This is a genomic window from Vibrio sp. 10N.247.311.13 (genome assembly GCF_041467595.1).
Lineage (GTDB): Bacteria > Pseudomonadota > Gammaproteobacteria > Enterobacterales > Vibrionaceae > Vibrio > Vibrio crassostreae_C.
The window spans coordinates 1-57,671 of record NZ_JBFSUX010000022.1 but is presented as its reverse complement, the minus strand read 5'-3'; the positions used below and the strand labels follow the sequence as shown (position 1 = coordinate 57,671).

Annotated in this window: 55 protein-coding genes, 1 pseudogene and 1 riboswitch (1 of these 57 running past the window's edge); of the genes and pseudogenes, 33 read left to right on the top strand and 23 right to left on the bottom strand. The window is 44.2% G+C overall.

Annotation, left to right across the window (positions count from 1 at the left end; translation table 11 throughout):
* Together AB6E52_RS11675 and AB6E52_RS11670 are read left to right on the top strand one after the other, a co-directional pair.
* On the top strand, positions 1–884 hold the 3' portion of the coding sequence (locus tag AB6E52_RS11675) for an arylsulfatase (protein WP_017064704.1). It extends 679 nt beyond the left edge of the window; the window shows 884 of its 1,563 coding nt (coding positions 680–1,563); its start codon lies beyond the left edge, outside the window; it ends in the stop codon at positions 882–884.
* A 293-nt stretch (positions 885–1,177) separates the two neighbouring features.
* Positions 1,178–1,843 carry a DUF2057 family protein gene (locus AB6E52_RS11670; RefSeq protein ID WP_102320967.1) on the top strand — a complete coding sequence of 222 codons (666 nt, stop codon included), beginning with the start codon at positions 1,178–1,180 and terminating at the stop codon, positions 1,841–1,843.
* 179 nt (positions 1,844–2,022) lie between these two features.
* Here the strand turns inward: AB6E52_RS11670 and AB6E52_RS11665 are convergent, their stop codons facing one another.
* From AB6E52_RS11665 to AB6E52_RS11655, 3 genes are all read right to left on the bottom strand, one after another.
* Entirely contained in the window at positions 2,023–3,045 is a 1,023-nt protein-coding gene (locus tag AB6E52_RS11665; RefSeq protein ID WP_102320968.1) for an adenosine deaminase, read from the bottom strand.
* A 90-nt stretch (positions 3,046–3,135) separates the two neighbouring features.
* Positions 3,136–3,235: riboswitch (purine riboswitch) on the bottom strand.
* A gap of 75 nt (positions 3,236–3,310) precedes the next feature.
* Positions 3,311–3,805, bottom strand: coding sequence for a GNAT family N-acetyltransferase (locus tag AB6E52_RS11660; RefSeq protein ID WP_017066469.1), 495 nt, complete (start codon positions 3,803–3,805; stop codon positions 3,311–3,313).
* Between the two features lie 166 nt (positions 3,806–3,971).
* Positions 3,972–4,955, bottom strand: coding sequence for a DUF2860 family protein (locus tag AB6E52_RS11655; protein WP_102320969.1), 984 nt, complete (start codon positions 4,953–4,955; stop codon positions 3,972–3,974).
* A 238-nt stretch (positions 4,956–5,193) separates the two neighbouring features.
* On the opposite strand from AB6E52_RS11655, the gene AB6E52_RS11650 reads away from it, so the two are divergent.
* Positions 5,194–5,691, top strand: coding sequence for a fasciclin domain-containing protein (locus AB6E52_RS11650; protein ID WP_017064709.1), 498 nt, complete (start codon positions 5,194–5,196; stop codon positions 5,689–5,691).
* A gap of 127 nt (positions 5,692–5,818) precedes the next feature.
* Here the strand turns inward: AB6E52_RS11650 and AB6E52_RS11645 are convergent, their stop codons facing one another.
* The 6 genes from AB6E52_RS11645 to AB6E52_RS11620 form a co-directional block, all read right to left on the bottom strand.
* Positions 5,819–6,115 carry a hypothetical protein gene (locus AB6E52_RS11645; RefSeq protein WP_017064710.1) on the bottom strand — a complete coding sequence of 99 codons (297 nt, stop codon included), beginning with the start codon at positions 6,113–6,115 and terminating at the stop codon, positions 5,819–5,821.
* A 131-nt stretch (positions 6,116–6,246) separates the two neighbouring features.
* On the bottom strand, positions 6,247–6,504 hold the full coding sequence (locus AB6E52_RS11640) for a hypothetical protein (RefSeq protein WP_017060020.1): 258 nt from the start codon (positions 6,502–6,504) through the stop codon (positions 6,247–6,249).
* 165 nt (positions 6,505–6,669) lie between these two features.
* Entirely contained in the window at positions 6,670–7,152 is a 483-nt protein-coding gene (locus AB6E52_RS11635) for a GNAT family N-acetyltransferase (protein ID WP_017064712.1), read from the bottom strand.
* A 98-nt stretch (positions 7,153–7,250) separates the two neighbouring features.
* Entirely contained in the window at positions 7,251–7,565 is a 315-nt protein-coding gene (locus tag AB6E52_RS11630) for a cupin domain-containing protein (protein ID WP_102320970.1), read from the bottom strand.
* Between the two features lie 60 nt (positions 7,566–7,625).
* Positions 7,626–8,129: a YgjV family protein gene (locus AB6E52_RS11625; protein WP_017060023.1), complete on the bottom strand. Its 504-nt coding sequence runs from the start codon at positions 8,127–8,129 to the stop codon at positions 7,626–7,628.
* A 123-nt stretch (positions 8,130–8,252) separates the two neighbouring features.
* Positions 8,253–9,053, bottom strand: a complete 801-nt coding sequence (locus AB6E52_RS11620; protein WP_102320971.1) for a PhzF family phenazine biosynthesis protein — start codon at positions 9,051–9,053, stop codon at positions 8,253–8,255.
* 575 nt (positions 9,054–9,628) lie between these two features.
* Here AB6E52_RS11620 and AB6E52_RS11615 point away from each other — a divergent pair.
* Complete coding sequence (locus AB6E52_RS11615; protein WP_017060025.1) at positions 9,629–10,660, top strand: PotD/PotF family extracellular solute-binding protein; 1,032 nt, start codon at positions 9,629–9,631, stop codon at positions 10,658–10,660.
* Positions 10,661–10,663: 3 nt separating this feature from the next.
* Positions 10,664–13,093: a bifunctional diguanylate cyclase/phosphodiesterase gene (locus AB6E52_RS11610; RefSeq protein WP_102320972.1), complete on the top strand. Its 2,430-nt coding sequence runs from the start codon at positions 10,664–10,666 to the stop codon at positions 13,091–13,093.
* 245 nt (positions 13,094–13,338) lie between these two features.
* Here the strand turns inward: AB6E52_RS11610 and AB6E52_RS11605 are convergent, their stop codons facing one another.
* Positions 13,339–14,364, bottom strand: a complete 1,026-nt coding sequence (locus tag AB6E52_RS11605; RefSeq protein WP_017069848.1) for a GGDEF domain-containing protein — start codon at positions 14,362–14,364, stop codon at positions 13,339–13,341.
* A gap of 9 nt (positions 14,365–14,373) precedes the next feature.
* Positions 14,374–14,829: a hypothetical protein gene (locus AB6E52_RS11600; RefSeq protein WP_017069847.1), complete on the bottom strand. Its 456-nt coding sequence runs from the start codon at positions 14,827–14,829 to the stop codon at positions 14,374–14,376.
* A 462-nt stretch (positions 14,830–15,291) separates the two neighbouring features.
* On the opposite strand from AB6E52_RS11600, the gene AB6E52_RS11595 reads away from it, so the two are divergent.
* From AB6E52_RS11595 to AB6E52_RS11570, 6 genes are all read left to right on the top strand, one after another.
* Positions 15,292–15,666 (top strand): cytochrome c, encoded by a 375-nt coding sequence (locus AB6E52_RS11595; RefSeq protein WP_102320973.1) that lies wholly within the window; start codon positions 15,292–15,294, stop codon positions 15,664–15,666.
* Positions 15,667–15,703: 37 nt separating this feature from the next.
* The gene (ccoN, locus tag AB6E52_RS11590; RefSeq protein WP_102320974.1) at positions 15,704–17,128 is read left to right on the top strand and encodes a cytochrome-c oxidase, cbb3-type subunit I; all 1,425 of its coding nucleotides are present in this window, start codon (positions 15,704–15,706) and stop codon (positions 17,126–17,128) included.
* Entirely contained in the window at positions 17,129–17,743 is a 615-nt protein-coding gene (locus tag AB6E52_RS11585; RefSeq protein WP_017064719.1) for a cbb3-type cytochrome c oxidase subunit II, read from the top strand.
* Positions 17,740–19,896, top strand: coding sequence for a cytochrome c (locus tag AB6E52_RS11580; RefSeq protein ID WP_102320975.1), 2,157 nt, complete (start codon positions 17,740–17,742; stop codon positions 19,894–19,896). Before AB6E52_RS11585 ends, AB6E52_RS11580 begins: the two co-directional genes overlap by 4 nt.
* A gap of 265 nt (positions 19,897–20,161) precedes the next feature.
* Positions 20,162–20,389: a PAS factor family protein gene (locus AB6E52_RS11575; protein WP_004730426.1), complete on the top strand. Its 228-nt coding sequence runs from the start codon at positions 20,162–20,164 to the stop codon at positions 20,387–20,389.
* A 282-nt stretch (positions 20,390–20,671) separates the two neighbouring features.
* Positions 20,672–20,854, top strand: a complete 183-nt coding sequence (locus AB6E52_RS11570; protein WP_004730424.1) for a hypothetical protein — start codon at positions 20,672–20,674, stop codon at positions 20,852–20,854.
* A 171-nt stretch (positions 20,855–21,025) separates the two neighbouring features.
* Here the strand turns inward: AB6E52_RS11570 and AB6E52_RS11565 are convergent, their stop codons facing one another.
* The 3 genes from AB6E52_RS11565 to AB6E52_RS11555 form a co-directional block, all read right to left on the bottom strand.
* Positions 21,026–22,318 (bottom strand): alpha/beta fold hydrolase, encoded by a 1,293-nt coding sequence (locus tag AB6E52_RS11565; RefSeq protein WP_017064721.1) that lies wholly within the window; start codon positions 22,316–22,318, stop codon positions 21,026–21,028.
* 396 nt (positions 22,319–22,714) lie between these two features.
* Positions 22,715–23,452, bottom strand: a complete 738-nt coding sequence (locus AB6E52_RS11560; RefSeq protein ID WP_017064722.1) for a DUF3726 domain-containing protein — start codon at positions 23,450–23,452, stop codon at positions 22,715–22,717.
* On the bottom strand, positions 23,449–25,260 hold the full coding sequence (locus AB6E52_RS11555; RefSeq protein WP_102320976.1) for a hypothetical protein: 1,812 nt from the start codon (positions 25,258–25,260) through the stop codon (positions 23,449–23,451). Before AB6E52_RS11555 ends, AB6E52_RS11560 begins: the two co-directional genes overlap by 4 nt.
* Positions 25,261–25,573: 313 nt before the next feature.
* Between AB6E52_RS11555 and AB6E52_RS11550 the strand changes: the two are divergent.
* The 10 genes and pseudogenes from AB6E52_RS11550 to AB6E52_RS11505 all read left to right on the top strand — a co-directional run.
* A pseudogene (locus tag AB6E52_RS11550) lies at positions 25,574–26,209 on the top strand (LysR substrate-binding domain-containing protein); the annotation flags it as partial.
* Between the two features lie 717 nt (positions 26,210–26,926).
* Positions 26,927–27,328, top strand: coding sequence for a hypothetical protein (locus AB6E52_RS11545; RefSeq protein ID WP_017060837.1), 402 nt, complete (start codon positions 26,927–26,929; stop codon positions 27,326–27,328).
* A gap of 1 nt (position 27,329) precedes the next feature.
* On the top strand, positions 27,330–28,100 hold the full coding sequence (gene atpB / locus AB6E52_RS11540; protein ID WP_017060838.1) for a F0F1 ATP synthase subunit A: 771 nt from the start codon (positions 27,330–27,332) through the stop codon (positions 28,098–28,100).
* Between the two features lie 60 nt (positions 28,101–28,160).
* On the top strand, positions 28,161–28,397 hold the full coding sequence (gene atpE, locus AB6E52_RS11535; RefSeq protein ID WP_004730405.1) for a F0F1 ATP synthase subunit C: 237 nt from the start codon (positions 28,161–28,163) through the stop codon (positions 28,395–28,397).
* 54 nt (positions 28,398–28,451) lie between these two features.
* The gene (locus AB6E52_RS11530) at positions 28,452–28,922 is read left to right on the top strand and encodes a F0F1 ATP synthase subunit B (protein WP_102320977.1); all 471 of its coding nucleotides are present in this window, start codon (positions 28,452–28,454) and stop codon (positions 28,920–28,922) included.
* An 11-nt stretch (positions 28,923–28,933) separates the two neighbouring features.
* Positions 28,934–29,485: a F0F1 ATP synthase subunit delta gene (locus AB6E52_RS11525; RefSeq protein ID WP_017060840.1), complete on the top strand. Its 552-nt coding sequence runs from the start codon at positions 28,934–28,936 to the stop codon at positions 29,483–29,485.
* A 9-nt stretch (positions 29,486–29,494) separates the two neighbouring features.
* The gene (atpA, locus tag AB6E52_RS11520; RefSeq protein ID WP_017060841.1) at positions 29,495–31,036 is read left to right on the top strand and encodes a F0F1 ATP synthase subunit alpha; all 1,542 of its coding nucleotides are present in this window, start codon (positions 29,495–29,497) and stop codon (positions 31,034–31,036) included.
* A 46-nt stretch (positions 31,037–31,082) separates the two neighbouring features.
* Entirely contained in the window at positions 31,083–31,952 is an 870-nt protein-coding gene (gene atpG / locus AB6E52_RS11515) for a F0F1 ATP synthase subunit gamma (protein WP_017064727.1), read from the top strand.
* Positions 31,953–31,996: 44 nt separating this feature from the next.
* On the top strand, positions 31,997–33,382 hold the full coding sequence (gene atpD, locus AB6E52_RS11510) for a F0F1 ATP synthase subunit beta (protein WP_017060843.1): 1,386 nt from the start codon (positions 31,997–31,999) through the stop codon (positions 33,380–33,382).
* A 14-nt stretch (positions 33,383–33,396) separates the two neighbouring features.
* Positions 33,397–33,840: a F0F1 ATP synthase subunit epsilon gene (locus AB6E52_RS11505; protein WP_017060844.1), complete on the top strand. Its 444-nt coding sequence runs from the start codon at positions 33,397–33,399 to the stop codon at positions 33,838–33,840.
* A gap of 184 nt (positions 33,841–34,024) precedes the next feature.
* On the opposite strand, the gene AB6E52_RS11500 is transcribed toward AB6E52_RS11505, so the two are convergent.
* The 5 genes from AB6E52_RS11500 to AB6E52_RS11480 all read right to left on the bottom strand — a co-directional run bounded on the left by AB6E52_RS11500 (position 34,025) and on the right by AB6E52_RS11480 (position 40,361).
* The gene (locus tag AB6E52_RS11500; protein ID WP_102320978.1) at positions 34,025–34,561 is read right to left on the bottom strand and encodes an RNA-binding S4 domain-containing protein; all 537 of its coding nucleotides are present in this window, start codon (positions 34,559–34,561) and stop codon (positions 34,025–34,027) included.
* A gap of 117 nt (positions 34,562–34,678) precedes the next feature.
* Positions 34,679–36,301: a microcin C ABC transporter ATP-binding protein YejF gene (gene yejF / locus AB6E52_RS11495; RefSeq protein WP_102320979.1), complete on the bottom strand. Its 1,623-nt coding sequence runs from the start codon at positions 36,299–36,301 to the stop codon at positions 34,679–34,681.
* Between the two features lie 9 nt (positions 36,302–36,310).
* A complete protein-coding gene (locus tag AB6E52_RS11490) occupies positions 36,311–37,333 on the bottom strand; it encodes an ABC transporter permease (RefSeq protein WP_017060847.1) in 1,023 nt (340 codons plus the stop codon).
* A gap of 31 nt (positions 37,334–37,364) precedes the next feature.
* The gene (locus tag AB6E52_RS11485; protein WP_004730359.1) at positions 37,365–38,453 is read right to left on the bottom strand and encodes a microcin C ABC transporter permease YejB; all 1,089 of its coding nucleotides are present in this window, start codon (positions 38,451–38,453) and stop codon (positions 37,365–37,367) included.
* A gap of 12 nt (positions 38,454–38,465) precedes the next feature.
* Positions 38,466–40,361, bottom strand: a complete 1,896-nt coding sequence (locus AB6E52_RS11480; RefSeq protein WP_017068488.1) for an extracellular solute-binding protein — start codon at positions 40,359–40,361, stop codon at positions 38,466–38,468.
* 337 nt (positions 40,362–40,698) lie between these two features.
* Between AB6E52_RS11480 and AB6E52_RS11475 the strand changes: the two genes are divergently transcribed.
* Positions 40,699–41,742, top strand: a complete 1,044-nt coding sequence (locus AB6E52_RS11475; RefSeq protein ID WP_102320980.1) for an endonuclease/exonuclease/phosphatase family protein — start codon at positions 40,699–40,701, stop codon at positions 41,740–41,742.
* 115 nt (positions 41,743–41,857) lie between these two features.
* On the opposite strand, the gene AB6E52_RS11470 is transcribed toward AB6E52_RS11475, so the two are convergent.
* On the bottom strand, positions 41,858–42,370 hold the full coding sequence (locus AB6E52_RS11470; RefSeq protein ID WP_240698121.1) for an outer membrane beta-barrel protein: 513 nt from the start codon (positions 42,368–42,370) through the stop codon (positions 41,858–41,860).
* Between the two features lie 85 nt (positions 42,371–42,455).
* Here AB6E52_RS11470 and AB6E52_RS11465 point away from each other — a divergent pair, with 85 nt between their 5' ends.
* From AB6E52_RS11465 to AB6E52_RS11430, 8 genes are all read left to right on the top strand, one after another.
* On the top strand, positions 42,456–42,770 hold the full coding sequence (locus AB6E52_RS11465) for a winged helix-turn-helix domain-containing protein (protein WP_017060852.1): 315 nt from the start codon (positions 42,456–42,458) through the stop codon (positions 42,768–42,770).
* A 200-nt stretch (positions 42,771–42,970) separates the two neighbouring features.
* Positions 42,971–43,390 carry a D-ribose pyranase gene (rbsD, locus tag AB6E52_RS11460; protein ID WP_102320981.1) on the top strand — a complete coding sequence of 140 codons (420 nt, stop codon included), beginning with the start codon at positions 42,971–42,973 and terminating at the stop codon, positions 43,388–43,390.
* A 99-nt stretch (positions 43,391–43,489) separates the two neighbouring features.
* Complete coding sequence (rbsA, locus tag AB6E52_RS11455; protein ID WP_102320982.1) at positions 43,490–44,995, top strand: ribose ABC transporter ATP-binding protein RbsA; 1,506 nt, start codon at positions 43,490–43,492, stop codon at positions 44,993–44,995.
* The gene (gene rbsC, locus AB6E52_RS11450; RefSeq protein WP_017060855.1) at positions 44,992–45,978 is read left to right on the top strand and encodes a ribose ABC transporter permease; all 987 of its coding nucleotides are present in this window, start codon (positions 44,992–44,994) and stop codon (positions 45,976–45,978) included. Before rbsA ends, rbsC begins: the two co-directional genes overlap by 4 nt.
* 149 nt (positions 45,979–46,127) lie before the next feature.
* Positions 46,128–47,006: a ribose ABC transporter substrate-binding protein RbsB gene (gene rbsB, locus AB6E52_RS11445; RefSeq protein WP_017060856.1), complete on the top strand. Its 879-nt coding sequence runs from the start codon at positions 46,128–46,130 to the stop codon at positions 47,004–47,006.
* 191 nt (positions 47,007–47,197) lie between these two features.
* Positions 47,198–48,142 carry a ribokinase gene (rbsK, locus tag AB6E52_RS11440; RefSeq protein WP_017060857.1) on the top strand — a complete coding sequence of 315 codons (945 nt, stop codon included), beginning with the start codon at positions 47,198–47,200 and terminating at the stop codon, positions 48,140–48,142.
* Between the two features lie 152 nt (positions 48,143–48,294).
* Positions 48,295–49,296, top strand: coding sequence for a substrate-binding domain-containing protein (locus AB6E52_RS11435; RefSeq protein WP_017071159.1), 1,002 nt, complete (start codon positions 48,295–48,297; stop codon positions 49,294–49,296).
* 219 nt (positions 49,297–49,515) lie between these two features.
* Positions 49,516–51,975: a CHASE3 domain-containing protein gene (locus AB6E52_RS11430; protein ID WP_102320983.1), complete on the top strand. Its 2,460-nt coding sequence runs from the start codon at positions 49,516–49,518 to the stop codon at positions 51,973–51,975.
* Positions 51,976–52,077: 102 nt separating this feature from the next.
* Here AB6E52_RS11430 and AB6E52_RS11425 read toward each other — a convergent pair whose 3' ends face one another.
* Both AB6E52_RS11425 and AB6E52_RS11420 read right to left on the bottom strand, forming a co-directional pair.
* Positions 52,078–52,869, bottom strand: coding sequence for a carbon-nitrogen hydrolase family protein (locus tag AB6E52_RS11425; RefSeq protein ID WP_102320984.1), 792 nt, complete (start codon positions 52,867–52,869; stop codon positions 52,078–52,080).
* 155 nt (positions 52,870–53,024) lie between these two features.
* Positions 53,025–53,447 (bottom strand): lysozyme inhibitor LprI family protein, encoded by a 423-nt coding sequence (locus AB6E52_RS11420; RefSeq protein WP_102320985.1) that lies wholly within the window; start codon positions 53,445–53,447, stop codon positions 53,025–53,027.
* 354 nt (positions 53,448–53,801) lie between these two features.
* Between AB6E52_RS11420 and AB6E52_RS11415 the strand changes: the two genes are divergently transcribed.
* Together AB6E52_RS11415 and AB6E52_RS11410 are read left to right on the top strand one after the other, a co-directional pair.
* Positions 53,802–55,379 (top strand): EAL domain-containing protein, encoded by a 1,578-nt coding sequence (locus AB6E52_RS11415; RefSeq protein ID WP_102320986.1) that lies wholly within the window; start codon positions 53,802–53,804, stop codon positions 55,377–55,379.
* Between the two features lie 383 nt (positions 55,380–55,762).
* On the top strand, positions 55,763–56,116 hold the full coding sequence (locus AB6E52_RS11410) for a membrane protein (RefSeq protein WP_017068500.1): 354 nt from the start codon (positions 55,763–55,765) through the stop codon (positions 56,114–56,116).
* Positions 56,117–56,273: 157 nt separating this feature from the next.
* Here the strand turns inward: AB6E52_RS11410 and AB6E52_RS11405 are convergent, their stop codons facing one another.
* On the bottom strand, positions 56,274–56,753 hold the full coding sequence (locus AB6E52_RS11405) for an Sbal_3080 family lipoprotein (RefSeq protein WP_017068825.1): 480 nt from the start codon (positions 56,751–56,753) through the stop codon (positions 56,274–56,276).
* A 194-nt stretch (positions 56,754–56,947) separates the two neighbouring features.
* Here AB6E52_RS11405 and AB6E52_RS11400 point away from each other — a divergent pair, with 194 nt between their 5' ends.
* Entirely contained in the window at positions 56,948–57,346 is a 399-nt protein-coding gene (locus AB6E52_RS11400) for a hypothetical protein (RefSeq protein WP_102320987.1), read from the top strand.
* Positions 57,347–57,671: the final 325 nt, after the last annotated feature.

Below are 57,671 nucleotides of genomic sequence, written 5' to 3'. Positions count from 1 at the left end.
TCATCTGGCACAACACCACTCGTATGCACGTGTGGACTCGCCTACAAGAGAAATACCAAGGTAAGTCAGGTATCAGTATTTATGCTGATGGTATGTTAGAGCATGATGACCATGTTGGTGTGCTTCTAGACAAGCTGGATGAACTAAAAATCGCTGACAACACTATCGTAATTTACTCTACCGATAACGGTGCTGAAACGGTTTCTTGGCCTGATGGCGGCGCAACTTACTTCCACGGTGAGAAAGGTACAACTTACGAAGGTGGTATGCGTGTGCCTCAGCTAGTTCGCTGGCCTGGGACTATCAAACCTGGAACTAAAATCAACGATATCATGGGCCACCAAGACTGGATTCCTACTCTACTAGCAGCCGCTGGTGATGATAAAGTGGTTGAGAAGCTAGCATCTGACAAAGGTGCAACTTACAACGGTAAAAACTGGCGCGTACACCTAGATGGTTACAACTTCCTGCCTTACTTCCAAGGTAAAGAAGAGAAAGGCCCTCGTGACAGCATGCTTTACTTCTCTGCTAACGCTGAGCTAAACGCAGTACGTTGGAATGACTTCAAGATTTCGTTTGCTGTGATGGATGGTAACATTGTGGATGCAGTTCGTTTCCAACCAAACTGGCCTCAAGTTGTTCACCTACGTGCTGACCCATTCGAGAAAGCACCGCACGAGTCTGGTATGTACCTACGCTGGATGGCAGACAACATGTGGTTATTCGTTCCAGTAGGAAATCAGGTTCAAGAGTTTATGACGACGCTACCAGATTACCCTATGCAGAATAGCCAAGTACTGAACCCAGGTAACTTCAACCAGAATGCATACATGCTTCAAGGTAAACTTAAGCAACTAGAAGCGGCAGCAGCGCAAGCTAAATAAGCTACTCTAGATTAAAAATGTAATAACGAAGCCGTGGTGACTGAATGCAGTGACCGCGGCTTTTTAGTATCCAATACAAATAACATAAGACGCGAACCGCCAACTAGTACAATTCACACCCAACCTACCCTCTCATTTTTCAAAAATAAAAACTCACACTAGTCAATGTGAACCTTAATATATGACCGTTGCGTTAAGATTTCGCAAATTTTTTCAAATCCTTATGACATGACTTGAATTGGAGTTCTTACCATGCGATTGTAGTTCAACTGCCCATAAACAACTGTATGATTATGAAAACATTAAAATCCATCGCGCTGCTTTCCACAATTATCGCAGCGCCACAAGTGTTAGCTGACGTAACAATTGAAGTTCCTTCTAGCGCAGATGCTTTAGTCGAAGTCTTAGCTGTTAATGAGGCTAAACCTGATCTCGACGGTGGTTTCTTCTCTTCGAGCAAAACGATCACCGTTCCAGATGGCGTAAACCAAATCGTTTTCAAATATCAACTGGCTTTCAGCCAAGGTAACGACCGAGAGTTTGTCGATAGCGATACCATTATTGCTACTTTTGATGCGACAGACACAGCATTGACGTTTGACATGCCTAAGTTCCGTAACACCAACGAAGCGAAAAAAGGCCTTCAAAACTTAGATTGGAAACTGGTTGATGAAAACCAAAATGCAATCAGTGTTAAGCAAGACAAACTTATCAAAGATGGCATGCAGATTGGTCGTAAGTACCCGCAAGAAGCGAAGGAGTACAACCAGAAAGGCGGCATCGCTGCACTTACAGTAGGTTCTAGCGCGGGCGTAGCAGCTGCTGTCGCACAACCGGTAACGCTTCCAACAAAGATTGACGGAAATGCAGCAAATACAGCTGAAGAGATGCTCTATTTCTGGTACGAAAAAGCGGATGCTGAAACCAAGCAGAAATTCAAAGACTACGTGAACAAGTAGCTCAATGAGCTTAATTTAAGAATGAAAGAAGCTGGCAAACTGCCAGCTTCTTTTTTGTCTTTATCTAGATGATTTAGGCTTATAGAGATTAAGCAGACTCAGTCGATAACACTTTACCATCCACTTTAGTTGGCCATCCTAGCGCTTTATACTCAGCTGCTAGTAAATGGGCACAGCGGCTAGAAATTCTGGTCAAAATCAGCTTTAGCTAAGTAACCTTGAACAAGCTCTCGATATTGCTGCTTCAATGGCGCTTCAATAAAGCTCGCGTCTATCGCATTCAAACTAAACAGCGCTAACTCCTGATGCGTCATCTCATGAGCTTTGCTCACCGCATTAAAGTTATCCGACATGTAACCACCAAAATAAGCAGGGTCATCCGAGTTAATCGTTACAGCCACACCCTTTCTGAGCAGTTCGACAATGTTGTGGTCTTCCATCACATCGAATACACGCAATTTAATATTCGACAGTGGGCACACCGTCAGTGGCATTTTGGTTTCAATCAGCTCTTCGATTAGAGCTTCGTCTGTCATGCACTGGACACCATGATCCACTCGACTCACGCTGAGCATTTCAATCGCATCGACAATGTTTTGAGCCGGCCCTTCTTCTCCTGCATGCGCCACCGTCAAGAAGCCCGCTTGTTTTGCTTGTTGGAATACACGCTTGAACTTCTCTGGTGGGTGTCCTAATTCAGAAGAGTCCAGTCCAACCCCGACGATCTTATCGTGATGCTTCAATACCTCTGCGAACGTTTGAATGGCGCTCTCTTCAGATAAATGGCGCAGAAAACATGCGATGATTTGAGAGGTAATGCCCAACTCTTTATGACCCTGTTCAAGCGCACGATGAATGCCGTTAATAGCGGTGTCGAATGCAATGCCACGATCGGTATGTGTCTGAGGATCAAAGAAAATCTCAGTATGGATAACATTGTCGGCTTTACAGCGTTCTAGATAAGCCCATGTTAAGTCGTAGAAATCCTGTTCTGTGCGCAGTGCATCAGCACCTTGATAATAGATATCCAGAAATGACTGTAAATCATCAAATTCGTATGCGCGTCTTAGTTGCTCTGGGGATGAATAAGGCAGCTCAATGCCATTGCGTTGAGCAAGCTGGAAAAGTAACTCAGGTTCGAGCGAACCTTCAATGTGTAAATGCAACTCTACTTTTGGGAGCCCTTGAATAAATGCGTTCATATTTCACCTACTATGGATTTTAGGTGTGCACTTACTCTGAATAATAGACAGGAGGTTTTCTTGAACGCCATTACAAAGAGTAAGAACACAATTGTGATCTAAACCCTTCGTAATCAGCACTTTGCGGGAGCTGGTAGAGACCCCCAAACCATATCATTGGGGTTATACGAAGCAAACGGTTGCTACTATACAGAGTTTAATGGGAATTTCACTAATCAATTGCTCATTAACCGATTTCTAAAGCAGGAACCTGTTTGGTTCGATCTCAACGGTAATCTGGTCGTATTCTCGACATCAGCAACATATCGATGTACTTACCCGCTTTGAACGTACTGAGTCTTTTTGTGCCTTCTAACTGAAAGCCTACACGTTCATACAAAGCAATAGCGGCGTGGTTATCGGCATGAACCTCTAACTCAAGACGCACGAGATTAAGCCAGTTATCCGCCTGATTGATCGCTTCTTGCATTAACGCCTTACCGACCCCTTTACCATGCATATCTGGGTGAATAGCAATACCAAGACCAGCGCAGTGCCTGTCTCTTACCTTGGTGGTCATGAATAAAGTAATGTGACCCACTACTTTGCCGGAGACTTCCGCAACCAGAGTGAAATGGTCTGAATGACCAAACAGTCGCTCCACTTGTTCAGAACTAAGATAAGGCTTTTGTGAGGTGTTTTCTGAAACTGAAGGGCGGCGATAAATATCGAAAACATCTTGGCTATCCGTTGCTTCTAAATGTCTAATTTGTATTTCCAAAGCGCTTCCTTATCCTATTATTTCTATCCATAAGCTAATTTTCATATTACGGATAGCAACGGGAACCTACAACCTTTAAAGGTGTAAGTGCCCGAAATAATTAAACAAATAGTAAGACTGAACTTAAACTTCTGCTTTGATGAGTATTTTTAAAATAGTGTGAATATCAGAATTTATAATCCACACCCACACTCGCTAATACTTGCTCGGAGTTATAGAAATCGATATTAGAATCTATGCTTCTTAAACCCAGTAAAGTAATGAACGCCCAATCTTTATAGCCCATCAAACCACCAAACTCATAAGCTAAGAATGCACCGAATTCATTCTCTTCACGTACTTGCCCGTAAATTGGATTCGACTCATCATATTCACGATCACTTGCATCTAGGGTGACAACAAAACCATGACGACCGATTCTCTTCGCGTAGTTTAATTCAATACCATAACTATCGAAGCTGAGTGCTCCTCCTTCTGCGTCTGAGTGGAAATACACCATTGAAGGAACAAATAGACCTGCGTGGTTTGGTAAGATAAAGCGGTATCCTGCTTTGGCGTACACATAGGTTCTTTCCCTATCCAGCAGCACAGTATCTTCCGGAGATAAGCCTTGGCTACCAGATAGCTCTTCATCAACATCTGATTGCCCAAATGCGAGATCCGTTCGAAAACCAGTTCCACCGATATTAGTGAGCTGCAGTCGTCCTACATTACCTTTCACATCCGTTTCATTTCGATTAACGCCAACAGCATACGGATCCGTCCAAGCCTTACCCGAGATAAGCGTAGGAAGAACAGAAAAATCCAATATGGTGCCACCAGAAAGTTGATATCGATAACCGATCTCAAACGCAATGGTACCTGTTGCAATATCCTCTCGTGTCGTACCCGCATACACTTGGTGAGTCAGCGATTCGCCAAAAGTATATTGAACAGTACCCAAAAAGCCGAGTAGTCCTTGGTTTTCACTCTCCCCTTCCTGGGTGTTGGTGGCTTGATTCGAATCTTGTTCAGTACTCAAATTACTACTGTCAGAGTAGAAACCGGCCAATACACTGAAGTTACCGCTGAAGCCTTCACTTGGAGCAAGGCCACTGTATGCAGGCATTGAAGCCAATGCAGAAAAGACTACTGGTAAAACAAACCTCATGTTCACATCCATTACTTGAATAATCACCAAATAACTATAAGCATCAAATAACTATAAGCATCAAATAACTATAAGCATCAAAATGGAATTGTAACAAGCATTTAACAATATAAGTTTATTCGCTTGACGCTGTCGATATCGCTAACCATTCACTCAAAGACACAACAAATTGATCTATCACGATTGGGCTTTCGTAATACCTCTCGAAAATAACGGACAAAACTCAAAGGAAGACAATATGTTTAATAAATTAATCAAAACCATGTCAGTGCTAGTTGCGACGCTTCTTTTTACGGCTTTTGCTCACGCTGATCACCACGGAATGAAGAAAGATATCGTTGACGTGGCGGCTGAAAACGGTTCTTTCAACACCTTGGTAGCAGCGGTAAAAGCGGCAGGCTTAGTTGAAACATTGAAAGGTGACGGTCCCTTCACAGTGTTTGCGCCAACGGATGAAGCGTTCGCTGCGCTACCAGAAGGAACGGTTGATATGCTGTTGAAGCCAGAAAACAAAGACAAGCTGATTGCAGTACTGACCTATCATGTGGTGCCAGGGAAAATAATGGCGTCTGAAGTGATGAAACTTGATAGTGCCGTAACAGTGCAAGGCGAAGCGGTAATGGTAGGAATTGATCACGGCAACGTGATGGTCAACAAAGCGCAGGTCGTGATGGCAGATGTTGAAGCAAGCAATGGTGTTATCCATGTGATTGATGCTGTATTACTGCCTAAATAATAAAGATGAACACAAATCAAAGCTTCTTAGAGGGTGTGACAGGTTCACACCCTTTTGACGTTTAAATACCAAGTTAAGATCGGTATCAAACTAGCCAAGCCTGCCTTGATATAAGCAAGAACCCGGATTACATAAACAAGCGCCCGAATATCAGAAAGGCCGCCATCGATACCACCTTCGTGAAGACCACCACCCAGATGCAGTCACCAATACTAGAGTGCGTCGCTTTCCCGAGTAGGAACACAAACAGAATCAACCCTAACACCCAACCTACTGTTGGAATCAATGACACCAGAGCAACGATAACAGCAATAGTAAGAAGGGATTTAAAATCTGCGACCACGAAAGACATTTTAGAGGCGATGTACATACAACATGCGGTGATTAATGCGTCCATCACAAACGCTAAAGCTTCAATACCCACTTTACTTCCTTCACTGATATTAGTTGAAGTGAATATTATCTCTAAAGAGATGATTTTTCTTGAATAAGAGAACAAAAAGCAGGTGAAAACTGTGTCAAAAATGAGATTACCGTTCGTCTGAAGGCATAGGTTTATTTGTTCGAGTCTTCTAAGCCTTTGACCAGTGCTCGCGACCGAGTCTGATTTGCTTTTTGATAGGCATCAAAGCCATCTTCGCGTTTACCTCCGAACAAACAAAGAAACGAGTTGATGACAAATGAAAAGAATGAGATGACGACAACAAAGAGAGGAAATAGCCCCGACACCCCAGCATCTAAGGCAAGAACGCCAACAGCGAAGGACAACATCGACACCAATGTATATAGTTTAGATCTACTCACATGACTCATGAACAACACTCCTTGTATTCATTCAATGTTTAGATTAGACAAATTATCTTGCACACAATTTGAACTCATCGACAATATCAATAGATCAGGAAAAGTTATCCTTAAAAAGGTTTTTTAATATTTCAAACTCGGTTTCTGTATCCCTAAGAACACGAGTCCGCCTATTCAGCTGCCTTGTCCATCTTCAACTATCTTTTCCATCACGTAATTGGTCAGCTTTACGCCACGCATTTCGACTTCCTGTTCATTTACTACCTTAAAGCCAAGGTGCTCATAAAAAGGCCTTGCGGTAATACTTACTTCAGAGAAATATCTCGATACGCCACGAACTCGACCCACAGTGAAAACATGTTCCATCAACGCTTTCCCGACACCCTTCCCTTGATATTCGTGGTGACAGAAAAAGTGATCAATCAAGCCGTTGGGCTGCAGGTCAGTATAGCCAACAACGCAGCCATCGAGCTCAGCCACAAAGGGTTGTAACCCATTCATACGCTTTTGCCATAACGCAAAGTCAAAGCTACTGGGTGCCCAAGCTTCGACTTGCTGTTGAGAATAATCTCGAACATTCACGTTACGTACGGTATGAAAGAAGATCTCCCACAGTGCTTTGTCATCACTCGCTTGATAGTTTCGAATTCTAACCACAACATACTCCTTTTTATCTTAAGTCCTTTCTGAGGTGCAAATAAACAGCTGAATCAGCAAGCTTTATAACCTAACAGCCTCAGCTTTAGAGCAAGATATCAACGATAAAACACAGCGAGCCAGATCGTCACCGTATCTTTATCTGTGCCAATAACCTTGTGCTTTTCTCTCGCAGCAATATTGGTGTAATCCCCTTTAGACAAGGTAACAACGCGTCCATCTTCAAACTCGATGACGCCTTGACCTTCTATCACCATCACCCATTCATTCTCATCTTGATCATACCAACCCTCTTCCGGGGAGCTGTGACCATATGAGAGTATTCTCTCGATTCGAATGTTGTCGTTGGCAATCAGGTCATTGAATATTTCATTGGGTATTGATGAAGGAACATCATTGTAAATGTTTGGCATCAAGCTCTCCTAGCTAGCATTGAATTGATTAACAACTTGGGCCTTAGCTGTACTGTAAACCTAAGCAGCGGCACTCTTTTTGAAGTAAAAACGGTAATAGCCCACCAAGTTACTGCAGATAAACAGCGCCTCCATAACAACCGCTGTTGGCGAACCAACTAAATAATTGTGAACCAACCAAAAGCTGGTTCCGATGATCATCAATTCTCTTAATCGACGGTCATCTTTATTGAAGGCTGCAAAGGTCTGAAATACGGAGGCAAAGCAACTCAATATGCTGGTCAGCCCTGAGTAAGTCACTGCGGTTGCGACCACCGACATCGAAGAAAACAAATATTTAAACTTAGACGAGGTAGAAAATACGCTCGTCAAATAGCGAATCGTGGCAATCGTCATTAAGCTCGCCGCTGTCCATTGTTCAAGAAGGATAAAGTGACTCGAAATAAGAACGCCAGCAAAGAACAGACAAGTGACGATTTTCTTCCTTTCCTTGAATTGGAATGACAGAAGATCAAAACAAATGGCTATCGCGACTAATACTTGGGAAAGATAAAAGGCAGACACGGTGATTCCTTCAATAATAACATTCCGCCCTAGCCGCTTCTTTCACGGTGAATAATCGAATAAAACATACTAGGCGGTTACAACAAAACAGAGCAAACAGCGCTCTAAAGCTTCTATAAAAATCTAAAGCTTCAACACACCACTAATCACAGTGGTCGCAGAGCCGATTAACTTTATTCGCCCATTAGCCAATAATTCAGTCGACATATAGCCACCACGACGAGACGCCTGATAAGCACTGAAACTGCTTTTGTTGAGCTTTTCTGCCCAGTGTTGCGTCAATGCGCAATGTGCCGAGCCAGTCACAGGATCTTCATTAACCCCAACCCAAGGTGCAAAGTAGCGAGAAACAAAATCAAGTTCCGTATTTGCTGCCAATGCTGTCACCACTACACCTCGCCCTTGAATACCTTTTAACGCATCAAAGTTTGGTGAAAGCTCCAATAACACTTGTTCGTTGGAAACTTCGATTAACTGCTTAGAGTCAAATTCTTGGAATGAAACTACTTGATGCGGATCTAAACCTAGGTGTTCAAGCAGCGTGAGGTTGGGTTCAGAACGCAATGATAGCTGTGTACTAGGAAAATCAAGCTCGATAGACGATTCACAAACGGCGGCAGATAATTCCCCAGATAAGGTGTTAAACACGACCTTATCACCTGTCTCAAGCAGTCCTTGTTCTTTCATCACATGAACCGTTGCCAGTGTGCCATGTCCACACAGCTTCACTTCGACTTCGGGAGTGAACCATTTAAGCGTCATAGTGTTAAGCGCGAGAAAAGCCGTTTCAGATACCGCCATCTCTTCAGCGATTGAAAACATTAACGACTCATCCAACGGCTCTTTGGAGATACAGACCCCGGCAGGGTTCCCTTTAAACGCTTGAGTTGTAAACGAATCTACTTGATATATCTCTAAATCCACAATGGCTCCTAAATGCACAACATTTCCCAAACCGGCAATCATGGCTCGTTGGGACATAACCTAGATATTGCTGCCCACAATAAGCACAATCACCTTGTGCTACAAGTCTTTAGCAACAACTTTATCGATACTTATTGAGAAACGAAACAAATGATAAACAAAACGTTATAGAAGTGTTTTTAGGGATAAAAGAACATTGAACATAAGAGTAAATCGCGATGGCAAAACAAAGGAATAACGACGATTAATGCGAGCGAGAACCCGAAAAAGGTAATCACCGCATCATTATTTAATGCTTAATATTTGCATAATAACTTGTAAGAATGGATGTTATGATGAATATTAATTTAAATAATCCATTCACGGACAATAAACTGGAATACGTACTTGTGTTGAATACGATACGACGGAGTCATCCTTGCCTCACACGATAAAGGTTCGGTATCAAGTAGGAGTAGCAAGTTGCTATTTGCATGAAATGCATGAAGTTGAAGTTAAATTAAGTGCCTAAATTTGAATCATGTCGCAAATTTTGGGCTACGATTTAGTTATCACGTACGAAAGGGAATCCGTCAGTGAAAGCGTTTTGCGTATCAATACTTGCGTCAACATCCTTTTTGGCTAGCCCTGTATTTGGCCAGCAGCATGATATTTATCTCTACAATTGGGATGAATTTTTATCTGACAGCGTCGTTACCCAGTTGAGTGATACCTACGGCATCTCACTAAAGCAGCAATATTTTTCTGACGAGTCCATTCGTGATGAAGTGCTATTGAGTGAACGACGAGGTGCGTTTGAATTGGTTGTCATTGAAAGTATGAAACTGAAAGCGCTGGCTAAACAGAACTTATTCCACAACCTGAGCGACTTGCAGCAATCCCTTTCAAGCAACTTTGACTCAAGATGGGTGGATGGGTGTGGCGAATATGGAATCCCCTACGCTTGGGGGACATCCGGCATCTTATACCGAAGCGGAAAAGTTGAGACTCCCAAGTCTTGGGGCGCTCTTCTAGACCCTGAAACCAAAACCAGCGGCCGAATCAGCATGTATTATGAGCCTACGGATTTGGTGAGTGCTGCGCTTCTGATGAATCAATTTGAGCCGTTTACCAACAACGAACAAGAACTTCGAGTCGCTTACAAAACGCTACAAGCACAGAAGCCTCACCTTGAAAGTAATGAATACGTTGTCGATTATATTCGTCATCCCGAACACTTAGCCAACATCGACCTCGCCTACGGATACTCAGGTGACAGCTATGTGCTTAATGATGCCGAACCTGAGGCATCTTGGGCCTACACAGTACCTCTAGAAGGAACAACCTTATGGTTAGAGTGTATGGCTGCAATTAACAACGGAGAGCGATCTCCACAGGCAACCACGATTCTCTCCTTCTTATCGCAACCCGAAATCGCCGCTCAAAACGCAATGGATTCATGGTTTGCAACGCCAAGTTCAAAAGCAAAAGCACTCACTTCTCAGGAGTATCAAAACGATCCCGAGCTTTTCCCGAATAAAGAAGTATTAGATCGCAGCTACCTTTATCAGCCGTTAGAACCGAGTAGTATTCAAATTCGCAATCGTATTGTCGACAGTTTGAGATAACTCATGCCAGTATTGAAGAAGCTATATTTTGTACTTTTACCAACGCTGACATTTGTGCTCCTGATAGCAGGAATCGTGATGTACAACTTCGCATCAAATCATGCTAAGCACATGTATTTGGACAAGGTGCAATCTGATGTGAACACCGCTTTAGTCGCGGCGGAATACGAGCAGCTCGGCTTGTCCTTACTAGTTAAAGATATCGGTTCTTCGTTGCAGTTCCTCCGCTACATTCAAAATCCTGGCGACTACACGACTCTATCGCTATTGGAAAAACGAGTACTCCGAGTATTAAGCCAGAATCACGTCAATCAATTTGGGCAACGCAATGTTTATATCGTGGACCCTAAGTTCAAATTAACGCTTTCGACTCTCAGAGCCGATCCTTTCGAGGGGCTAAAGATCCCTGACAAGATTTACGAAAGAGTCTTCGATATATACACCTCGTTAATAAGCAAAAATGAACTCTCCTACGAAGGCTTCTCTTATATCTCGATCAGTGGAGAGCTCAGATACTCGTATGTTGCAGCAATTGACCCTTACCTCCTTCCTCAAGACAAACGTGCAAGTAACAGTTTAAATCGCTACATCTTGATTGCTGACGGGCCTCTGATGCAACTCTCTAGCCTGCTAATCAAATACAATGACGATGACAATATTCAGTTCTTAATCGAGCCATCCTCAGACGCTGCCAACATTGAAAATACCCAATTCGTTATCAAATCAATTGAGCAAACCCAAGATAATATCAATGTGCAGATGACCAGCCGACATCTCATCGCGCAAGTAAATATTCGAGAACAAAAGTTCAACCATGAGAAAGCCATCATCGCTAAACAAACCTTGTTAGGTGGCTTTGGTACTCTCTTTACGATCATGTTGATCGTACATTTAGTGGTACGTTACCAACTCGTGCGACCGCTTAAAGACTTACTTCAAGAGATATCGATCGGCGGGCTCAAACTTAGATACTTCAAACGCTCATCAGGGCAAAGTGAAATTGATGGTTTAAAGAACGCGTACATAGACTCATTAACAGAGTTGAAGTTCGAAGCCGAATTCGACCAACTCACCAAGCTAGCTAACCGACGCTCTTTCATCAGACACCTTGATGTACGACTAAAAAGCTCGATGAGCCCACACTGCTATGTGGTTTGTTGGGACATCATCGATTTTCGTAAAATTAACGATCTCTACGGGGCAAAAGTTGGTGATAATGTACTGATAAGCTTAGCTAAAGCACTGAAAGAGACACTACAAAACCAACAAGCCTCTTTGGGCTTTAGTTGCAGTGATTACTCTTTAGCCAGACTGGGAGGGAATCAGTTTATCGCGATCTTGGAGATGGGTAAGAACCAAGTGATAAACGAAGAAATTGAGAACATCAACAATACGCTGACCGGCACCACCTTCCTTGACTACTATGGGTTTCGATTATCACTCGCAACAGGTGTTTTACCGCTCGACACGCCAAAGTTCGATGAGATTTGGCACCGATGCATCGATGAAATGTTAGCTAATGCGAAGTCTCATAGTGATGGCGAAAGTCGTATTGTTTATGGCGAAGAGTTGTTACATACCTTGGAACGCCATGACGTTGTAGAGAAAAGACTCTTAGAGTGCTGCGAAAGTGACAACTTTGAACTTCGCTTTATGCCTATTTTTAACGCCAAGACACTTCAGATAGATGGCGCGGAGTGCCTGATTCGTTGCCCAGCCTTATTCGATATCGATGCGGGACCAGAAGAATTTATCCCAGTTGCAGAAAAGAGTAACCTTATTGCCAGGCTCGACATGTGGGTCATTGGCACCGCGATCAAAAGCTATAAAGAGCTTTCAGAACTTCATAAATACAAGGGCACTCTGTCAATTAATATCTCGGCGATGGAGCTCTACAACCGTAATTTTTCCGACAACATCCGTAAAGTACTCGAACGTTATCAAGTGCCACCTGGCAACATTATTATAGAGATTACCGAGACCAGTTACGTGAAAAGTACCAAGCTTACGGTGCAGACTATCGAGAGCCTCAGAAGCTTAGGTTTAAAGGTCTCCCTTGACGATTTTGGTACGGGCTACACAGCGTTTAACCAACTTCTCCACTACCCTGTGGATGAGCTCAAAATTGATAAGAGCTTTATCGATAACATGGTAGACGACAAGGCCGACCGCAAGATGGTCGAATCTATGGTTAACTTAGGCCACTCTTGTGACACGCTAGTCGTCGGAGAAGGTGTTGAGTCGATAGAACAGTATCATTACCTCAGAAAAGCCAACTGTAACCTAATACAAGGCTACTTCTTCAGTCAGCCACTCACTTATCTGGAATTCATCGAGTTTGTTCGAAACCATAACCCGCAAGCAATTTTAAACCCGCAGTCTGTTAGCAGTTCGAGATCTAACGAGCGAATCGTTGCACTCACTCAAAAGTAGTAACCTTAAACCTAAACCTAAACCTAAACCTAAACCTCAAAGCCTCTCTTCCTATTCAAGCGCGGAAAGCCACTATAGCTATAACTAGTAGTAGAACTATCTTCATCAGAGCAGGAGCTCTCTATTGGCTGCACATTGAATGAGGAGGCAAATAAAGAATGGCAAAAGCCATGATAGTGAAGCGGGAGAATGGTGAGCGTACAGTCAACAAAACCTAATGATCTAACTTATCGCTGATGCGGGGATTAACTCTGCATCGTCGTTAGTAGCTCCATCATATCTTTAGAGCTGATGTTCTTCTTATGCCTGACTACAGCGTCAATCATCAATTCTAAATTCCCCGCAGAGATATAATCCTTAAGCACGTCATTGAATTTTTCCTGTATCTCATCACTTGTGTACAATTGCTCAGGAATGAAGAATAGAAACTGACTGCCACTACTACGAAACGAGATAGTACTTTCCGGTACCTTTGCCGTCAGGGACTTAGCAGCTGAACTCACCACCAAGTCTCCATATTCAAGTCCATACTTTTGGTTTATCTCACTAAGGTTTCTGATTCTTACAAAGTAAAGGTCGAAATTACCGTTTGTTGGATAGCTGTTCTTAACAAACTGCATGAGCGAGACTCGATTGCGAAAGCCAGTAATGAAGTCGGTAGAATGAAGTTTTCGTTTGATTGCAAAGTCGACGTAAAAAATCGCTCCTGTCACAAGCAGTAGCAACACCAGAAATACGCTGCTTATCTGATGCATCATCACCAACTTGTCGACCATTGTGGTGTTTTCTTCAATAACCGGGCTTTGAAGTCGAAACTTTTCGTTAATAAATTCGACCAGCGTGTTGTAACAAATATCAATTTTCTTCTGCAGTGATTCCTTAGGCAAAGCGCCTTGATTCACCAACTTAATTGAGGATTCTAACGACTTAAACTTTTCAAACTCTGCGGTAAAGTACGGTTTAAAGTTTGCTGAGCGAATAAAATTGGACGATTCAGTGCTGTTGATCAGAATATCAAAACGACTCCAAGTAATGTCATATGCCAACCAAAGTTCATCATAATCAATCGTCTTTGCATGGCTAACCATCAAGAAGTTTGCATACTCTTTGACGAGTTGAAAAACAAACCAAGTGGCCTCATTTTGGCGGTTAGAAAAGCTCTTGTTGATGTCATTAATTCGAGTGACACTGTAGATATTGACGGATAGAACAACCACGGCCAAAGACAAAACAACGACTTTGATTGCGGCCATAGACAACAGCTTCTTCATAATTAGCCTCTACAGGTGAATATCACGAATCTGCCAAATCATCTTGGCATGGAAATCAGGGGTATTGGTTTCAGGGTTCGCAGAGATTGGGTAAATCAACCAAAACGGGCCTTTCTCTCTCACAGACATAAACTCCCCATTCTTTTTAATCGCAATGATGGGTTCATAGGTATCAAAATCTTCTTTGGGCACCGCAATTTTATAGTCATTCAATGCTACGAAAGTGACTTGTGATGATATCGGTAGATCCATATTTTCAAGCACCGTTTGTAACGTCACACCACTATAAACGGTCAGACCCTCGACCCAAGGCAAGGTGGTAGTAATTTCTTTTTGAGGAAGTGACAGGAGTTGCTCTCTACTAAAACCATGCTTTTGCCCGGAGTGGTCGAAAACCGTTAACTCTGAGGCTGCAAAAATCGAAAACGAGCAAAGCCAAAGCATCAACAAGAATACAGTTCTCATTCTAAACTCCATTTAAAAAGGTCACTAATTTGAGTCTAGTATAAATTGACCATTTAACTTGTACCGATACCACTCAGATTGATTGGTATCGCTTTATCCCTAATGCCCCTACACCTCGCTGTTTTTCAATAACTTCGCCGTTTCTCTGTCTCTTCCATCACCGCTCTCGTTCAGCACTCCCTACCCGCTTGACGTATTCCTTCTCAACCGTCTAGTAACAAAAACTCGTATTTTACTCTGCGTAAGTAAACCAATAAGCCCTATGAATACGTATGAAACAACAAAATTAACAATAAATATGAGTAAGTCAGTAGCGAAAATGCTGGTTGCTGCATAACCTTTAATCGAACGTAAGCAGCTTTAAGAGACTTAATAACGAGTTCCAGTCGTTTCTACTTCACCAGTTGATCTCGTGTATTGATCTTAGAAAGCTTACTCATTTCATAATCAAGGGAATCGAGAATGAGTTTGAATATAAAAAAATTTAACCCCATGGCGACACTTTCTACCCTAGTAATGACGCTGGTCATGTTTCCTGTTTCTGCTGAAGTTAATCAAGAGCAATTTGAGTTAGGTAAGCAAAAAGCAAAAGTATGCATGACCTGCCATGGCGTTGACGGCATATCAACACAAGATCCCTACCCGAACCTTCGCGGTCAAAAAGTGGGTTATCTCATCTCTTCATTGAAAGATTACCAGACTCGAGAAAGAACCAGTGGCTTAGCGATTCTCATGCAACAACAAGCCGACACGCTCTCAGACCAAGACATCCGTGACATTTCCTATTTCTATTCTGTGCTCGGCAACGAAACAAGCTCGCTCAGCGATTCAAATTAAGTCAGCGATTCAAAATATCTAGGCAAGGAGCCTTGTTATGGAACAAGTGACAACGCAATACAGCATTAAGGTCGTGAAGTACTTCATCATCGCATCCTTAGTGTGGGCGATTGTAGGTATGATCATCGGCGTGATTCTCGCCGCGCAATTATATTGGCCAGTCTTAAACTTTGATTCTCAATATTTCCAATTTGGTCGACTGCGTCCGTTACATACATCAGGAGTGATTTACGGCTTCGTCGTGAATATCTTGATGGGGACGTCTTTATACATTGCCCAGCGAACAGGACATTGTGACTTGTTCAATAAAAGCCTTTCATGGATGGTCTTTTGGGGCTGGCAATTCATCCTGTTACTTGCGGTCATTTCCTTACCCGCAGGCCACACCAGCTCAAAAGAGTATGCAGAGCTTGAATGGCCAATCGACTTGATGATTGTGTTGGTTTGGGTGCTGTATGCGGTGTTGTTCTTTGGCACCCTTGCTAAGCGTAAGGTCAGCCATATCTTCGTGGCTAACTGGTTCTTTGCTGCATTCATTATCGTCGTTGCAATGATTTTCATCGTGAACAACCTCGCGATGCCTGTGTTGGCGATGAAGTCCTACTCTGTGTTTGCAGGCGCTCAAGATGCGATTGTTCAATGGTGGTGGGGACATAATGCCGTCGGTTTCTTGCTGACCGCTGGTGTGATTGGTATGAACTACTATTTCATACCCAAAGCGGCGGATCGACCTATCTACTCGTACCGTTTGTCTGTGATCCATTTCTGGGGCTTGGTCGGCTTTTACACGTGGGCCGGAACGCACCATTTGGTTTATTCTTCTGTTCCCATCTGGATTCAGAACATCGGCATCGTTATGTCTTTGATCCTGTGGCTCCCTTCTTGGGCAGGCGCGTTCAATAGCGCAATGACCCTCCTACAAAATAAAGAAAAGCTGAAGTCCGACTACATTCTTTTATTCTTTTTCTCAGCGATTCTTTACTACTGCTTGGCAACATTCGAAGGTCCGCTACTCGCTATTCGCTGGTTCAACATGGTGGCACACAACACCGAATGGATCATCGGGCACGTACATTCCGCGGCTCTCGGATGGGTTGGGATGTCAGGGATAGCGGTTTTTTACTACTTCATTCCACGCTTATGGGGCCAAACCGATCTATGGTCACGACGACTGATTAAATGGCACTTTTGGCTTGCTCATGCTGGCGTCGCCACCTATGCAATAGCACTTTGGATCGCAGGCATCGGCGAGGGATATATGTGGCTCGCTCAAAATGAAAATGGCGAACTGATTTACAGTTTTGTAGAAGCTATGGACTTTAAAGCACCTTGGCTATTCATGCGTTTCTTTGGTGGCGCGCTGTTTGTACTTGGATTGTTCTTAATGGCTTTCAACTTGTACAAAACGGTTCGTATGCCCGTAACAAATGATGCTAAACACACTGTTAATGAAGGAGCTTAAATGATGAGTAAAGACTTTACACATTCAATCGTCATTTTAATTTTGACCACTGTTGTCGTGGCCTCCTTCTCTTTATTGGTCTGGGTAGTGCCAAGCATTGTCCGTGGCGATGATATTGCCAAAGGCAGCTTAGCGATGCCTCTCACACCGATTGAGTTAGCAGGCCGAGACATATACATCAGTGAAGGCTGCCATGTTTGTCACACACAAATGGTTCGCCCTCTAGAGCCAGAAGTGAAGCGTAATGGTCGCCCGAACCAAGAAGCAGACGATATCTATGAGTTTCCTAACTTGTGGGGCTCTAAACGTACTGGTCCTGACCTCACTAACTTAGGTAGAAAGTATTCTGACCAATGGCATGCTATTCACTTAATTGACCCTCGAAAAGTCGTACCGACCTCGATCATGCCCTCTTACCCGTGGCTATTTGAGCAGACTCTGACTGGCGATGATATTAGCGCCAAAATGGAAGTGTTACGTACCTTAGGTGTGCCTTATACCGATCAAGAAATTGGTGATGCCCGTTTGCAAGTAAGAGGCAAAACCAAAGGTGAAGCTCTGATTCGCTATTTACAAAGCCTGGGTAAAGATACGTCACAGGAGGTATCACAATGAGCACATTCTGGAATCTATGGGCGGTACTCTTAACCTTAATATTCTTTGTTCTGATGGTGTCTGTTGTCGTTAAATACTGGCGTAGCAATCACAAGGCCGATCACGACCACACCATTGGCACCTTTGATGGTATTGAAGAGAAAGATGCGCCTCCACCTAAGGTGTTATTTATCAGTTATGCAGTGGCATTTCTTTTGTCTGCGGGTTATTTGGTGCTCTACCCCGGGCTTGGAGAATGGGAAGGCTTAGTCGATTGGGAACAAAGCGACGATAAGCTCAGTTCACCATCCACCACTCTCAATGAGCAATTTGCACAAACCAGCGAAACCACGTTAGAGGGATTAGCTGCTGTCCCAGAGATCGTGAACAGCGGTAGGATTCTATTCCAAACTCACTGTGCCGCTTGTCACCGCGATAATGCACAAGGTCAGAAACACTTCCCTAATCTTATCGACCAAGAATGGTTATACGGCGGCAGTGATGAAGCTGTGATCCATTCGATTGCCAAAGGGCGAAATGGAGCGATGCCGGGTTGGAGTGAAATCATGCGCCCAGACGAGGTGGCAAAAGTCTCCTACTATCTAGCCTCCCTCAACCAACGTCATACCGATGTGCCGGAGATTAAAGTCGAGCTCGGTAAAACCTTGTTCGTCCAATACTGTTCGTCTTGTCATGCCGATGGTGCTGTCGCTAACCCAGCGATTGGCGTACCTGATCTTTCCGATGATATCTGGCTTCACGGAGGGAGTATTGAAGAGATTCAGCACACCATCAATTACGGTTTGAACAACCTAATGCCTGCGTTTGATGAGCAGCTCAGTGAGAACGAGATACTCGCGCTTGGGGCTTATATCCGACACGCTGGTGACGTAGAGCAACAACGGCTCGCGAGCTTGAAAGCATCATCTGTTGAGCGCGGAGAATATCTCGCTTATGCGGGTGACTGTGTGGCTTGTCATAGTGCAGAAGGTGGCGAACCCTTTGCTGGCGGCCTACCCTTTGTCACCCCCTTCGGCACCGTGTATTCAACCAACATAACGCCACACACTACCGAAGGTATTGGGACTTATGACTTCGATGATTTCCGAGCGGCGTTAGTCGCAGGTAAAGGCAAGAATGGTTACCTGTACCCTGCAATGCCTTACACCTCCTATCAATACCTCACCGACCAAGACATGGTGGATTTATGGGAATACATGCAGTCAATCACCGCCGTGCCGCGACGCAATGATGACAACAGCATGATGTTTCCATCCAATATTCGCTTAGGTTTGCTTGGCTGGAACATCGTATTCATGGATACCGACCCTATTGATTATGAAGTGCCAGAGGAACTCAAAGGAGAAATTGAGAATGTCGATAAGTGGCAACAAGGCAAATATTGGGTCGCAGGACTTGGTCACTGTTCGGAGTGCCATACACCTCGAAATATTGCCCAAGCACTGATACCAGAACGTATTTTCCAAGGTAACTTGATCGACGGTTGGAACGCGCCTGATATTACAGCCAATGAGCTCTATATCGATGGTTGGGATGAAGCAACACTCACAGACTTTTTACACACAGGACATTCAGACAAAGGCACCGCTTTTGCGGGTATGGCTGATGTAGTGAAAAACAGCCTAAGCTTGATGACGCGTGAAGATATTGAGTCGATGTCCTATTACCTACTCAGTGGGGACATCAACAACACCATTGCCAGTGATGCCGTTCAGTTACAGCCTAAAGGGTTTGATGAAGCTGCGTATGCCAGTGAAATCTACACCACGTATCGTCAAACCTGTGGGGCCTGTCATGGTGACGATGGTAAAGGTCGCGATCCAATCGCCCCTACTCTGTTGAACAACGGTATTATCATGCACAGCGACCCATTCAATACCATTGCGGTAACGGTGCGCGGCTTGCAACCCACCTATCTCGACAAAGACAGAAATTTCATGCCAATGGCAAGTTTTGAGGATGTACTGTCGGATCAACGCTTAGCTGAGTTAATCACGTTTGTGCGTTTAAACCTTGGCGACAGAAATGAACCGGTCACGGCTGAGCATGTTCGAGAGGTAAGAGAAACACTTGAAGCAGCAGGCTATGCAGGTGGATTACACACCACACCTGAAATGTACGAAAATCGAGATAAGAACATTAACATACGATAGGCGCTGTAGCTGTGCGTAGCCGATTGGCTCAATAAACAGCGAACAGCACGTAACTTTTATCTTTGCTAACAAGCCAAAAGGAGACCACTGTGTCTCCTTTTCTTTTGCCCAAACCCGAGTTCCGACACTTTGCCGTACAACACAATTGTAACTAACTGATTACACAATTAAGCAGAGCTGAACATAATGCGATCAATCTCGCAGAACAAAGATGACACCAAGTGCATAATATGCAAAATTTTCTAAAGATGTACTAAGGACAGTTATGGATACAACTACACTCATCTACGATACGTTGGAAGGCCTGTCGAGCGCAAAGCCTCAGCAACACGCTCAAATCCGCCAAAATCTATATAACCAATTAGATTTATCATTTGAGAAGCAGTTGGCTTTGTATTCATCAGTTCTTGGTCCAGCAAGTGCTGGTAGATTGACCGATTTGGATAGTGCAGTGATGTCTGCACGCAAGATTGTTGGCTTAGAAAACAGCTAAGCAATCTTCAACCTATCTCAACTTTAACGCTGCCATTGTGCAGCGTTTTTTTATGGACGCTATTTACGATAAGTAAGGTTGGTTACAATAAATGCTGTTAGTTGCGATAAATACGGTTAGTTGCGATAAACGCGGTTAAGAAGATAAGTGCAGTTAGGTCTGTTTTTCAAGTTACACGCATTCTCATTTGGTTAATCTTATGTTCCATTTTTAACAGGTGTGTAACCACAATAATGGCGCTAATGTTAGTAGCACGTTAACCACACATCGGATGGAAGAATCATGAGAGTACTTATTGAATATACACAAACAGGCAAATACCGTGATCATGCGTGGGAAGCATTAACGATTCGTTCAAAAGGCGAAATTCAAGCTGTAACTCCCTCTTATGCGGCTCAGCTTATCGAACAGAACCGCGCCAGCTTATCGACCACTGAAAATCAAGATATCGTCATCCAACCTTAATGGCTTCAAGGGCTACCCCTCCTAGTTCCTTAAATCGAATAGTTCGATGACATAAAAAAACGCTGCATGGGTGCAGCGTTTTCTTGTTTCTGGCGTATCGTATTTCTAACGTAGATAGTTTCTAAAGTAGAAAGCTTCTAACGCATCTTGTTTCTAGTGCAAATAGCTTGATTACTTTGGCAGATTTTCTAACGCTTCAACCATCGTCATCAATTTATCGACAATCCTTTCGCCGTCTACTCGCAAGCCATTGTGTTCATATTCATTGGTGATCCACGCTTTCGAGTTAGGAATGTTCGCCAATGTTTCACGGCTGTAATCCAACTCAACGTACATGTCATCGGCGTAAACGGCACACGCCATTGGCACTGTATTCTTGCTCAACTGCTCTGCGTTGTACAAAGTGCCCCAGTCCGACTTTTCAGCCAACATGTTCGCGGCTTCACGCAGTGGCTTCAGCGTTTCAAGTTGGTCGAACATCCATGGGTACACCATTTCACCAGTAAACCAGAACTCACTGCCCGATTGGTAGTTGAAGTGTGGGTACTGCTCACGAACACGATGTGCAGACCAGTTAGACGCTGTACCTTGACAGTAAATCGATTCATGCAAGATTGCGTAAATTGGGTTAGTTAAGTAACCCTGCTCTTGCTGCATTTGATTTAGGAAGCTGTAGCTCAGCTGTCTGTTACCGTTCACTTCAACAAACGCACTCTCCAGTGTGAAATACATTGGAAGGTTTGCTTCGCCGCCACCAAGATTAATACCTATTAGCTGGAACTGTTCAACTGTGAACACCTGACCGTTTGGCAGTCTCACATCGTTGTTGAGCAGGTAATCAGAGATCTCGCGACACATAGCTTGTGCTTGTGGGAACTGAGCAAAGAAAGCTCTGTTTTTGTCTTCTACACGCTTGTAAGTCGCACGATAAACATCGTCAGCTTCTCGTTCAATAGAAGGAATGCCGCCCGTCACATAACAACGCTGCAAGCTCTGTGGGAACAGTGACAAATAGCTCAGTGTACAGAAGCCACCAAAGCTTTGACCAATCGTCGACCATTGCTTAATACCAAACTGTTCACGAATCGCTTCAGCGTCACGAACGATGTTATCCGCTCTGAAATGCGTTAAGTATTCGACTTGTTGTTCTGGAGACAAATGCGCCAAAGTTTCATGGCTGATAACCGTGCTGTTGCCAGTACCACGTTGGTCTAGAAGCAGAACACGGTAGTTTTGTAATGCACGCTTTAGCCAACCCGATTGACCACTCACCCGTGGAGAAGGAAAACCTGGGCCGCCTTGAAAGTAGATCAACCACGGCAGCTCTTGCTCATCTTTAGCGAGATCAACCAGCTCACGTGCGAAGACTTGGATCTGTTGTCCATCTTTGGCTTGATAATCAAGTGGCAACTCGAAAGAGTGCTGACGGTACAGGGTGGTTCCATCAATAAAGTTAGCTTGCACGCTTCATTCCTTTTTATCTGATTCTAAAGTCATTGGTACGAATAAAAATGGCACCCTTTGGCACCGTAGTTAGCAAGATACGCATACTAGCTTGTAAATGAAACCGTTTGTTGAACCTGAATGTGAAGGTACTTCATTAAATCGCCAAATTAGCTTTATACGCGTAACAACTTGTGTCAAAACAGAGAGTTTAAGATGTGATCTATTGAGAAGAAGAACAAAAGTGGGACACAAATAAAAAGAGCTTAACGAGGTGAGGATACGTTAAGCTCTTTGGTTTTATCTGTTGTAAATGAGGTTTTTAGGTTGAACAAGCTCAGGCTTTATAGGTTTAGTTTCTATAAGCCAAAGATCTATAAACTGAGCTTCTGTAACTTATAGCTCTATAAAACAAAGCTAAGAAGCCTCGAGCTCACCTGCACCTTGAATTGAACGTTGGCTGTTTTCAACAAGGATAGCCGTCGCCGTTTCTTTCAACGCGCCCCACTCTCCATCGTCAACTTCAATGCCCTCGTTCCACGCCTTCTCTTGAGTTTTAAAAAGCGCTTCCGATTCAATGTGTGTTTGGTAGCCATCTGACAAACGTTCGATATCGAAATCCTGGACGGAAAGCTCGATGGTCATATTGTGGATATGATCGTCCGATGCCAGAGGCAAATCTGATAAAAACAGTTCTGGTGCAACGCAACCACGGTTAAGCACATACAAGGTGCTCTTAGGATTTGAGCCATTATCCCAACGTGCGGTACATGCGATGCCTTTCGCTGCCAGTTTTACAAGCTCACTGTACGCTAACCAACGGTTATGGCAGTTGTTTAGCTCGATTTTCAGCGTCTTTTTACCGACCATTTTTTCAATGGCGTAATCCATCACCACAGGAAGATGACACGCTAAGCTCGCCTTGTGCAGGTCCACTTCAACTGTGTTGTCGCTTGTCACTTGGATGTCTACAGGGCAATCGTCTTCTAGCCCCATAAAGTTGCTCGCATTGTTAAAATGACGAACACCATCCAAGCCAACCATTTGTAAATCTGCCACCATGTTCGCTATCACATCGGCTTCACCACATGTACGACGCATACCCAGAAAGGCTTTATTAACGGCCGCTACCAGTTCATTGTGAGAAACGATCATAACGATTTACCTCCATGTTGAGCGTTGATATGTGTAGGAACTTTATTTGAGTCAGCGATCTCCGCTTCACTTGGTAAGATTGGGAACACCCATTCGTCCTGATGAATTTCATCAAGCAACGGTGCACCTTGGAAAAACGTCACTCGTACCCAACGGTCTGAGCGAGGATCAAACTTAGTCGCTCCAAACATCGCTAGCTTACAACGCAGCAAATGCATTGGTGGCGAGTCTTGGTGCAGCACGTTCATTTGAATGTCGCCCATCGCCTTGTTACCTAACGTCCACACACGGCGCGCAATGGCACGATGCTGCGGTTGTTTAACAAGGAATTCAGCCAATGAAAGCTCTGGCGCGAATTGCAATAAAGCATGGTACAGACGGTAAGCTTGACGGCCGATATCCAACGGCAGTTCGCGCTCTTCGCCGAGTTCCTCGCCTCGAACACCGAGCCTTGGCTCTTCTTTGTCCTGAGAGCGATACCAGAACCAGTAGTTATTTTCTGCTTTCGTAAAGTCAGTCGTGATCGCCCAACGGTACTTTTCTTCTAACACAACCAATAGGTCTTGGATCTTTTTGCCACTAGGAAGCGAGAGTGTTTCGCTACAATTCATATGCTCTTGATGGGCGTCCACTAATTCTGGGTACAATTCCATCAAGCATGAGATAAGGATTTCTTGGGCTTCCATACTCATGTGCTTAGATTGTTCAACTAACTGCGCCCATGTATCGCAATGGTTTACAGAAGCTTCTAGTGACTGTTCTGCGTGTTTTAACTCATCAACAGCGGTTTTGTTCAACTCTTGCTGGTTTTCATTAATGGTAACAACTTGTTCTAAATGACAAATCGCTTTTTTAACGTATCTACGTAGTGGCTCGATCAACGCCGTATCGGTCTGACTAGCCAACACGTCCGCCAATGCATGTTCACGGGTTGTCATCCATTGATCGACAATACTTGGGTGGTTAATAAGGTATGGCGCCATGCCTAAACCAGTCGCATTACCAACACCAAGGTAACGCTGTAATCCTCTATGCAAGGTAATCGCTTGTTCACCGCCCTGTTGCTCAGCTAGGTAATGAACCCAATCTAGGCTGAACTCACGCAGCATATAAACAGCACACATTTGAGCACTGAACGATTGATTAAAATCTGGATTCTTTTCCAAGATTTTAAAGTCAGCAATACCAAACTTACCATTACCATAAACCGCTGTGGTTCGTAGGATGTAGCCAACTTCCGCTAGCTCTTTTGGCGTTGGTTGAACACCTTTAGCCAAGTGACTAACAATATGTTCAAACACTCGTACACTTTTGTTGGCACGCGCTAAAACAAGCACATTGTTAGGCTTACGGCCTGCTTCTTGTAGCGGTACATTCGCACGAAGTCTCTCAAGTAGGGTGACATCAACATCACCAAGAACCAGAGCAAACGTTACGTCCCACTTTTCAGCAATTACACGGTCATTTCGTTCGTCGTCTGCAATCTCATCGCAGAAAACAACCAAATGATAAACATGATTTGGCGTCTCTAGCTTATAGATAACATGACCAAAACCTCGAGCGTCTAGTTGCCACTCATGCTTAGTCACTTTCCATTGCTGTTGCGCCATTTTACGAATCAGAGTTCTTACGAAGCTGATGCGTGTTTGGTGCATAGCACCCAGTCTTTCCTGTGCCATGACGACCGTTGCGTCACGTAGTGCTGATTCAGTGTAGGTAGAACGATGTGCATCCATTTTGCTCACCACCTTATAGTTATAGGATTTTGCTAGCCATTCAGAACCGATCGTTGCTGTCTTTTGAAGCATATATAGCGACAGTATGTTGGTTAGCTTTCACGTTTTTAATCGTTATTGATATGATCGAGGCAAGCGAACTCGCCACTTATTATTTGTCCTGACTAGATCGATTGACCTAAATACGTGCCGCCCGGTGTATCTTCACCAGTACGGTTTTTATCTTCCTTCCGGAATCTTGTATCAGCCTTCTTTCAAAGGCTCACACCTTGTTTATCTTCAGTTTTTAGAGAGCTTCATCTCTACATTTTCTTCTTTATACCGGCATTGATGTTTTATAAGCCTTGATCTTTCGCCATCTTGATTGCGATTTGAGGCGCATTCCAAAGTGATGGCAGCAGGACAACAAGGAAGAGTTAGAATAGCGAGCGTGCCTTCGGTGGCCGCAAAACTCATACCTAGTGTTTTAGGGACATTTTGTGAGCAGTACCCGAATGTAGAAGTGAGTTTGATTGATGATAATGCGGCAGGGGTAGAAGCAAGATTACTCTCTGGCGAGGTGGATGTTGCCCTCGGTAATAGCTCCCATTTAGAAGAAGAGAGCATCGACTTCACGCCTTTGCTTTCTGATCCTATCGGTGTGGTGTGCCTCAAAGATAACCCTATCGCCTCTCAACGGGAAGGAATCGAATGGCAAACCTTGTTAAAGCAGCCCTTCATTCGTAACGGGACTTGCACCCTACTGGACCCAACACCTGCGCGCATGCTCAGCGAACAAGCCCTGTACTCTGTCGAGAACATTACCTCGCTTTTTTCGGTGTTAGAGCTCGGGATAGGCGTGACCACGCTACCTAAGCTGGCTTTCCCAACCAATGAAACCCGCTTGGTGTGGATTCCGCTAATTGACCCACCCTTGCAACGACAAATCGGCATTTTCAGACTGTCTGATCGTACGATCTCGCCACAAGCACAGGCTTTCCATGACTTATGTATTCAATACCTCAGTTATGAAGAGTCATAAGAGAGCCTAGATTAAGTAAATTAGGCAGCGCTCTGCTGCCATTTACTTCCTCAAAACTCGGTGTTTCTTCTCCGCACCATGCTTCTCGCACACCCAGTCCCCCATTTCACTCCTATATCATCAACATTTAGGCGCTGAATTTTCACTCTCGCGCACGCAAATAGTGACAAGCTGACGACAATATAAAAAATATTCGCTTATTGATAAGGAGCGACGTACGTTTAATTTACCAGAAAAACCAGATCTTCCATCATTGCCTCAAACAAGCTTAACCCCTACCAAAATCACACTTCACAACTCAGCTTGTAAATGAACCTAAGTGTTTGAATTGTCTTAATTGATAAGATCATAAGTTGAAAATTTAGCTCGCTACTCCCTTCTAAAAAGACCCTCTTTTTCACAAGGATAAAGCATCTTAAATATTCATGAATAAAGTGATAGAACTATTACTTTCATAAATGAAAAACATTCATTTCAATAATGGAATTATTGATATCAATATTTGTCGTTTTGATCACATAATTTTAGGCGTAGTTTATATTTTGTCGAAACGAGAGCGAACTAGTTTATATCGTTCTATTTCGTCAGGAGATATAAAACCAGCAAGATTATCTCTTTGTTAACAAGCAAAGTTTTATTAACAAGTAAATGCGAGTAGCAAGACATATTCAAACTGTGTTTTATATGAGCTTACACTGTTAAATATAAGGTTTTATTATGAGGCTTAATGGGATAAGTGGTGACATTCTTGTTGCTGCTAAAAGAGTTGTTCTCTGCCAAGTAGTATTAGCCGTCGGTGTAGTTTTATATGAAGTGTTTTTTGGTAATAAAGTAGATATGGAATCGTCGGCTTTGGGTATCGGAATTGCGATGCTACCTCCGCTGTTTGGTTTTATATATGCAAGCCTAAAGGTACGCAAGAATCCTAATTATAGTTTACGTGACTTAATGCAAATGAGTCGTGTCGTGAAAATAACTTATACGTTTTTAATGTTTATCTTGGCGTTCCAGTTTTTCAAATTGGATAACCCAGTAATATTGTACGCATATATTCTCACTATGGTTGGGTACTTCTTAACACCATTTATTACTGCCTCTACAAGATCGGAGTACGTGTAGTATGGATCAAGTAACTACCGCTCACGAATACATAGAGCATCACTTAACCTTCTTAACTACAGGTGATGGTTTCTGGGCGTTCAACATCGACTCGATGTTGGTATCTTGGATTACGGGTTTACTGTTTATTGGAGCTTTTCGATACGTAGTGACTAAGGGCACCAGCGGTGTTCCAGGTCGATTTCAATGTTTTATCGAACTGATATTTGATTTTGTAAACAACCTAGTAAAAGAGATTTTTCAAGCGGAGGATAAATTAATAGGGCCACTGGCATTAACCACTTTTGTTTGGGTGTTGTTAATGAACGCGGTCGATTTATTACCAATAGATTTCATACCAGCATTAAGTCGTGCAATGGGTCTAGAACACTTTAGAGATCTACCAACGGCGGACGTAAATATTCCAATGTCGATGGCACTCGGTGTATTTATCTTACTGTTGACTTATACATTTAAAAATAAAGGATTGAAAGGCTTTATCAAAGAGCTTACTACGCAGCCATTTGATAACCCTCTTTTATACCCTGTTAACTTAGTTCTTGAATTAATAACATTAATTTCAAAACCTATATCACTAGGCTTACGATTATTTGGAAACATGTATGCAGGTGAGATGATATTTATTCTGATCGCATTAATGCCATGGTGGATGCAATGGGCACTGAGTGTTCCTTGGGCACTATTCCACATATTAATCGTATTCTTGCAAGCATTTATATTTATGGTACTGACCGTTGTTTATTTAGGTATGGCAACAGAAGAACACCACTAATTAATAACTAAAAAATTTAACTAAAAAATTTAACTAACAAATTATTTATCGGAGATACAAATGGATATCGTAAGCGCAGTTTTATATGTAGCAGGTGCATTACTGATCGGTTTAGGTGCAGCAGGTGCAGCATCTGGTATTGGTAACTTAGCAGGTAAATACCTTGAAGGTGTTGCGCGTCAACCAGACCTTACTCCAATGCTTCGTACTCAATTCTTCATCATGATGGGTCTTGTGGATGCAGTACCGATGATCGGTGTTGGTATCGGTCTATACATCATCTTCGCCGTGGCTTAATCAAACCGCTTTGAAAGATCGATTTGTAAATAATCAAGATTTAGTGAGGAAGGTATGAACTTAAATGCAAGCATGCTTGGACAAGCAATCTCATTCGTGATTTTTGTTTGGCTCTGCATGAAATATGTATGGCCCCCTCTCACCGCGATGTTAGACGAGCGCCAAAAAGAAATCGCTGATGGTTTACGCCACTCAGAGAACGCTGCGAAAGAGCTAGAACTAGCAAAATCAAATGGCGCGCAACTCATCGAAGATGCAAGAAAAGATGTGACTGAACTGATTGAACAGGGCCGAAAACGCCGCAATGAAATCATCAGCTTAGCGCAACAAGAAGCCGAGCAAGAAAAGGCACGCATCTTAGAACAAGGTAGAGCTGAGCTAGAAGGCGAACGCCAAAAGATACGCCGTGAACTTCAGGCAGATATGGCAGACGCAGTAATTCAAAGTGCACAGAAACTGATTAGCAAAAACCTAGATTCCGCAACGAACCGAGCGCTAGTTGACCAAATGATTAGCGAACTCTAAGGAGAGGCAATATGTCAGATTACACCAATATTGCTCATCCCTACGCCAAAGCATCGTTTGAATTTGCTTTAGGTGAAAACCAGTTACAAGAGTGGCACTCAATGCTGTCCATTCTTGTGGCTGTCGCGGAAGAAGAAACGATCGCTAGTCAGATTTCTTCAGCAGAAGGTGCTTCTACACACCAAACAGAAGAGCTGGCAAACCTCATCATTCATATTTGCCAAGGACTCGTTGATGACCACGTCATTAATCTCATTCGAGTCTTGGCCGAGAACGGCCGCCTTTCTGTTGTAAGAGACCTGTTTGAATTGTACTGCGAGCTAAAGGACGAACATGAACGTGTAGTGCCTGTCACTGTCACCAGTTCAGAAATGCTGACACAAGATCAAGTTACGTCACTAACAGCTGCACTTGAGAAGAAATTAGAGCGTCAGGTTGAAATGAAGCAGGTTATTGATGACACGTTAGTGGGTGGAATGGTCATCAAAGCGGGTGAAACCGTTATCGATGGTTCTTTAAACACATCAATTGACCGATTGGCTCATCAACTTCACGCGAGATAGGTAACAATTATGCAATTAAATTCAAATGAAATCAGCGATCTAATCAAAGAACGCATCTCGAAATTTAATGTGAGCACCGAGGCTCGCAATGAAGGCACTATCGTATCGGTTCGTGATGGCATCATCACAATCAATGGCCTTGCTGATGTTATGCAAGGCGAGATGATTGAGCTACCAGGTGGCAAATACGCACTCGCACTTAACCTCGATACCCACTCAGTAGGTGCGGTGGTTATGGGCCCCTACACTGACCTCTCTGAAGGTATGAAAGTGAAAGGTACAGGTCGTATCTTAGAAGTACCTGTAGGTAACGGACTTCTTGGTCGCGTAGTCAACACATTAGGCGAGCCAATCGATGGCAAAGGCCCAGTGAGTTGTGACCGACTCGACCCTGTAGAAGTGATTGCACCGGGTGTAATCGAACGTAAGTCTGTTGATCAACCTATTCAAACTGGTTATAAAGCGGTTGATACCATGGTGCCAATCGGTCGTGGTCAACGTGAGCTTATCATTGGTGACCGTCAGACGGGTAAAACAGCGTTAGCTATCGATGCGATCATCAATCAGAAAGATTCTGGCATCAAATGTGTGTATGTAGCGATTGGCCAAAAAGCCTCCACTATCGCTAATGTGGTTCGTAAACTCGAAGACCACGATGCGCTAAAAAACACCATCGTAGTCGTGGCATCAGCATCAGAGTCTGCAGCGCTTCAATACCTAGCCCCTTATGCCGGTTGCACTATGGGTGAATACTTCCGTGACCGCGGTGAAGATGCGCTGATTATCTATGATGACCTATCAAAACAAGCCGTTGCTTACCGTCAAATCTCATTGCTATTGAAACGCCCACCGGGTCGTGAAGCCTTCCCTGGCGACGTATTCTACCTTCACTCACGCCTACTAGAACGTGCAGCACGAGTGAATGCTGAGTATGTAGAGAAGTTCACTAACGGTGAAGTGAAAGGCCAAACAGGCTCATTAACGGCGCTTCCTATTATTGAAACTCAGGCGGGTGATGTATCAGCGTTTGTACCAACCAACGTAATCTCAATCACTGATGGTCAGGTTTTCCTTCAAACCCAACTGTTTAACTCAGGCTTACGTCCTGCAGTAGACCCAGGTATCTCGGTATCTCGTGTGGGTGGTGCGGCGCAATGCAAGATCATCAAGAAACTGTCTGGTGGTATCCGTACTTCATTAGCTCAATATCGCGAGCTGGCGGCCTTTGCTCAGTTCTCTTCTGACTTAGATGAGATGACGCGCAAACAGCTAGACCATGGTGAGCGTGTTACCGAATTAATGAAGCAAAAACAATACTCTCCAATGTCAGTCGCTGAGCAAGCAACGGTTATCTACGCAGCAGAGAAAGGCTACTTGGTCGGTGTTGAGCTAAACAACATTGCCCGTTTTGAAGAAGAGCTGATTGCTTATGCCAAAGGTCAGAACCCTGCGTTGTTCGAAAAAATCAACGCGACAGGCGATTACAATGACGAAATCGACGGTGCTCTTAAAGAGATCCTAGAAGGTTTTGTTGGGATGAAAGCTTGGTAAGTGCTCCGGTTTGTTAGCTGGAAATCAAAACAAATAGGAGCAGATTATGGCAAGTACTAAAGAAATTCGCACCAAGATAGCCAGTGTTAGTAACACTCAGAAAATCACTAGCGCAATGGAAATGGTTGCAGCAAGTAAGATGCGCAAGGTTCAAGACAACATGACGCTAACTCGCCCCTACGCCGAGAACATGCGAAAAGTTATCTCTCATGTTGCATCGGGTTCCCTGGAGTACCAGCACCCTTACCTGCAACAGCGTGAACCTAAGCGTGTCGCTTACATCATTATCTCGTCCGATCGCGGCTTGTGTGGTGGCTTGAACTCAAACTTGTTCAAGAAAGTGTTAGAAGAAATGGAGCAATGGCGCACCAAGGGAGTCGAGGTAGAAACAACCTTAGTGGGATCTAAGGCTATCTCGTTCTTCCAACGCGGCGGCAACGTTATTGCACAAACGTCAGGTCTTGGCGATACACCTAAGTTAGAAGACATCTTAGGTACGGTGAATGCGATGCTCGGGCATTACGACGAAGGTAAAATCGATAGCTTGTATCTCGTTTACAACCAGTTCGTCAACACCATGGTTCAAGCGCCAACGACCTTGCAGTTGCTCCCCCACCCTTCGGATTCTGAGGAAGGTGGTGAGCCTAAAAAAGCGCGTCGTTGGGACTACATCTATGAGCAAGCACCCAAAGACATACTCTCAGAACTGTTACATCGATACATCGAATCGCAAGTGTATCAAGGCATTGTTGAGAGCATTGCCTGTGAGCAAGCAGCCCGAATGGTCGCTATGAAAGCGGCGACTGATAACGCAGGCCAACTCATTGATGACTTGCAGTTGGTCTACAACAAGGCGCGTCAGGCTGCCATTACCCAAGAGCTGAGTGAAATAGTCTCAGGTGCCCAAGCTGTCTAGGGCTAGAAAAGACTGGGTCAAGAACAGAATTTGAGGATTTAAGAATGAGTGTTGGAAAAATAGTTAAAGTAATCGGCGCGGTGGTTGACGTCGAGTTCAGCGGCGGCAACAGCCCACGCGTTTATGATGCATTGAAAGTGACTAGCGACGAAGCAAGCTCGTTAGTATTGGAAGTACAACAACAACTGGGTAGCAATATCGTTCGTTGTATTGCAATGGGTACGTCAGATGGCTTACGTCGTGGCCTAACGGTTGAAAACACAGGCTCTCCAATCACGGTTCCTGTCGGCGAAGAAACGCTAGGCCGTATCATGAACGTGCTTGGTCAACCTATCGATGAGTGTGGTGAAATCGGTCAGAAAGAAAACTACGAGATTCACCGTGAAGCCCCTTCTTATGAAGAACAAGCAAACAGCACTGAGCTTCTAGAAACAGGCGTTAAGGTTATCGACCTTATCTGTCCATTCGCTAAGGGTGGTAAAATTGGTCTGTTCGGTGGTGCTGGTGTAGGTAAAACCGTCAACATGATGGAGCTTATCAACAACATCGCCAAAGCCCACTCAGGTCTTTCTGTGTTTACCGGTGTAGGTGAACGTACTCGTGAAGGTAACGACTTCTACTACGAGATGAAAGAAGCAGGTGTACTAGACAAAGTAGCCATGGTTTACGGTCAAATGAACGAGCCACCGGGAAACCGTCTACGTGTAGCACTTACAGGCCTAACTATGGCTGAGCGCTTCCGTGATGAAGGTCGTGACGTACTGTTGTTCATTGATAACATTTACCGTTACACGCTTGCGGGAACAGAAGTATCAGCTCTGCTAGGTCGTATGCCTTCAGCAGTAGGTTACCAACCAACACTGGCTGAAGAGATGGGCGTACTTCAAGAGCGTATCACGTCAACAAAACAAGGCTCTATCACCTCTATCCAAGCAGTATACGTACCTGCGGATGACTTGACTGACCCATCGCCAGCAACAACCTTTGCTCACTTAGATGCGACCGTTGTACTGTCTCGTAACATCGCGGCACTGGGTCTATACCCTGCGATTGACCCGTTAGATTCAACGTCACGTCAGTTAGATCCGCTGATCGTAGGCCAAGAGCACTACGACATTGCACAAAAAGTACAAACAACGCTGCAACGCTACAAAGAGCTAAAAGACATCATCGCGATTCTTGGTATGGATGAGCTGTCTACTGAAGACAAACAGACCGTATCTCGCGCTCGTAAGATTGAACGTTTCTTAACGCAGCCTTACCACGTAGCCGAAGTGTTTACCGGTCAGAAAGGTGTCTTTGTACCGCTAAGCGAAACACTAAGAGGCTTTAAAGGTCTATTGAGCGGTGAATATGACGATATCCCAGAGCAAGCGTTCTTGTACTGTGGCTCTATCGACGAAGTGCTTAACAAAGCAAAATCACTCTAAGAGGCAGGTGCACCATGGCTATCGGAATTACAGATAATACATTTCAACTTAATATTGTAAGTGCGGAAGGTACGCTGTTTTCAGGTCCAGCGTATGCCCTAGCCGTTTCTGGCGCTGACGGTGAACTGGGGATCCGCCCCGGTCACTCCCCGCTTCTCAGTAAGATCAAACCGGGCGTAACCGTGTTTGTTACAGACCCTAAATCAGAAGGCCAAGTGCTGTATGTCTCTGGTGGGATGCTGGAAGTTCAGCCGGATGTGGTTACGTTATTAGCCGACACGGCCTTGCATGGTAAAGACATTGACCGCGCTCGCGCAGAAGAAGCGAAATATGCCGCTCTAGAGAACATCAACAAGGGCAACATAGACATTAACTTTGCACAAGCTCAGCTAGAACTAGCGAAAGCCGTTGCTCAGTTACGTGCATCAGAGCTAACTTCTTCTCACACAAGACACTGAGAATAAGCGTTATTGGCCGTTAGCTGTACTAGCAAACAAATACAAAAAAGGCTCACTAACTAGTGAGCCTTTTGATATCTGCGTAACGTAAAACCTAGGTCTAACGTTGCTTGATGTTCAAACAAATAGTTTTAAAAGATTCGTTTTAGAAAAGCAGTTTAGAGCAGTCGTTTAGAACTGTAGTTTAAAAGAACTCAATCGAATTACGGCCGCTTTTGACATCACGTGTTGGCTTTGGCGTATCCGCTTTCTTTTTCGGTTTCTTCTCTTTTTTCTCTTTCTTTGGTTCAGCCTTTGCGCTTAGCATTTCTGCTTTGCTTTTCTTAGATTCCTTCTTCTTAGAATCCTTTTTAGACTGACCTTTCTTCGCCTTGTTCTCTTTTTTAGGCGTTTCTTTCTTTTTCGGCTTTTCTGATTCTTCTTGTACTGGCTGATCACACACCACTACATAGTATTCTTGGTTGAATTCAAAGAAGTCGCCATCGTACATTTTACGACGCTTACGGGTTTCTAGCTCACCATTTACCGCTACGTAGCCTTCAGAGATGATGTGCTTAGCTTCACCGCCACCACTCACTAGGTTAGCAATTTTAAACACTTTGTAGAGCTCGATTGGCTGTGATGAAACATCAATACCAATTGCTTCAATTTCAATCTCTTCGCCTTCTTCGCCCAGCTCTTGGCCTTCGTAATCAGCGTCTTCGTAATGTTCTTGGTCCATGGTGACCTCTACCTAAATATGTACTTCTGAAATATTGGGCGCAGTGTAATCTTAAAACAACGAAATGACCATGTTGAATTCAACCAGAGCCCATTTGTTTTAAACAAACCCTCTGCGTTATAAAACACCACCAACATTCGAAAGACTCACCAACTGCTTAGTATATTCATGCTGCGGATTACCAAACAAAGTCTCAGTGTCGCCCTTCTCTATTACCTCGCCAGCTTTCATGACGATGGTGTAATGACACAAGGATTTCACGACATTCAGATCATGACTGATAAACAAATAGGTCAGGCCATACTTTTCTTGAAGTGACTTCAGCAAATCCAATACTTGAGCTTGAACGGTTCTGTCCAATGACGATGTTGGTTCATCGAGCAGGATAAACTCTGGCTTTAAAATCAAAGCACGAGCAATCGCAATACGCTGCCTTTGACCGCCAGAAAACTCATTTGGGTAACGGTGACGCGTTTCAGGATCGAGGTCAACCTCTTTCATTACGTCACAGATGCGTTGGTCGAGTTCGTGCTCATCCAATTGTTGATGCACTAACAAACCTTCGCCAATCACCTGAGCGACCGACATTCTCGGGTTTAGCGCAGAAAACGGGTCTTGAAAGACTACTTGCATACGGCTTCTAAACGGAAGCATCTGTTTTCGATCTAAACCTTGAAGCTGTTCACTCGAGTAGGTGATTGACCCTTCACTATCTACCAGCTTAAGTATCGCCATACCGGTCGTCGATTTACCAGAACCACTTTCGCCAACCAAACCGATTGAATGCCCTTTCTTCAAAGTGAACTCCATGTCGGTCACAGCTTTAACATGAGAAATGGTGCGCTTGAATAAACCGCCCGTGATCGGGAACCAAACACGAAGTTGATTTACATCGAGTAGCGGTTTGCTTTCGGGTGACACAGGAACGGGCAAACCTTTCGGATCAGAGTTAATAAGTTTTTGAGTGTAAGGGTGAGCAGGCGCGTTAAACAGGGTATGACAGTCGTTACTTTCGACCAAGCGACCATCTTTCATTACTGCTACTCTGTCGGCAATCTTACGAACGATACTCAAGTCATGAGTAATGAAAAGCATTGCCATACCCAGCTCTTGCTGCAGGTCTTTTAGAAGGTCGAGGATCTGCGCTTGCACCGATACATCCAAAGCCGTTGTCGGCTCATCAGCAATAAGCAGCTCTGGTTCATTGATCAGTGCCATCGCGATCATCACGCGCTGGCGTTCTCCACCAGATAGCTCGTGCGGATAGGCTGAAATCTTTTGCTCAGGATAGCGAATGCCAACCTTTGAAAGCCACTCTATCGCCAAGGCTTGTGCTTTGTTGGTTCGCATACCACGATGAATTGCTAAGGTTTCAACAAGCTGTTTTCCAATTCGATGAAGCGGATTTAGGGAAACCATAGGCTCTTGAAAGATCATTCCAATACGACCACCACGAATCCCACGTAGCTGTCTTTCAGAACAACTCAGAATATCGGTGCCAGAGAAATTGATCTTACCGTTTAAGTAATGAGACGAGCCTTTTGGTAACAGCTTTAAAATCGAGTTAGCCGTGACCGATTTTCCGGAACCACTCTCACCCACCAGCGCTAATGTCTCACCTTTGTATATTTCTAAAGAGACATCTTGTGTCACTTGCTCTATCGAGTTTTTTCGCCCGAAACCGACAGACAGTTTATCTATGGTCAAAACCGGAGAAGCAGGCGTTGTATTTGAAGTCATAAACTATCCTTACTTCTGTTGATGCGGGTCAAAAGCATCACGCACCGCTTCACCAACGAAGACCAGTAACGTAAGCATCAGTGAAAGCACGACGAAGGCAGAAATGCCAAGCCAAGGCGCTTGTAAGTTAGCTTTACCTTGCGCCAACAACTCGCCTAACGAAGGCGAACCCGCAGGAAGACCAAAGCCCAAGAAGTCTAACGAAGTCAGTGTGGTCACCGAGCCTGAAAGAATAAACGGCATCATGGTTAACGATGCAACCATCGCGTTAGGTAACATGTGACGAAGCATAATACGTTTGTCATCAACACCCATGGCTTGCGCGGCTCGCACATAATCGAAGTTTCGGCAGCGTAAAAATTCCGCTCGCACGATGCCGACTAAACTCATCCAACTAAACAGCACCATAATGCCGAGCAACCACCAGAAATTCGGCTCAATAAAACTCGACAAAATAATCAGCAAGAACAGGGTCGGCATACCAGACCAGACTTCAATGAAGCGTTGTCCGAATAGATCAACCCAGCCACCGTAGTAGCCTTGTGTTGCGCCAACCACGACACCAATCACGCTCGATACAATGGTCAGAATAAAACCAAATAGAACGGAAATACGGAAGCCATAAATGATACGAGCTAATACATCTCGCCCCTTATCATCAGTCCCTAACCAGTTCACCGAATCGGGCTCCGATGGCACCGCACCTGAAATATCGAAGTTTATTGTGTCGTAGCTAAACGGAATGATTGGCCACACGATGTAACCGTTGTCTTCAATGAGCTCGATAACATACGGGTCTTTGTAGTCGGCCTCGGTTTCAAACTCACCACCAAACTCCGTCTCGGCATATTCATTGATAACAGGCACAAACCACTGATTATCATAAGAAACCAAGAGTGGTTTATCATTGGCAATGATCTCAGCGAACAGGCTCAAACCAAACAAGATGGTAAATATCCAAAGGGAGATAAAACCACGCTTGTTTGCTTTAAAACGTAACCAACGAGCTTCAGCTAAAGGGTTGTTAAACATTTATTATCAATACCTTGTTATTCGTTCGCCATTAACGCGCTTCAAAATCAATTCGAGGATCAACCCAGGTATACGTCAGGTCGGAGATAATGCTCAGCACCAAGCCAAGCAAGGTCATGATATAGAGAGAGCTGAACACCACGGGATAGTCACGTTGAATGGTTGATTCAAAGCCAAGCAGACCAATTCCTTCGAGTGAAAACATCACTTCAATCAACATAGAACCCGTGAAGAAAATACTAATAAATGCGCTTGGGAAACCCGCAATAATGATCAGCATGGCGTTACGGAAAACGTGCTTATAAAGAATACTGCTCTCGTCCAAGCCTTTCGCTCTCGCAGTCACTACATATTGCTTATTGATTTCATCAAGGAAGGAGTTTTTGGTCAGCATGCTGAGCGTGGCGAATCCACCGATAACCATGGCGAAAATGGGCAACGCCAAGTGCCAGAAGTAGTCGCCAATTTGCTGATACCAGTTGAGCTGGTCGAAGTTACTCGACACAAGCCCTCGCAATGGGAACCAACTGAAGTAGTTACCACTCGCGAACAAAATAATCAGGATAATCGCAAACAAGAAGCCCGGCACCGCGTAGCCGACAATCACCACCGCGCTCGACCAAATATCAAAGCGAGAGCCGTGATGTATCGCCTTCATAATGCCTAAGGGTATCGAAATCACATAGATGATTAACGTACTCCACAACCCTAAGGAAATGGAGACAGGTAAACGCTCAATGATCAAATCAATCACGTTTCCGCCCTTAAACAGGCTTTCACCAAAGTTAAAGGTCGCGTAGTTTTTCAACATATCAAAGTAGCGAACGTGAATCGGCTTATCAAAACCAAACTGCTTTTTGATCTCTTCAACCACTTCAGGATCAAGCCCGCGTGAGCCTTTATAGCCACTGGCAGACGCTTGATCACTTTCACTTAAATCAACTTCTTGTCCACCACCAGAAAAACGCTCCATAATGCCAGAGTTATGCCCTTCTAATTGAGCAACAGCTTGCTCTACCGGGCCTCCAGGCGCTATCTGGATGATGAAAAAGTTGATGGTGATGATCGCCCACAGCGTGGGGATCACCAACAATAAACGTCGAAATATATACGCGGCCATGCTAACTAACTCCTAGCGACGTTTTTCAGGAAGCAAAGCCGCCTTCTCTTCTGAAATCCACCATGTATCGATACCTAAATCGTATTTAGGCAATACATCTGGACGCTCAAACTTGTCCCACATTGCTACGCGATACTCGCCAACGTGCCATTGCGGGATGTTGTAGAAATTCCACTGCAATACTCGGTCTAGTGAACGACCTAGTGTAAGAAGCTTTTCAGGGTGCTGTTGGTTACGCGCAATTTCTTCTGTTAACGCGTCAACCACTGGATCGATAACACCTGCAGTATTGTAAGTAGAATCAATGTAGTTAGAGTTCCAAACGATCATTAAGTTCGGGCTAGGATAAGGGTTTGCGGAAAATGACGACGAAACCATGTCGAAATCACGATCACGCAAGCGCTTGATGTATTGAGTGGTATCGATGGTACGGATCTTCATCTCAATACCCATGCGCTTAAGGTTCTTTTGAACCGGCGTTGCGATACGTTCCGTGGTTGGGCTGTAAATCAACAACTCAAATGACATCGGCTTGCCAGTCTTTTCGTTGGTCATGACTTTGTCTTTCAGCACCCAACCCGCTTCTTTCAACAATTTGAAAGCGGTACGCATTTGGCTACGAATACGACCGCTACCATCGGTGACGGGTGGTTGGAATTCTTCGGTGAAAACTCGCGGTGGAATCTGATCTTTGTATTGAGACAACAACTCGACTTCAGCTTCGCTTGGTAAGCCTTTCGCTTCGTAGTCGGTATTTTGGAAGTAGCTACGAGTACGCTTGTACTGACCATAGAACATGTTCTTGTTCATCCACTCAAAGTCCATCGCATAGGTTAACGCTTCACGCACTTTAGGATCCGAGAACACAGGTGATTGAATGTTGAAGACGAAACCTTGAGTCGTTTCAGGCTTCTCGTGGTTGATCTCTTCTTTAATGATGTAGCCTTTATCGAAGTTCGCGCCCGTATAAGAGTTAGCCCAGAACTTAGCCGAATTCTCGGTTCGAAGATCGAACTCCCCTGCTTTGAACGCTTCCAACATTACCGTGTCGTCACGGTAGTAATCGTATTGCACCTGCTTGAAGTTATTGCGGCCAACGTTAACTGGTAGGTCTGCTGCCCAGTAGTTTTCATCTAGACCATAGGTAACACTTTGGCCTGATTTGTAGCTGATGATCTTATAAGGACCACTACCGACTGGTGGCTCACTTAGAGGCTCAGACAGCTTTCTGTCTTTCCAGAAATGTTTCGGCAATACACGAGTGCTTTGCGCGAAGCTAAACAGTTTTTCGCGGTTTGGACTGTTCATTTCAATACGAACAACCAAATCAGAGACCGCTTTTACTGACTTAATCTCTTTGTAATACACACGATACTGAGGCACGCCCTCGGTTGAGAACTTGTCAAAAGTAAAGGCAACATCATGCGCAGTGATAGGCTCGCCATCTTGGAATTTAGCATTTGGGTTGATGTCGATTTCCATCCAAGTGAAATCACTGGAGTAGCGAACCTTTGAAGCGATCAATGGATAGTACGCATCAATCTCGTCACTCGGAGAAAACATCAAGGTATCGTAAATCTCTCCGGTATAACTTGCAGCAACGCCGCGGGAACCGAATCGATTAAAGCTATCGTACGTACCTATGCTGCCATAGGTCACTTTGCCCTGCTTTGGCGCATCAGGATTAACGTAATCGAAGTGAGTGAAATCGGCTGGATATTTTGCTTCACCAAAACCAACCAGTTGTGTGGTTTCAATAACGGTGACAGCAGGAGTTGATTGGGTTTCAGAAGCGTAAGTAACGGAGGGTTGTAAAGCAATAAGCGGCAACATGATTGCACATGACTTCAAATTAAACCTGAAAAACTGAGTGCGTTGCGAGGCTTTGCGTCGAAAAACTGTTCCCATTTGACTCTCCCTTCAAATGTCATGAATTCTATATTCAAGTTGATTTATCGGCTTTGAATGCATGCCGTTAAATCAAGTATAGGTTCAAATCTAACATCATGTAATAACTAATAAAACCATCAGCACTCTATCTCTGACGGTTTATTTACAAATTACTCGTCACCACTCAAAGTTATTGGATGCAGTGAGCTTTGATTGCTTAGCCTGAATGACACAAGCCTCCACAGCTTAGATTTCCTTTGATTCGCTTCTAAATTGAAGTTTAGGTTCTAAATAATCAACAAACTATACTTTTACTGGAGTATCCTTGCTGCCTAGGTCTAAATGGAATGACACTTTGAACAAACCAAACCAAATAACATTCGCAACGTTCAACCTTCTGAACTATCTCGAGCCACCGAATGCTTATTATGATTTTGAGAACATCTACAGCTTCGAAGAATGGCAGAAGAAGCAACATTGGATGGCTGAAGCGATTCGTTCATTAGATTGCGATGTGATTGGCTTCCAAGAGATATTTAGCCCGCAGTCTTTAGAGCAATTGATGAACGACCTAGGTTATCCATACTTTGCAGTGGTCGATAGCGCACACGTTGAAGATGATTACCTATACACCTCACCTGTCGTTGGTATTGCTTCCCGTTACCCTATTGAAAACGTTCAGCCTGTTACGCCAGATTCGACGTTACTGACAGCATTCAACCTTGGCGACAAATTCTCATTCAACAGAACACCTGTTCACGCGACGATTACGTTACCCCATTTAGGTTCAACCGACTGTTATGTGGTGCACTTCAAATCACAACGTCCGACAGAACCAAAAGCAGAATCTGTCGATACGAACAACGCTCAGCAAGGTGCAAAACCACAAAGTGACACGCTCACTCGTTTTCACCAAGAACGGCTTGGCTCTTGGCTATCCAGTGCCCAACGCGGCCTAGAAGCTCAGATGCTGCATCAATACATCACCAACCAGCGCTACCAAACCGATCAACCTGTTGTGTTGATGGGTGATTTTAATAAGCCTCTATTTAATGATGAGTTTAAAGGGCTGTTGAGTTACTCAATCAACCGAGACGAAAACAGCAAGCATTGGCTATCCCACTTTCGATTAAAAGACAGCTGGGATCTTTACCATCAGCTACATGAAGAAGATTTGCTTGAACAGCGTAAGCCAACCCATTACTACGGCGCATCTGGGTCTGTACTGGACTACATTTTGATGTCGAACGAGTTTGATTGTCAGAACTCGTCTAGTTTGATGGAGATCTCTAGCTACACAGTGTTAGACCATCACCTCACCAATCCAAGCTTTGAACACGACCAATTCAGTACCGACCATGCCATCGTGTCTGTTACCGCTCATATTCGTGAAGCCTAGAGTTAAACATAAAAAATCCGCAGTCAAAAACTGCGGCCTTCCACTTTAGCTAAACGGGTTGAGCTAACCGACGCCCCATTTAGAAACCGATTTACCGTTTAGCAAAGTATGAAACTTAGAATGTGTACATTGCGCCTAAGTAGAAAGAATCCAGAACAACAGTATCTTCTGTCTTGTGTCCGTTTTCGTAATCTTCGATATCAAAAGCATCGGCTTCGTACGCTAAGCGAAAGCTCAACGAAGACATTGTAGGTGGCGTATATCCAACACCAACACCCATACGGATGCCATCTCCCGAATCATCAAAACCATCTCCTGAAGGGCGAGAGCCATCAGCAAGCTTCATGTCTAGATCAATAGTCGACAGACCGATAGTGCCAAATGGACGAATGCCATTATCAAACGTGTAACCGAGGTTCGCCGTTACCGAAAAGATTTGAGGTGTCCAAGTGAAAACCTTATTACCAGATTTCGTTTTCAGGGCGATATCACCAAAATCTGTGTATTGAGCTTCAACCGAAACAATGCGGTTAAATTTGTAACCAGCAATTAATCGGTAAGTATTGTCTTCGGCTTTAAAAGTAATAGGCTCACTGATCGTGTCAGTTAACCCGCCCACTTCGACCATTAGCACACTTAAATAATTACCCGCTCCAACAGCAGGCCAATTTGCTCAATCTCCACAATTTAGAATAAGACGAACAGAAAACACGATGAACCACACAATAGACTTCAACGGCTTAATCATTGATATCGACGCTCGAACGATTACCAACCAGCAAGGAAACAAAATCACTTTGCGCCCTCGCCTATTAGCAGTGCTCTGCTTGTTATTGGAAAATGTGGGAAGACCGATTTCAAGAGAGCATATTGTTGATGTGTGTTGGGACGGACAACTCTCGTCACCACATGTTCTTGCAAACGTAGTCTATAACCTACGCAATGTGTTCGCGCGATTAAGAGCATCCAACGTCCAGATCATTACCATTAGTAAGTTCGGATATGCGCTATCGATTGAACCCACGTAAAAGGATTTATGCAATCAATGGCGGCGACTAAGATCACCAAAAAACGCCCCATCGAAACGTTTCGATGATCATTATCACACTCTAAAACAATCAAACGTGCAAATGATAAATCAGACACTATTATCACTATCGAAACGTTTCGATGGCTTTTCTTGAGTTGTTCTCAACCCATCAAGCGTTATTTTTCGATAGGTCGTGATATGAAAAAAAGTACTCTAATAAACTCTGAACTCTCTTACCTAGTGGCGACTCTTGGCCACACAGATGAAATCACGATTTGTGACGCGGGCTTACCAATTCCAGACCACGTAACTCGTATTGATCTTGCTTTGACTCACGGTGTCCCAAGCTTTCAGCAAACGGTAAAAACCATGCTGGATGAATCTCAAATCGAAGGCGTTGTGATTGCAGAAGAGTTTGCGAAAGTAAGCCCAGAACACCACGCAGCACTGATTGATTTAATCAAGACAGAAGAAGCACGTTGTGGCAAATCGCTTTCGATTACTTACATCACTCATGAAGAATTCAAGCAGCGAACGCATGAAAGCCGCGCGGTGATTCGCACTGGTGAATGCACACCATACGCAAATGTTATTTTCCAAACTGGCGTAACCTTTTAGCTCAAGCAAAACGCAACGACAGCTCAGTGTTATCACTGAACCAAAACAATACATAGACAGAATAATCAAATACAACTGGCCCCGAGTAAAGGAACCGACATGACTCAAGCCATTTTAGAACTTAGCTCAATTGAGAAAGCCTTCCCTGGTGTTAAAGCACTGGATAAGGCAAGCCTCAACGTTTATCCAGGACGCGTAATGGCGTTAATGGGTGAAAACGGTGCAGGTAAATCAACGCTCATGAAAGTGCTGACAGGTATTTATCACTTGGACGGCGGCACTATCGCCTACCAAGGAAAACCTGCTGCATTTAAAGGGCCACGTGATTCTCAACAAGCAGGCATTAGCATCATTCACCAAGAGCTGAATCTAATCCCTGAATTGACCATCGCCGAGAACATCTTCTTAGGTCGTGAAATCACGGGCACCATGGGTCGTATCTTGTGGAACGAGATGTACCAAGAAGCAGACAAGCTACTTAAACGCCTTAACGTGAAACACAGCTCGAAAACACCTTTAGGCCAGTTGAGCCTTGGTGAGCAGCAAATGGTAGAGATCGCGAAAGCCCTATCGTTTGAATCTAAAGTCATCATCATGGATGAACCAACCGATGCGCTAACCGATACCGAAACTGAATCTCTGTTTAAGGTGATTAACGAATTGCGCGATGAAGGCTGTGGCATTGTTTACATCTCTCACCGTTTGAAAGAGATCTTCGAGATTTGTGATGACATCACCGTGCTGCGTGACGGTAAGTTCATTGGTCAGTGTGAAGTAAAAGACACCGACGAAGATGGCCTAATCGAAATGATGGTTGGTCGTAAGTTAGACGAACAATATCCACGTATCGGCCAGAGCCATGGTGAAACTTGTCTTGAAGTGATTGGCCTGACGGGTTCTGGTGTTCACGATGTGAGCTTTACGCTAAAACGCGGTGAAATCCTGGGTGTATCTGGCCTAATGGGTGCTGGCCGAACTGAACTGATGAAAGTGATTTTCGGTGCCCTTCCAAGTGAACGCGGCGTCATCAACCTAGAAAATAAAACCATCAACCCTGTAAGCCCGAAAGACGGCTTGGCCAATGGCATTGCTTACATCTCTGAAGACCGTAAAGGCGATGGCTTAGTTCTAGGGCTTTCTGTTAAAGAAAACATGTCGTTATGTTCACTTGACCTACTGACAAAGAGCGGTCAAATCCAACATAAAGACGAAGTGATTGCAGTAGATGACTTCATCAAGCTATTCAACATCAAAACCCCGACGCGCGAACAGATTATTGGCAACCTTTCTGGTGGTAACCAACAGAAAGTGGCTATCGCTAAGGGCTTGATGACCAAACCAAAAGTACTGATTCTCGACGAGCCAACGCGCGGTGTCGATGTCGGTGCTAAGAAAGAGATTTACCAACTCATTAATAAATTTAAAGCCGACGGCATGAGCATCATTTTAGTCTCATCTGAAATGCCAGAAGTGTTAGGAATGAGTGACCGCATCATGGTGATGCATGAAGGCCGTGTAAGCGGTGAATTTGATGCTAAAGAAGCAAACCAAGAATTATTACTGGCGTGTGCGGTCGGTAAAAAGATCAACGAGGACGCAGCATGAGTACTAAAACCATGAGCAAAACAACTGAAGCTCCAAAGAAAAAACCGTTAATCAGCAAAGAGTGGCTGATTGATCAAAAGTCATTGATTGCTTTGCTCTTCCTGATTGTTGTCGTTTCTTTCTTAAACCCGAACTTCTTTACTGTCGACAACATCCTAAACATTCTGCGCCAAACCTCGGTTAACGCAATTATCGCTGTAGGTATGACGCTGGTTATCTTAACCGCGGGTATCGACTTGAGTGTTGGTTCTGTACTGGCGCTTTGTGGTGCGTTCGCAGCCAGCATGATTGGCATGGAAATCCCTGTGATGATCGCAGTACCAACCGCTCTTGTAGCAGGTGCAGCATTAGGTGCGATTAGTGGTGTGATTATCGCTAAGGGTAAGGTTCAAGCCTTCATCGCAACGCTTGTCACCATGACACTACTTCGCGGCGTAACCATGGTTTACACAGATGGTCGTCCTATTTCAACAGGCTTCACAGACACAGCAGACGCATTCGCTTGGTTCGGTACTGGCTACGCAATGGGTGTACCGGTTCCAGTATGGATCATGGTCGTGGTATTCGCAGCAGTATGGTACCTACTTAACCACACACGCTTTGGTCGCTACGTTTACGCACTGGGTGGCAACGAATCAGCAACTCGCCTATCAGGCATCGACGTAGACAAAGTAAAAATCGGTGTTTACGCAATCTGTGGTCTGCTAGCTGCAGTGGCAGGCATCATCGTGGCATCGCGTTTGTCATCTGCTCAACCAACCGCAGGTATGGGTTATGAGCTAGACGCTATCGCAGCCGTAGTTCTTGGCGGGACAAGCTTAGCTGGCGGTCGTGGCCGTATCATGGGCACATTGATTGGTGCTCTGATTATCGGCTTCCTAAACAACGCCCTAAACCTACTAGACGTATCTTCTTACTACCAGATGATTGCAAAAGCAGTGGTTATTCTTCTGGCAGTATTGGTCGACAACAAAAACAAATAAAACCTATTCACACTCTAGGTTAATACAAGTAACACTCTAGTTTAATAAAAGTAACAGTTTGTTTTACCTTAAAATATTAGAATCTATAAATAATGTAACAACGAGCTAGGACTCACCTCTTAGCTCCCCCTACACAAAGGACTTACACCATGAAAAAATTAGCGACTCTTATTTCTGCTGCTCTTCTTTCTACAACAGTATCTGTGTCTGCACAGGCGCAAGATACAATGGCAATCGTTCTGTCTACATTGAACAACCCATTCTTTGTAACCATGAAAGATGGCGCAGAAGCGAAAGCTGAAGAGCTAGGCTACAAGCTTATCGTTCTGGATTCTCAAAACGACCCAAGCAAAGAGCTGTCGAACATTGAAGATCTAACCATTCGTGGTGTTAAGGCAATCCTGATCAACCCAACAGATTCAGACGCCGTGTCTAACGCAATTCGCATGGCTAACCGTTCAAACATCCCAGTACTAACACTAGACCGTGGTGCAAGCCGTGGTGACGTAGTAAGCCACATCGCTTCTGATAACGTAATCGGTGGTGAAATGGCAGGTCACTTCATCATGGAAAAAGTGGGCGAAAAAGCGAAAGTAATCCAACTTGAAGGTATTGCTGGTACTTCTGCAGCTCGTGAACGTGGTGAAGGCTTCATGAATGCAGTAAACGGCAGCGACCTTGAGCTTCTTGCAAGCCAACCTGCTGATTTCGATCGTACTAAAGGTCTGAACGTAATGGAAAACTTGCTTGCTGCTAACCCAGATGTACAAGCAGTATTTGCTCAAAACGATGAAATGGCACTAGGTGCACTTCGCGCAGTTCAAGCGTCAGGTAAAGAAGTGATGATCGTTGGCTTTGATGGCACAGACGACGGCATCGCTGCTGTTAACCGCGGCCTACTAGGCGCTACAGTTGCACAACAACCTGACCTAATCGGTTCTCTAGGTATCGAAATGGCAGACAAAGTACTGAAAGGCGAAACAGTAGACGAGTACGTACCAGTACCTCTAAAAATCATCGCTAAGTAATCGTTACTAGGTAACGCGATATAAAGCAGGGAGTTCCCTATCTCCCTGCTTTGATTGGCTCGCTGACTCAAACAAAAGCAAACCCCGACAGTGCATCGCTGTTTCTCATTCCGCTCACAAAAGAGAGCGCACTTAACACCATGAGAAAGACCCATGCATTTTCAAATACGATATATCATAAGGCTCGTATCATGACTCAACTGATTGTTTTAGGTAGCGTTAACGCTGACCACGTACTGCAAGTTCCTTCGTTCCCTCGTCCGGGTGAAACCTTGATTGGCGGTAACTATCAGGTCATCCCTGGCGGTAAAGGCGCAAACCAAGCAGTCGCTGCTGCGCGATTAAACGCAGATATCGGCTTCATCGCCTGTGTCGGTGACGACCCATTCGGCATCAACATTCGTCAAGACTTCGCTAAAGACGGCATCAACATCGACGGTGTTATCGTGGCAGACAACACGCCAACTGGCATCGCGATGATCCAAGTATCCGCAACGGGTGAAAACAGCATCTGTCTTTCTGCGGAAGCGAACGACAAGCTGACTTGCGATCAAATCGAGCCGCATCTAGAGAAGATTCGCGGCGCTGAATACTTGCTGACTCAGCTTGAAACGCCAATTGAAGGCATTGAATACGCTGCGAAAGTAGCAAAAGAGAGTGGCACGCAAGTGATTCTAAACCCGGCTCCTGCTCGTCCATTATCGGATTCACTGCTTGCTTGTGTTGACGTGATTACACCGAACGAAACTGAAGCAGAAGTGCTGACAGGCATTACCGTGACGGACAACGCGTCTGCTCATCAGGCTGCATTGGCTCTGCATGCTAAAGGCATAGAAACGGTAATGATCACGCTAGGCGCGAAAGGCGTGTGGGTGAGTCATCGCGGTCAAGGCAATGAAGCCAGCGAAGGTGAATTAATCGCAGGTTTCCGTGTTGAAGCAACAGATACAACTGCCGCAGGTGACACCTTTAACGGCGCGTTGGTGACAGGCTTGCTTGAAGATATGCCACTTGAGCGTGCGATTAAATTTGCTCATGCTGCAGCTGCTATCTCTGTGACACGCTTTGGTGCTCAAACGTCGATTCCAAGCCGTGCTGAAACCGATGCGTTTTTGGCAGAGCAACTGTCTGCTTAGTTTGATACCTATTTGAAGGCCTAACTTCTGAGCTAAACCGTGGTTAACGGATGTTAGCCTTCAAATTCGGTAACAACAAATAACAAGAATAAGCCCCTGTTTTCAGGCAGAATATCGCCCAACGTGGAAGGTTATTCCCACAAGGATTTTTTATGGCAACAATGAAAGACATCGCACGGCTCGCAAAGGTTTCGACTTCTACCGTGAGCCACGTGATCAACAAATCACGCTTTGTCAGTGAAGAGATTGCTGAGCGTGTTAACAGTGCGGCTAAAGAACTCAACTATGCGCCTTCTGCATTGGCTCGCAGCTTGAAAATGAAGCAAACCAAAACCTTGGGAATGCTAGTGACCACATCCACCAACCCATTCTTTGGCGAAGTGGTAAAAGGTGTGGAACGTCGTTGCTACGAAAAAGGCTACAACCTTATCTTGTGTAACACCGAAGGCGATAGCGAACGCATGAAATCCTCTATCGATACCTTGCTGCAAAAGCGAGTCGATGGCCTGATGCTAATGTGTTCTACCCTTGAAGGCGAACATATCGATGTATTCGAGCGCTACCCAGAACTGCCTGTTGTAGTCATGGATTGGGGCCCTATGTTGTTTGCGAGCGATAAGATCCAAGACAACTCGCACCAAGGTGGCTACATGGCAACTAAGCACTTGATAGATAACGGTCATTCTCAAATTGGTTGTATCACTGGCCCACTGCACCGTAATCAAGCTTCGTCTCGTTATCAAGGCTTCAAGCAAGCAATGGAAGAAGCCAATTTAGAGATCAACCCTAAGTGGATTGTTGAATCCAACTTTGAATGTGACGGTGGTTTTGACTCTTATCAGACTTTGAAAACTCGTGGCGAAATGCCGTCTGCCTTGTTCGTCAGTAACGATATGATGGCGATGGGCGTGATTCACGCTGCGGCGCAAGATGGCACATCGATTCCGAATGATCTGTCTATCATTGGCTACGATGACATCCACCTGTCGAAGTACATGACACCCGCGTTAAGCACTGTCCACCAGCCAAAACATCGTTTAGGTAAAACCGCAGTGGATACGCTTTTGAGCAGATTACAAACTCCAGATGCTTATCCGCAAGTCGTTGAACTTGAACCTACTCTTGTTGAACGAAGCAGCGTAAAAGCGCTTTAATACTCGCCACACTCATCACACCGTTGAAAGCTAGCTTATTGAGCTAGCTTTTTTGTCTTTGAAACATAATAACGCCGCTTAATCGCCCCTAAAATGCCGTTAATATGCGAAACTTACATGCTAAAATATGCATTTGCGCACTCAGCAACTATTCACGCAATTAACGACTAATTCATCTACACTAATATTAAATAACAACGGCATGGAGAGCGTAGTTGTATGATCGCGGGTTGGTTTGACAATATATCCCTACAAAAAAAGCTATTAGTCAGCTTTTTAATTCCTATCACTTTGATGGTCATCGTCTCTTTCTCTGTGTATGAAAACACCCAATCTATTGTGAAAGATAACCATTGGGTTGTTCACACTCACAAAGCCATAGCCCGAGCTCAAGAGCTGCTCAACCTAATTGTGGATATGGAAACCGGACAACGTGGCTACCTAATCACGGGCGATCCCGTATTTTTAGAGCCCTATCATCTGGCACTGGATGTTTGGCGTCAAAAAATGCAAAGCCTATCAACTCAAGTGAGTGACAACCCCCCTCAAGTTGAACGCCTCAAAAGAATCGATGATACTCATAAGACATGGCTAAAGGAGTCGGGCGAGAAAGAGATCATGCAACGCAACCTCGTCAATAAAGGCGAAGCGAAAATGCAAAGTGTCGTCTACCTCACTCAACAACAGACCGGAAAACAACTGATCGATAAGATCCGTAAAGAGATCGCTCAATTTATCGATATTGAACAGCAACTTATCAGAGTCAGAGTCGATAAGTCCGTTAACTCGGCCAACCAAACCACTTACGTACTGGTTGTCGGTACCCTGTTTTCAGCATTTATCTCATTGCTTGTGGCGGCGTGGTCATCAAACCGTATTAAACGAAGAATAGACATACTGCTCGCAGCCGCAAACCAAGTTGCTGCTGGCCATTTAAAAGAAGGGGCATCGACCCTCAAACTTTCCTCAAACATTAACGCTCAAGACGAAGTAGCTCACCTCAGCCATAGCTTTCAAACAATGGCAACAAACCTGGTAAAAAACGACAATGAAATGCGAGCGAAAAATCAGGAGCTAATCGCTGAACGAACCAAAGCTGAAGCCGCAGTAAAAGCTAAGGGCGATTTTCTGTCTACCATGAGCCACGAGATCAGAACGCCAATGAACGGCGTTCTTGGAATATCTCAAATCATTGCAAGCCAGACCCAAGAACCCGAAACAAAAGAGAACATCAACATCATTCTCGATTCTGGTCACCACTTGATGACAATACTCAACGACGTTCTCGACTTCTCAAAAGTCGAAGAAAACAAGCTTGAGCTAGATGTGGCACCCTTTAATTTTGTTCAAGTCATGCAGCCTGTATGCAGCGCTCTAAAACCCTTAGCCGATGAAAAAGGCATTCGCCTGTTGATCGAAAATAACATACCGAAAAACATCCAACTCGTCGGAGACTGTGCAAGGCTACGTCAAATCATGTTCAACTTGGGCGGCAATGCGACCAAATTCACCAAAGAGGGTCATGTGTCCATTCAAGCTGACCTCAATCGCCCCAACAATCAACTGATTCTGACCGTGACAGACACCGGAGTTGGTATCCCGAAAGATAAGCACGAACAGGTATTCAATTCGTTCGAACAAGCAGACACTTCCACAACAAGGAAGTTTGGCGGAACAGGGCTTGGCCTCGCAATCGTCAAGAACCTAGTCAACCTCATGAATGGAGAAATCACATTAACCAGTGCTGTTGGGCTTGGCACAAAATTCCAAGTCTCTCTGCCTATCACATGGCAAGAAAGCAAAGCGAAAGACATCGCAACCCATACAGTCGATGCAGAAACTCTCAGTTATGACTCGTTAAGTATCCTGTTGGTGGAAGATAACCGTATTAATGCCATTGTTGCACAGGGCTTTTGTGAAAAGCTCGGCCATCATGTCGATCATGCAGAGAACGGAAAACTAGCAATTGAACGCCTCAAAACCACTCAATATGACCTTATCTTGATGGACAATCATATGCCTGAAATGAACGGGGTCGAGACAACAAATTACATCCGCGAAAAGCTGAAACTCGATACCTTGATATTCGCTTATACGGCCGATGTATTCCGTGAGGCGCATGACAACTTCATTCAAGCCGGTGTCGACCATATTCTGACCAAGCCTCTGCAGCAAGAGAGTTTCTTCGACGCCCTACAACAGTTCTCAAGTCGATTACCGAAACAAACCGCAGCCGAAGGTTCGAGTGAGAATGAAAATATTGTCGAGCTTCATCGTAAGCCTATTGAAACGCTGAGGTTAACGGAAGAAGAGATCAGCCACTCAGAAGTGATACACATACTGAAAGACGACACGGAAGGGTTCAGCTTACTCATCGACTCAACCATTATTGAGTTCGAACAGTCGGTTGATCGTGTCATCGAATACTATTTAGATAAAGAATTAGAGCCACTTTGTCGCACCCTGCACTCCATTAAAGGCATGTCACTAAACTTAGGCCTTAACATGCTTTCTAAGCAGGCATTGGAACTAGAAGTCGAAGCCAAAAATCAACAATTGCCGGATATTGAACGACTGCAAAAGCTGCTCAATCGCCTTATGGTCAATATCCATCAAGCTCAGCGGATGAAAAACGCCCATTCAGTCGAGCATCTGAATCAAATGAACGATCAAGCTTAAGGACGCTTCGCTCCCAAGCTAAAACGCAAGGCATAATCACCTTGCGTTTTTCGATCTTATACCGCGCTAGTCTCTGTTCTAGCGATTTAACGGTCTAAGGGTTTAGCGGTTTAAGAGAGCGGTGATTTGCTGCATCTCATCTTCAACATCAACGCCATTGTATTGCGGCGCAATCGAGAGATCTTGAATACTCACGGTTTCTACCGATTGCCTTTCGTTGAGCTGAGTCATTAACTCCCCTTTGGGTGAGTAGACTCGGCTACCACCACAGTATGTCGCGGTAAACGCATTAACCACATCTTGCCCGACGCGATTACAAGTAACCATGTGACACCCTTCCTCCAAGGCTCTCGCTTGAGCAATGGCAAAACTATGATGCCCACCGAAGTTGGCAGGGTGAAGAATAACGTCGACCGACTGATACCCTCTCATGATCTCCGGGAACCAAATATCAAAGCAAATCGCGACACCAAACTTTAAGCCTTTGTGCTCAAACGAGAGGCGTTCCTCCCCTCTCGAGAAATACTGCTTATCGAATTTGGTTTGACTGATTTTTCTATATTTGTGTCGTAAACCGGAAGCATCCACAACCACGACGCTGTTGTAATATTGGCCGCTATCTTTCTCGGCAATACCAGCAACAATCAAGGTGTGATGCTTCGCTGCAAGCTGAGTTAATGAATCAATAGTACTGCTGTCGGCGAAGTCTTCAGCCAATTCGTGAATTTCTTCAGCCTCGTTAAAAATATACCCAGTCGTGAACAGTTCAGGCAGTAAAGTAATATCACCGACTGACGGCTCCGCTTGCAAAAGATCAGAGACCGAATCTATATTCTTTTGTTTGTTTTTGTATTCAACTTCAAGCTGAATAAGCGTGATACTGACATTATTCAAAATCGATTCCTTACTAGGTAATACTTAAAGCTGTAATGCTTCAAGCTGGAGACTAAGAACTAAGAACGACAGAGTAGGCCAATCCCCTATCGCTTTCTTATTCGCCCGCCAAAGGTTGAAGCAGGTGCACAGTCCTGTACGTATTTTAAACCTGCCTACGGCGCTAATTTAGGCTCTGGTAAAACCGGAGGCGTGCTGTCCATGTAGGTTAAGAAATTCGCCCACACCTCATGCGTGCGCTGCTTGGTTAACCTTGTCTTACAGGAAAGCGCCATAACCCCTCGAATAGAACCATCACGCCATTGGATGTAAACAGAGTCACAATGTGCTGTCATGTACGCCTGCCAACTCTCCTGAGCCTTCTTAATTGACGCCACCAGATCAGCATCATAAGCATTGTGCTCAAAGCTGGCTGCAAGGTATTTATCCAGTTCCGCTTGTGCAGATTCCAACTCAATTGCCGCACAGTGATTGATCTCGATGGTATTCATCGCATTCTCGCAATCAACAACACCTTCGTCGGCCAACGCAGAGAATGAGAAGCACACCGCTATGAGTGCTGATATCAGTTTTGTCATAATCATCCTTTATGCTGTCACCACCAAAACGAATCGAGTCGTGACTTTATTTATTTAAACGTGGCTCAATATTTAGCTCATTCAGCTCATTCAGCTCATTCAGCCAGAGCAAATAACAATAAAATTTATCAGGATATAAGCATTTGTTATCCGCATGAATCATCAAAAATGACGCCTCGCCAACTCAAATAAACGAGATAACGCTCAGATTTTGCTGGTAAAACTAGAAAATATATTATTTATATCAATAATTCGTGCCTGCATTCACACTATTAATTATTTATATTGCTACCTAAACGCTAACTTTATAAATTAAATCGAATGCTCACATAAATCGGTAACGCTTCTCCAACTATGGATATCAAGTACCAAAACATTGCCAAGACTTCATTTTACTTTGCCATCTCTTTCTTTTTTTCCATGGCAATGCTCATTCCTTTTACACCGTATCACTACCAAACATTAACCGAAGACACATCAAGGTTAGTCGAAACTAGGTTAGAAAGGATCCAATCAAGGTTCGACCGTTTTTTATCTGAAGTTAGACCTGAACAGTCTTGCGACGCGATCGTTAGACAGCTTCGACAAAACGTTTTTGAAGCCGATTGGGTAAAAGAAGCAGCGGTATTCAATAAACAGAACCGATTTTACTGTTCAACCACCGATGGTGACGTTTCATTTCGCCTATACAGCACCATCAGGCAGCGACTCAATGACGACCCGAATTTAACAACCCTGTCGTATTCCAACTCGGCCATCACGCAAGTTCAGTCCATCATGCTCATTTTCTCGAACAAAGAAGATGCCGGAGTGAGCCTGATGATTCCGCCACACTTCATCTATGATCTTGTTGAAACAAACCTGAGCAGCCATGGAATACAGGCCAAAGTTGAAGTGATCAAAAGAGATATCCACCCTACCGATATTGACTCATCAATCGCCAAGGTGCGGATACAATCAAACACCTACCCATTGACCATCACCTCATACATTGGGTATCAGTTTTATCTTCACTTCATGTTGAGTTATTTATGGTTTGGCTTTTTGATGGCCGGAATCACCACCATTATTCTCCTTTCCATCAAGCATAAAAAGCAGAGCCAACGCAGCTTAGAATATTCGCTTTCAAGTGCGCTAAAAAACCAACACCTTCATGTTCACATGCAGCCTATCGTTAACCAAAACACCAATGAGATCGTCGGCTGTGAGTCACTATTACGATGGAACGACCCAATTGAAGGTAACGTCTCCCCGGCTATTTTCATTCCGCTTGCTGAAAGCTTAGGCTTAATTGAGGAGCTCACCTACTTCGTGCTGCGCAAAGTATTAATGACGTTGAAAAGCAATCAAGATGTGTTCGACTCAAAGTACATCAGCGTCAACATCAGCCGCAACGTTGTGTCCAACAGTAACTTTTCTAACAAGGTGATCAGCATCTTTAAAAGACACCCTGAGATTCTCAAACAGGTGGTTTTTGAAGTAACCGAAGATGGTGAATGTTCTGATGCCGACATGGTCAAAATCAGAGGCAACCTAACCAAACTATCGAATATGGGCGTAAGAGTTGCGATTGATGATTTTGGTACGGGCTATGCGGGCTTAGACTTTGTGAGACAATTCCCGTTCAGCATTCTCAAAATCGATCGCGTGTTTGTGAAAAACATATCAGACGAATCAAGCCTTGGTATCCCTTTGCTGGAGTCCATGCTTCAGTTGTCCCGCACCTTAGGTATGCAAGTGATCGTCGAAGGGGTTGAGTACGAATCCCAAGTGAACATCTTGTCTAAACTGGGCGTCGACTATATCCAAGGCTTCTATTTTTATAAACCGATGCCGATAAACCTGACTGTCAGCTTACTCAGGCAGCAGCATTTTGAGTCCGATAACGTTGAGGAATCATCCTTTTCAACACCAAAATGTGAGCAGCTTTAAACAGGTTCGATGGGATAAGCGCTGAAGATACAGTTCAGAATAATGCTTAGTACAACGCGTCACTTTAGCTTACGGTACGTTTCCCCACTCTTACACCCAGGCAGGCTTTTACCATATTTGTGACTTAAATTATCGACGCGTGTTTTGGTTGGTTTTATGACTACTCGTAATCGCTAGCATGCTATCAGCGTGATTTTTGTTCCAATCAATCTTTTCGTTAATGTCTTTTTTATCAACAAAGACCCAGTGAGACATACACTCTACACAATACCAAACACATCACAACGCAGCATGTAACATATGCAACAAGCAACTAATTCGTGACCATCAACAAGATAATACCGTATCATGTGCGTGATTAAATTAACCTAGGAATCAATCACATGGAAAATACTGAAGTAATTAATACGGGGCTCTCAGAGAAGGACAAAAATGCAAAAACTCATGCCATCATCGCGTATGCGTTAATGCTATTAGGCTTCTTTACTGGTATTAGTTTTCTTGCAGGTGGTATTTGGGGCATCGTTAAAAAGTCCGATGCTCAAGGGACTGTCTTTGCGGATCACTACGACAACATCACCAAAACATTCTTTGTTTCGATTGTGCTTACTATCATTGGCGCTCTAACAGCCGTTTTTGTTATTGGCTATGTTGTTCTTCTTGTTGCCGCGATCTACACGCTTTGGAAGTTGATTGCTGGTTTAGCAAAAATTACTTCAGACAAGAGTTTTAATTAATATGAAAAGATGCGAAGCCGCAGCTTTAAAGCGACGGCTTCGTCTATTCGTCTATTCGTCTATTCGTCTATTCGTCTATTCGTCTATTCGTCTATTCGAGCAGAGCTTAAAGAAAAATAGAAAGCGAACAAAGGTATAAGTTAGTAAACTAATTAGACTAGTTCGTCGCTTTTGAATCTGATGAATTAGCTGCTTTCGTTGCTTCTTCAGCAGTTTTCTTACCAAATACCGTATCCATCATAAAACCAATACGCTTAGCTGCATTACCAAATTTGTTTGGGTTAGCCGTGTATGGGACTTTAAATTCTACTTCACCTACTCTTTGTCCGTTCTGATAAGCATTGATCTCCGCTTGCTTTAAGAACAACGCTAAGTCCCAGCTCCAATGGCCTTCATACTCCAATGTCAGCTTATCAAGATCGTGCTTCGACTTATCAGGTACGACGGTGTAGGTATAATCGTTATCTTGCAGCCACGTTTCCATAGTATTTAAAAACCCTTCACGTGTTTCAGCGTCTTTAACGATAACAACATCAACTTCAGTCGTAGGTTCTGGAATCGCGCTCCCAGTGTAACGAGGGGCTCCACAACCAGCCAAAATTAAAACCGAAAGCGATAATAGTAGGTATTTTTTCACGTTATATATCCATTAACAGTTAACTGCGTGAATGATACCACATCAAAAAAATGACATATTATATAAGCAAAGGTTAACCAGACATTCCTTGTTACATAAGGCACTAAAAAACTGCGAAAGAAAACGCGAAGGCTATGGGTCTCCTTTGATGAACTTTAAATCATCGCATCATTGAATGCATCACAAGGGATATCATGGAAAAGACACTTCAAACCAAACTGGCGACTAGCCTACTACTGCTGAGAATCGGCATTTTTATCGTCTTCTTATTCTGGGGCTTGGATAAGATCCTTGTCCCTGAGCACGCGACAAAAGTACTGTCTGGCTTTTACGGCATCGACATCTCGAACAATGCGATGATGGCTCTGGGTGTCGCGCAGCTCGGATTTTTAGGCGCATTCGTTGTAGGCATGTGGAAAAAGTACACCTACGGAGCCATTTTTATCCTACACGCAGGTTCAACCTTCGCCTCTTTTGGAAAATACATGGACCCGTTCAATAACCTTCTATTCTTCGCCTCTTGGCCAATGCTCGCAGCCTGTGTCGCACTCTTCTTACTGCGCGACTACGACACTTACAGTGTTGCCAACTAACACTAAGGGCGCCGTTGTTGGCGCCCTCTTTGGTTGGGTTGATTCTTATCAACCTAAAATACTCTGTTAGCTGTATGACCCTATTTTACATTTCTATAAGTTACTAGAAACCCTGTCAAACCTATTGAGAGAGCAGCAATACATACTCCCCTCAGTATTGCATCATTGAGATAAGCTGAGTAGAAAAGCATTGCAATAAATGCACTACATGACACCAAAAAAGGTGCAATTGAACGATGGGTAAAACGTGAAGTATCAACCACACTATAACCCTATCTGGCAGGGTAGATGTCACTGTTAAAATTTAACCAGTTTGGGCGATAAA

Excerpts from the sequence above, each read along its gene's own strand:
- AB6E52_RS11670 (WP_102320967.1), top strand. The coding sequence starts at position 1,178 with ATGAAAACATTAAAATCCATCGCGCTGCTTTCCACAATTATCGCAGCG.
- AB6E52_RS11665 (WP_102320968.1), bottom strand. The coding sequence starts at position 3,045 with ATGAACGCATTTATTCAAGGGCTCCCAAAAGTAGAGTTGCATTTACAC.
- AB6E52_RS11655 (WP_102320969.1), bottom strand. The coding sequence starts at position 4,955 with ATGAGGTTTGTTTTACCAGTAGTCTTTTCTGCATTGGCTTCAATGCCT.
- AB6E52_RS11650 (WP_017064709.1), top strand. The coding sequence starts at position 5,194 with ATGTTTAATAAATTAATCAAAACCATGTCAGTGCTAGTTGCGACGCTT.
- AB6E52_RS11640 (WP_017060020.1), bottom strand. The coding sequence starts at position 6,504 with ATGAGTCATGTGAGTAGATCTAAACTATATACATTGGTGTCGATGTTG.
- AB6E52_RS11630 (WP_102320970.1), bottom strand. The coding sequence starts at position 7,565 with ATGCCAAACATTTACAATGATGTTCCTTCATCAATACCCAATGAAATA.
- AB6E52_RS11610 (WP_102320972.1), top strand. The coding sequence starts at position 10,664 with ATGCCAGTATTGAAGAAGCTATATTTTGTACTTTTACCAACGCTGACA.
- AB6E52_RS11605 (WP_017069848.1), bottom strand. The coding sequence starts at position 14,364 with ATGAAGAAGCTGTTGTCTATGGCCGCAATCAAAGTCGTTGTTTTGTCT.
- AB6E52_RS11600 (WP_017069847.1), bottom strand. The coding sequence starts at position 14,829 with ATGAGAACTGTATTCTTGTTGATGCTTTGGCTTTGCTCGTTTTCGATT.
- AB6E52_RS11595 (WP_102320973.1), top strand. The coding sequence starts at position 15,292 with ATGAGTTTGAATATAAAAAAATTTAACCCCATGGCGACACTTTCTACC.
- ccoN (WP_102320974.1), top strand. The coding sequence starts at position 15,704 with ATGGAACAAGTGACAACGCAATACAGCATTAAGGTCGTGAAGTACTTC.
- AB6E52_RS11585 (WP_017064719.1), top strand. The coding sequence starts at position 17,129 with ATGATGAGTAAAGACTTTACACATTCAATCGTCATTTTAATTTTGACC.
- AB6E52_RS11580 (WP_102320975.1), top strand. The coding sequence starts at position 17,740 with ATGAGCACATTCTGGAATCTATGGGCGGTACTCTTAACCTTAATATTC.
- AB6E52_RS11575 (WP_004730426.1), top strand. The coding sequence starts at position 20,162 with ATGGATACAACTACACTCATCTACGATACGTTGGAAGGCCTGTCGAGC.
- AB6E52_RS11570 (WP_004730424.1), top strand. The coding sequence starts at position 20,672 with ATGAGAGTACTTATTGAATATACACAAACAGGCAAATACCGTGATCAT.
- AB6E52_RS11560 (WP_017064722.1), bottom strand. The coding sequence starts at position 23,452 with ATGATCGTTTCTCACAATGAACTGGTAGCGGCCGTTAATAAAGCCTTT.
- AB6E52_RS11555 (WP_102320976.1), bottom strand. The coding sequence starts at position 25,260 with ATGCTTCAAAAGACAGCAACGATCGGTTCTGAATGGCTAGCAAAATCC.
- AB6E52_RS11545 (WP_017060837.1), top strand. The coding sequence starts at position 26,927 with ATGAGGCTTAATGGGATAAGTGGTGACATTCTTGTTGCTGCTAAAAGA.
- atpB (WP_017060838.1), top strand. The coding sequence starts at position 27,330 with ATGGATCAAGTAACTACCGCTCACGAATACATAGAGCATCACTTAACC.
- atpE (WP_004730405.1), top strand. The coding sequence starts at position 28,161 with ATGGATATCGTAAGCGCAGTTTTATATGTAGCAGGTGCATTACTGATC.
- AB6E52_RS11530 (WP_102320977.1), top strand. The coding sequence starts at position 28,452 with ATGAACTTAAATGCAAGCATGCTTGGACAAGCAATCTCATTCGTGATT.
- AB6E52_RS11525 (WP_017060840.1), top strand. The coding sequence starts at position 28,934 with ATGTCAGATTACACCAATATTGCTCATCCCTACGCCAAAGCATCGTTT.
- atpA (WP_017060841.1), top strand. The coding sequence starts at position 29,495 with ATGCAATTAAATTCAAATGAAATCAGCGATCTAATCAAAGAACGCATC.
- atpG (WP_017064727.1), top strand. The coding sequence starts at position 31,083 with ATGGCAAGTACTAAAGAAATTCGCACCAAGATAGCCAGTGTTAGTAAC.
- atpD (WP_017060843.1), top strand. The coding sequence starts at position 31,997 with ATGAGTGTTGGAAAAATAGTTAAAGTAATCGGCGCGGTGGTTGACGTC.
- AB6E52_RS11505 (WP_017060844.1), top strand. The coding sequence starts at position 33,397 with ATGGCTATCGGAATTACAGATAATACATTTCAACTTAATATTGTAAGT.
- AB6E52_RS11500 (WP_102320978.1), bottom strand. The coding sequence starts at position 34,561 with ATGGACCAAGAACATTACGAAGACGCTGATTACGAAGGCCAAGAGCTG.
- yejF (WP_102320979.1), bottom strand. The coding sequence starts at position 36,301 with ATGACTTCAAATACAACGCCTGCTTCTCCGGTTTTGACCATAGATAAA.
- AB6E52_RS11490 (WP_017060847.1), bottom strand. The coding sequence starts at position 37,333 with ATGTTTAACAACCCTTTAGCTGAAGCTCGTTGGTTACGTTTTAAAGCA.
- AB6E52_RS11485 (WP_004730359.1), bottom strand. The coding sequence starts at position 38,453 with ATGGCCGCGTATATATTTCGACGTTTATTGTTGGTGATCCCCACGCTG.
- AB6E52_RS11480 (WP_017068488.1), bottom strand. The coding sequence starts at position 40,361 with ATGGGAACAGTTTTTCGACGCAAAGCCTCGCAACGCACTCAGTTTTTC.
- AB6E52_RS11470 (WP_240698121.1), bottom strand. The coding sequence starts at position 42,370 with ATGGTCGAAGTGGGCGGGTTAACTGACACGATCAGTGAGCCTATTACT.
- AB6E52_RS11465 (WP_017060852.1), top strand. The coding sequence starts at position 42,456 with ATGAACCACACAATAGACTTCAACGGCTTAATCATTGATATCGACGCT.
- rbsD (WP_102320981.1), top strand. The coding sequence starts at position 42,971 with ATGAAAAAAAGTACTCTAATAAACTCTGAACTCTCTTACCTAGTGGCG.
- rbsA (WP_102320982.1), top strand. The coding sequence starts at position 43,490 with ATGACTCAAGCCATTTTAGAACTTAGCTCAATTGAGAAAGCCTTCCCT.
- rbsC (WP_017060855.1), top strand. The coding sequence starts at position 44,992 with ATGAGTACTAAAACCATGAGCAAAACAACTGAAGCTCCAAAGAAAAAA.
- rbsB (WP_017060856.1), top strand. The coding sequence starts at position 46,128 with ATGAAAAAATTAGCGACTCTTATTTCTGCTGCTCTTCTTTCTACAACA.
- rbsK (WP_017060857.1), top strand. The coding sequence starts at position 47,198 with ATGACTCAACTGATTGTTTTAGGTAGCGTTAACGCTGACCACGTACTG.
- AB6E52_RS11435 (WP_017071159.1), top strand. The coding sequence starts at position 48,295 with ATGGCAACAATGAAAGACATCGCACGGCTCGCAAAGGTTTCGACTTCT.
- AB6E52_RS11430 (WP_102320983.1), top strand. The coding sequence starts at position 49,516 with ATGATCGCGGGTTGGTTTGACAATATATCCCTACAAAAAAAGCTATTA.
- AB6E52_RS11420 (WP_102320985.1), bottom strand. The coding sequence starts at position 53,447 with ATGACAAAACTGATATCAGCACTCATAGCGGTGTGCTTCTCATTCTCT.
- AB6E52_RS11415 (WP_102320986.1), top strand. The coding sequence starts at position 53,802 with ATGGATATCAAGTACCAAAACATTGCCAAGACTTCATTTTACTTTGCC.
- AB6E52_RS11410 (WP_017068500.1), top strand. The coding sequence starts at position 55,763 with ATGGAAAATACTGAAGTAATTAATACGGGGCTCTCAGAGAAGGACAAA.
- AB6E52_RS11400 (WP_102320987.1), top strand. The coding sequence starts at position 56,948 with ATGGAAAAGACACTTCAAACCAAACTGGCGACTAGCCTACTACTGCTG.